Annotated in this window: 53 protein-coding genes, 2 tRNA genes and 1 pseudogene (1 of these 56 only partly in view); 9 read left to right on the top strand and 47 right to left on the bottom strand. The window is 43.3% G+C overall.

Features of this window, described 5'->3' with window-relative positions; all coding sequences use genetic code 11:
* Positions 1-221: 221 nt before the first annotated feature.
* From V4467_02765 to V4467_02735, 7 genes are all read right to left on the bottom strand, one after another.
* Positions 222-1,175, bottom strand: coding sequence for a phosphotransferase (locus tag V4467_02765; protein ID MES2087891.1), 954 nt, complete (start codon positions 1,173-1,175; stop codon positions 222-224).
* A gap of 90 nt (positions 1,176-1,265) precedes the next feature.
* Entirely contained in the window at positions 1,266-1,643 is a 378-nt protein-coding gene (locus V4467_02760) for a hypothetical protein (GenBank protein ID MES2087890.1), read from the bottom strand.
* Between the two features lie 565 nt (positions 1,644-2,208).
* Positions 2,209-2,829 carry an LAGLIDADG family homing endonuclease gene (locus V4467_02755; protein ID MES2087889.1) on the bottom strand — a complete coding sequence of 207 codons (621 nt, stop codon included), beginning with the start codon at positions 2,827-2,829 and terminating at the stop codon, positions 2,209-2,211.
* Between the two features lie 135 nt (positions 2,830-2,964).
* Entirely contained in the window at positions 2,965-3,432 is a 468-nt protein-coding gene (locus V4467_02750; protein ID MES2087888.1) for a hypothetical protein, read from the bottom strand.
* 89 nt (positions 3,433-3,521) lie between these two features.
* Positions 3,522-3,593: transfer RNA gene (locus V4467_02745), tRNA-Met, on the bottom strand.
* 273 nt (positions 3,594-3,866) lie between these two features.
* Positions 3,867-4,865 carry a tRNA-dihydrouridine synthase gene (locus V4467_02740; protein ID MES2087887.1) on the bottom strand — a complete coding sequence of 333 codons (999 nt, stop codon included), beginning with the start codon at positions 4,863-4,865 and terminating at the stop codon, positions 3,867-3,869.
* A gap of 19 nt (positions 4,866-4,884) precedes the next feature.
* Positions 4,885-5,151 carry a hypothetical protein gene (locus tag V4467_02735; protein ID MES2087886.1) on the bottom strand — a complete coding sequence of 89 codons (267 nt, stop codon included), beginning with the start codon at positions 5,149-5,151 and terminating at the stop codon, positions 4,885-4,887.
* A 205-nt stretch (positions 5,152-5,356) separates the two neighbouring features.
* Between V4467_02735 and V4467_02730 the strand changes: the two genes are divergently transcribed.
* Positions 5,357-5,908, top strand: coding sequence for a hypothetical protein (locus V4467_02730; protein MES2087885.1), 552 nt, complete (start codon positions 5,357-5,359; stop codon positions 5,906-5,908).
* A gap of 25 nt (positions 5,909-5,933) precedes the next feature.
* Here V4467_02730 and V4467_02725 read toward each other — a convergent pair whose 3' ends face one another.
* The 4 genes from V4467_02725 to V4467_02710 form a co-directional block, all read right to left on the bottom strand.
* Positions 5,934-8,459, bottom strand: coding sequence for an AAA family ATPase (locus V4467_02725; GenBank protein ID MES2087884.1), 2,526 nt, complete (start codon positions 8,457-8,459; stop codon positions 5,934-5,936).
* Positions 8,456-8,854 carry a hypothetical protein gene (locus V4467_02720; GenBank protein ID MES2087883.1) on the bottom strand — a complete coding sequence of 133 codons (399 nt, stop codon included), beginning with the start codon at positions 8,852-8,854 and terminating at the stop codon, positions 8,456-8,458. Before V4467_02720 ends, V4467_02725 begins: the two co-directional genes overlap by 4 nt.
* A gap of 75 nt (positions 8,855-8,929) precedes the next feature.
* Entirely contained in the window at positions 8,930-9,394 is a 465-nt protein-coding gene (locus tag V4467_02715; GenBank protein ID MES2087882.1) for a nucleoside-diphosphate kinase, read from the bottom strand.
* A gap of 104 nt (positions 9,395-9,498) precedes the next feature.
* Positions 9,499-10,002: an NUDIX hydrolase gene (locus tag V4467_02710; protein MES2087881.1), complete on the bottom strand. Its 504-nt coding sequence runs from the start codon at positions 10,000-10,002 to the stop codon at positions 9,499-9,501.
* Between the two features lie 98 nt (positions 10,003-10,100).
* Here V4467_02710 and thrS point away from each other — a divergent pair, with 98 nt between their 5' ends.
* Genes thrS through V4467_02695 form a run of 3 tightly spaced genes read left to right on the top strand, consistent with a single transcriptional unit; the run spans position 10,101 to position 13,089 of the window.
* Positions 10,101-11,855 carry a threonine--tRNA ligase gene (gene thrS, locus V4467_02705; GenBank protein MES2087880.1) on the top strand — a complete coding sequence of 585 codons (1,755 nt, stop codon included), beginning with the start codon at positions 10,101-10,103 and terminating at the stop codon, positions 11,853-11,855.
* A 6-nt stretch (positions 11,856-11,861) separates the two neighbouring features.
* A complete protein-coding gene (locus tag V4467_02700) occupies positions 11,862-12,806 on the top strand; it encodes a hypothetical protein (protein ID MES2087879.1) in 945 nt (314 codons plus the stop codon).
* A gap of 46 nt (positions 12,807-12,852) precedes the next feature.
* The gene (locus tag V4467_02695; GenBank protein ID MES2087878.1) at positions 12,853-13,089 is read left to right on the top strand and encodes a hypothetical protein; all 237 of its coding nucleotides are present in this window, start codon (positions 12,853-12,855) and stop codon (positions 13,087-13,089) included.
* A gap of 83 nt (positions 13,090-13,172) precedes the next feature.
* Here the strand turns inward: V4467_02695 and V4467_02690 are convergent, their stop codons facing one another.
* From V4467_02690 to V4467_02680, 3 genes are all read right to left on the bottom strand, one after another.
* Positions 13,173-13,661 (bottom strand): hypothetical protein, encoded by a 489-nt coding sequence (locus V4467_02690; GenBank protein MES2087877.1) that lies wholly within the window; start codon positions 13,659-13,661, stop codon positions 13,173-13,175.
* Between the two features lie 143 nt (positions 13,662-13,804).
* Entirely contained in the window at positions 13,805-16,237 is a 2,433-nt protein-coding gene (locus tag V4467_02685) for a hypothetical protein (protein ID MES2087876.1), read from the bottom strand.
* Positions 16,238-16,558: 321 nt separating this feature from the next.
* Positions 16,559-18,622: a DNA topoisomerase subunit B gene (locus V4467_02680; protein MES2087875.1), complete on the bottom strand. Its 2,064-nt coding sequence runs from the start codon at positions 18,620-18,622 to the stop codon at positions 16,559-16,561.
* Between the two features lie 185 nt (positions 18,623-18,807).
* Between V4467_02680 and V4467_02675 the strand changes: the two genes are divergently transcribed.
* Positions 18,808-19,851: a transglutaminase-like domain-containing protein gene (locus tag V4467_02675; GenBank protein MES2087874.1), complete on the top strand. Its 1,044-nt coding sequence runs from the start codon at positions 18,808-18,810 to the stop codon at positions 19,849-19,851.
* 140 nt (positions 19,852-19,991) lie between these two features.
* Here V4467_02675 and V4467_02670 read toward each other — a convergent pair.
* From V4467_02670 to pheS, 3 genes and pseudogenes are all read right to left on the bottom strand, one after another.
* Positions 19,992-20,273 (bottom strand): annotated as a pseudogene (locus tag V4467_02670) (GIY-YIG nuclease family protein).
* Positions 20,274-20,314: 41 nt separating this feature from the next.
* On the bottom strand, positions 20,315-22,189 hold the full coding sequence (locus V4467_02665; GenBank protein ID MES2087873.1) for a phenylalanine--tRNA ligase subunit beta: 1,875 nt from the start codon (positions 22,187-22,189) through the stop codon (positions 20,315-20,317).
* A gap of 47 nt (positions 22,190-22,236) precedes the next feature.
* On the bottom strand, positions 22,237-23,034 hold the full coding sequence (gene pheS, locus V4467_02660) for a phenylalanine--tRNA ligase subunit alpha (GenBank protein ID MES2087872.1): 798 nt from the start codon (positions 23,032-23,034) through the stop codon (positions 22,237-22,239).
* 244 nt (positions 23,035-23,278) lie between these two features.
* Between pheS and V4467_02655 the strand changes: the two genes are divergently transcribed.
* On the top strand, positions 23,279-24,520 hold the full coding sequence (locus V4467_02655; GenBank protein MES2087871.1) for a glycosyltransferase family 2 protein: 1,242 nt from the start codon (positions 23,279-23,281) through the stop codon (positions 24,518-24,520).
* Between the two features lie 67 nt (positions 24,521-24,587).
* Positions 24,588-25,232, top strand: coding sequence for a hypothetical protein (locus V4467_02650; protein ID MES2087870.1), 645 nt, complete (start codon positions 24,588-24,590; stop codon positions 25,230-25,232).
* Here the strand turns inward: V4467_02650 and V4467_02645 are convergent.
* From V4467_02645 to rpmE, 7 genes are all read right to left on the bottom strand, one after another.
* A complete protein-coding gene (locus V4467_02645; GenBank protein ID MES2087869.1) occupies positions 25,216-25,587 on the bottom strand; it encodes a hypothetical protein in 372 nt (123 codons plus the stop codon). The genes V4467_02650 and V4467_02645 overlap by 17 nt on opposite strands.
* A 47-nt stretch (positions 25,588-25,634) precedes the next feature.
* Positions 25,635-25,710 (bottom strand) — tRNA-Thr (locus tag V4467_02640).
* Positions 25,711-25,762: 52 nt separating this feature from the next.
* Positions 25,763-26,164, bottom strand: a complete 402-nt coding sequence (locus tag V4467_02635; protein ID MES2087868.1) for a hypothetical protein — start codon at positions 26,162-26,164, stop codon at positions 25,763-25,765.
* Between the two features lie 16 nt (positions 26,165-26,180).
* Positions 26,181-26,768 carry a translation elongation factor Ts gene (gene tsf / locus V4467_02630; GenBank protein ID MES2087867.1) on the bottom strand — a complete coding sequence of 196 codons (588 nt, stop codon included), beginning with the start codon at positions 26,766-26,768 and terminating at the stop codon, positions 26,181-26,183.
* 68 nt (positions 26,769-26,836) lie between these two features.
* Positions 26,837-27,568: a 30S ribosomal protein S2 gene (gene rpsB / locus V4467_02625; GenBank protein ID MES2087866.1), complete on the bottom strand. Its 732-nt coding sequence runs from the start codon at positions 27,566-27,568 to the stop codon at positions 26,837-26,839.
* Between the two features lie 127 nt (positions 27,569-27,695).
* Positions 27,696-28,655, bottom strand: coding sequence for a PCRF domain-containing protein (locus V4467_02620; protein MES2087865.1), 960 nt, complete (start codon positions 28,653-28,655; stop codon positions 27,696-27,698).
* Between the two features lie 109 nt (positions 28,656-28,764).
* Positions 28,765-28,995 carry a 50S ribosomal protein L31 gene (gene rpmE / locus V4467_02615; GenBank protein MES2087864.1) on the bottom strand — a complete coding sequence of 77 codons (231 nt, stop codon included), beginning with the start codon at positions 28,993-28,995 and terminating at the stop codon, positions 28,765-28,767.
* A 108-nt stretch (positions 28,996-29,103) separates the two neighbouring features.
* Here rpmE and V4467_02610 point away from each other — a divergent pair, with 108 nt between their 5' ends.
* Positions 29,104-29,388: a hypothetical protein gene (locus V4467_02610; GenBank protein MES2087863.1), complete on the top strand. Its 285-nt coding sequence runs from the start codon at positions 29,104-29,106 to the stop codon at positions 29,386-29,388.
* Between the two features lie 93 nt (positions 29,389-29,481).
* Here the strand turns inward: V4467_02610 and V4467_02605 are convergent, their stop codons facing one another.
* The 5 genes from V4467_02605 to gatC form a co-directional block, all read right to left on the bottom strand.
* Entirely contained in the window at positions 29,482-30,840 is a 1,359-nt protein-coding gene (locus V4467_02605) for a lytic murein transglycosylase (GenBank protein MES2087862.1), read from the bottom strand.
* A gap of 135 nt (positions 30,841-30,975) precedes the next feature.
* A complete protein-coding gene (locus V4467_02600) occupies positions 30,976-31,671 on the bottom strand; it encodes a 50S ribosomal protein L25 (protein ID MES2087861.1) in 696 nt (231 codons plus the stop codon).
* A gap of 174 nt (positions 31,672-31,845) precedes the next feature.
* Positions 31,846-32,475 carry a hypothetical protein gene (locus V4467_02595; protein ID MES2087860.1) on the bottom strand — a complete coding sequence of 210 codons (630 nt, stop codon included), beginning with the start codon at positions 32,473-32,475 and terminating at the stop codon, positions 31,846-31,848.
* 18 nt (positions 32,476-32,493) lie between these two features.
* Positions 32,494-33,921: an Asp-tRNA(Asn)/Glu-tRNA(Gln) amidotransferase subunit GatA gene (gene gatA, locus V4467_02590; protein ID MES2087859.1), complete on the bottom strand. Its 1,428-nt coding sequence runs from the start codon at positions 33,919-33,921 to the stop codon at positions 32,494-32,496.
* A gap of 132 nt (positions 33,922-34,053) precedes the next feature.
* Entirely contained in the window at positions 34,054-34,338 is a 285-nt protein-coding gene (gene gatC / locus V4467_02585; protein ID MES2087858.1) for an Asp-tRNA(Asn)/Glu-tRNA(Gln) amidotransferase subunit GatC, read from the bottom strand.
* Between the two features lie 76 nt (positions 34,339-34,414).
* On the opposite strand from gatC, the gene V4467_02580 reads away from it, so the two are divergent.
* Positions 34,415-35,092: a hypothetical protein gene (locus V4467_02580; protein MES2087857.1), complete on the top strand. Its 678-nt coding sequence runs from the start codon at positions 34,415-34,417 to the stop codon at positions 35,090-35,092.
* Between the two features lie 3 nt (positions 35,093-35,095).
* Here V4467_02580 and ligA read toward each other — a convergent pair whose 3' ends face one another.
* The 18 genes from ligA to V4467_02490 all read right to left on the bottom strand — a co-directional run.
* A complete protein-coding gene (ligA, locus tag V4467_02575; protein ID MES2087856.1) occupies positions 35,096-37,114 on the bottom strand; it encodes an NAD-dependent DNA ligase LigA in 2,019 nt (672 codons plus the stop codon).
* Between the two features lie 5 nt (positions 37,115-37,119).
* On the bottom strand, positions 37,120-37,650 hold the full coding sequence (locus V4467_02570) for a pilus assembly PilX N-terminal domain-containing protein (protein ID MES2087855.1): 531 nt from the start codon (positions 37,648-37,650) through the stop codon (positions 37,120-37,122).
* A 12-nt stretch (positions 37,651-37,662) separates the two neighbouring features.
* On the bottom strand, positions 37,663-38,265 hold the full coding sequence (locus V4467_02565; GenBank protein ID MES2087854.1) for a prepilin-type N-terminal cleavage/methylation domain-containing protein: 603 nt from the start codon (positions 38,263-38,265) through the stop codon (positions 37,663-37,665).
* A gap of 4 nt (positions 38,266-38,269) precedes the next feature.
* Entirely contained in the window at positions 38,270-38,848 is a 579-nt protein-coding gene (locus tag V4467_02560; GenBank protein MES2087853.1) for a type II secretion system protein, read from the bottom strand.
* Positions 38,849-38,853: 5 nt separating this feature from the next.
* Positions 38,854-39,537 (bottom strand): prepilin-type N-terminal cleavage/methylation domain-containing protein, encoded by a 684-nt coding sequence (locus V4467_02555; protein MES2087852.1) that lies wholly within the window; start codon positions 39,535-39,537, stop codon positions 38,854-38,856.
* Between the two features lie 10 nt (positions 39,538-39,547).
* Positions 39,548-40,411 carry a prepilin peptidase gene (locus tag V4467_02550; protein MES2087851.1) on the bottom strand — a complete coding sequence of 288 codons (864 nt, stop codon included), beginning with the start codon at positions 40,409-40,411 and terminating at the stop codon, positions 39,548-39,550.
* Between the two features lie 241 nt (positions 40,412-40,652).
* Positions 40,653-41,138 carry a prepilin-type N-terminal cleavage/methylation domain-containing protein gene (locus tag V4467_02545; GenBank protein ID MES2087850.1) on the bottom strand — a complete coding sequence of 162 codons (486 nt, stop codon included), beginning with the start codon at positions 41,136-41,138 and terminating at the stop codon, positions 40,653-40,655.
* 84 nt (positions 41,139-41,222) lie between these two features.
* Complete coding sequence (locus V4467_02540; protein ID MES2087849.1) at positions 41,223-41,591, bottom strand: type II secretion system protein; 369 nt, start codon at positions 41,589-41,591, stop codon at positions 41,223-41,225.
* A 307-nt stretch (positions 41,592-41,898) separates the two neighbouring features.
* Positions 41,899-42,264: a type II secretion system protein gene (locus V4467_02535; GenBank protein MES2087848.1), complete on the bottom strand. Its 366-nt coding sequence runs from the start codon at positions 42,262-42,264 to the stop codon at positions 41,899-41,901.
* A 202-nt stretch (positions 42,265-42,466) separates the two neighbouring features.
* On the bottom strand, positions 42,467-42,841 hold the full coding sequence (locus V4467_02530) for a four helix bundle protein (GenBank protein ID MES2087847.1): 375 nt from the start codon (positions 42,839-42,841) through the stop codon (positions 42,467-42,469).
* A 23-nt stretch (positions 42,842-42,864) separates the two neighbouring features.
* On the bottom strand, positions 42,865-44,070 hold the full coding sequence (locus tag V4467_02525) for a type II secretion system F family protein (GenBank protein MES2087846.1): 1,206 nt from the start codon (positions 44,068-44,070) through the stop codon (positions 42,865-42,867).
* A 152-nt stretch (positions 44,071-44,222) separates the two neighbouring features.
* Positions 44,223-45,290 (bottom strand): type IV pilus twitching motility protein PilT, encoded by a 1,068-nt coding sequence (locus V4467_02520; protein ID MES2087845.1) that lies wholly within the window; start codon positions 45,288-45,290, stop codon positions 44,223-44,225.
* A gap of 9 nt (positions 45,291-45,299) precedes the next feature.
* A complete protein-coding gene (locus tag V4467_02515; GenBank protein MES2087844.1) occupies positions 45,300-45,707 on the bottom strand; it encodes a response regulator in 408 nt (135 codons plus the stop codon).
* 169 nt (positions 45,708-45,876) lie between these two features.
* Entirely contained in the window at positions 45,877-47,583 is a 1,707-nt protein-coding gene (locus tag V4467_02510; GenBank protein MES2087843.1) for a GspE/PulE family protein, read from the bottom strand.
* Positions 47,584-47,613: 30 nt separating this feature from the next.
* Positions 47,614-48,024 carry a hypothetical protein gene (locus V4467_02505; GenBank protein MES2087842.1) on the bottom strand — a complete coding sequence of 137 codons (411 nt, stop codon included), beginning with the start codon at positions 48,022-48,024 and terminating at the stop codon, positions 47,614-47,616.
* Between the two features lie 4 nt (positions 48,025-48,028).
* Positions 48,029-48,706 (bottom strand): hypothetical protein, encoded by a 678-nt coding sequence (locus V4467_02500; protein MES2087841.1) that lies wholly within the window; start codon positions 48,704-48,706, stop codon positions 48,029-48,031.
* A 4-nt stretch (positions 48,707-48,710) separates the two neighbouring features.
* On the bottom strand, positions 48,711-49,346 hold the full coding sequence (locus tag V4467_02495) for a hypothetical protein (protein MES2087840.1): 636 nt from the start codon (positions 49,344-49,346) through the stop codon (positions 48,711-48,713).
* Between the two features lie 125 nt (positions 49,347-49,471).
* On the bottom strand, positions 49,472-55,735 hold the 3' portion of the coding sequence (locus V4467_02490) for an immunoglobulin-like domain-containing protein (protein MES2087839.1). Its footprint extends 2,520 nt past the window's final position; the window shows 6,264 of its 8,784 coding nt (coding positions 2,521-8,784); its start codon lies off the right edge, out of view — the gene reads right to left on this strand; its stop codon occupies positions 49,472-49,474.

The following is a 55,735-nucleotide window of genomic DNA, read 5'->3' as shown; positions in this document are numbered from 1 at the left end:
GGGATGTACGGGATCGACAACTTCAGCGCCGTCATCAACACCCCGCAGGCGGCGCGTAACAAATTATCTCAGGAACTGCAAAATATCTCAAAGAAAAAAGCCCCGGAGGGCTTTTTTGCTGGGCGGACTAGTGGACGACGTGAGAACTGAACTTATGAAAGTTAGCCCTAGTCCTTATGTACCGAATTTGAGTGTTTGGGTAGAGCAATAATTTACTTTGTTCAGCAAGTCTCAATTAAATACTTCTTTACCATTGCCATTTCCTTATCCCTACCAGTCTTATGCCAATATCGGAACTTCATATAAGCGCTTAGAATAATGGCCGCACGTAATGCTGATTTGTCATACGATACATTGTTTGAGAAATAGCCTTCTTTGAGATCTTCAACATGATCATAGTTGCCCTGCGCACTCAGTACTTGGAGGCTACAGCCGATGTCTATGATCCCATTGTTGAGCATTGGGTCTGGGTCAATTATTGTAATAGGGACAGATGCCATAATATCATCTGCACAAAAGTCCATATGGCAATAAGAACTCTTTGGATTACGCTCATCATAAGCGACAAGAGTGTCAATCACATTTGAGATCGGCCAAAGCTTCGTATCTAATAAACCCGCCTCTTCAACGTATTTGATTTTCTCTTGCACTTTTTCACTCGTAATCCAATCCTTAAATGTCGTGTATTCTGCCTTACCATCAACAACGCCGCCGTAACCTTCAGCGCTGGGCTTGTGCATATTACGAAGAATCTTTCCTAAGTCGACCCATATATCACTCTTGACTAGACCATTCTTTATTGCTTCGGAAAGCATAGGTGCGTCGACAAAGCTCATGAGTGTGTAGTGGTGGTCTCCTAGTTTTCCTTCCTTATACACGTGTGGCACCGTTACTCCAACCTCTTCCCATTTCTTTAGGAACAGAGCTTCTCCTTCGGCAGTAGGTTTCAAAGGAATTTTAAGAACATACTTATCTGCGCCTGCTTCAATAAATGCCACCAAGGCTGAGACACCTTGGTGGGAATATTCAACGGAGATATCCTTACCAACGAACATTTCATCGGAAGAGAGAAAAGATTCTAGAAGTGGAACAAGTGTTATGCGCCGATCATTGGATATTTTATCGATCTCATGCTCTGAAAGCCGTGGCTTATTTTTGTAATTTATCTGGGGCATCAGAAAATTATAACATATTAAGAAACCAGGTTAGAACTAAAAAGTCCTTACCACTAAAAGATATTATCTAGAAATCTTCCTATGCGCGGACTAGTGGAGGATATTAGAACTGGGCTGGTGCTTTCCTCTTAATTGATAATCAATATAACAATACAATTCCAAAATAATATATATTGCCGTAACTATTAAAAGATTTTTATAATCAAAAATATGAGTCAGGAAGATTAGAAAGAATCCTATAACTCCTGTAACAACATCCATAACTTTATTGCCTAAATGCTCAAATATACCTGCGTATAATTCATAAAGTTCCCATAGTACTGCAAGAACAAAGTAACTGATAAAAACAAACCACAGACTAAATCCCCATTCAAACATCCAACCAGAATAAACAATACCAGACAGAAAATGATTAACTGACCATAGGTCTATATACTTACCGTCATTTCTGACATCCCCAAGTTTCATATATTAATTATACCAAATCGATGCGCGGCTGATGAGGCTTTCCTTACAGGAACAGTACAGCGACCGTTACTTTTTCCAAATTGAATACGGTGGGTGCTGCCCGCGAATAATTTTCTGCCGTCGCAGAAAATTTTCTGGGCACCAGCGTGGGGCATTTTTTCTACTGAAAAAATATGCCTCCGCTGGTCAGCACCCATACGGAAGCAATACCAATTGCTTCCTCAGCCGCGCAAAATTAAAACGCCTTTCGGCGTTTAATTTTGCGCGGCTGATGGGTGCTGACCCCACGGCCTCTCCCGTGCACTTATCCTATATTTTCATAAAGGCGTGGACTATATCTTCACCGTGTTCCAAAAAAACGGAATTTAGATGCTCTGGTATCTAGTCTCTACGGCGCCCCTTCTCTTTACTTATTGGTTATGAAAGTAAAATTGTGGAAGGGTTCCCACGGTATTCGCTTGTTCACCATTTGGCAAATTTAGCCTTCACCGTTATCCCAGAGAGTTTCAATCTGCCGTTTCGACAGAAAGCTGCAATATCTACAGGGGAGTGCTCTACCGTTGAGCTACAGCCGCAAACTCTTAAACTTCTCAAAAACAGACTTCTTCCTCTGTAGAAAAAGCTTGTTTTCTAGAATACGACTATTATACATAAAATCGTATAATTTCAAAGAGTCGGAAACGCTGTAGGTTAATCGGTAATAATCACCCGCGCCCTTAGAAACTCTACCTTTGCTCATCTTTCCAAACTCTAATTTTTTACTGAGTCTTTGCAAAAAAATTTTTGAGCATGAAGTAAAAACCGTTTGAATAACCACATGTGTTTTTTTCCTCTCCCTGTTGGATACACCCATCCACACGTGACCATCACCGTCAAAATAGCCTCTGACAAAATCAGAAAAATGCTTACGAGGAACATTCGGCACAGCTAAACTTTTTGTTTTTCTCTCATTAAAACCCAAACTTCGCAAATCGTCGCACATTTCAATACTGCCAATTTGCAAACGATAACTGGTATATTTATCTTGATGTCTTTTACGAATACTAATTTTATGATCGGCTGCAATTTCTGTCTTAATCCTCTCGAGAAGTTTTTTGTCAACGATGTCTATGCACCAAAACTGACCACCGCGTCGATTGACGGTAATGTAACCGTCGGCGGCAAAAAATCCTGAAACGTAAGCCATTTGAGGGCTCCATTTTTTAAAGAAATTTTTATTAACTTTTTTATAAACAGGCACAGTTACTAGTATACGCTGTGACAGGACAATATACTAATCATTCAAAACAAAAAGAGCGGCCCGGGAGTCGGACCGCATCACTTACTGCAACTTCCAAAAAACGAAACCTCCGATGGTCACCCGCTCTTTACTAAACGCCGGGTTTTGCCACAAACAGCCGGGAAACACCACGGTAGTTTTTCCAAACTGGAACACTTTCCCAAAAAGATCGGCCTCTTCGAGATTCTGGCCGCGGATCTCTTGCTGATGGGCGTAGTATAGATTGTCCCATGCCGATTTCGGCGCTCGCTCGTACTCTGCGAGATCAACCTTCCTGCCAATAGGCGAGGTTTCCGCTTTAGGCGGTTTGACCATGCTGATCGACAGATTGGTTAAAGTCGACCCAATCTCACTTCCCTTCGCGACTACGGGCACAACTGATTTCCTGGCCACAAAACTTTCTGAACCCGCCGCCAAGATTGGCGAGCTCATAAATGTCGAGAGGTTCGTTTGACCAAACACCCGCGAGAACAAACAAACTGCAACCACGGCAACAGCCATGATTTTCATATCGTTTTTTCCTTCGTTTTTATTTTTACCGCTGACTACTTACTAATGCAATTGTAGCATAAAACCAACTTTCATCAGAACTGCGTTTGTGCCGAGGGTGGGAATCGGACCCACACCCTTTGCTTTATGAGTGCAATGCTCAACCATTGAGCTACCTCGGCAAATAAAATATATAAAAATGGCCTAATGGACTCTATAATACACAAAATTTCGCTAAAAACAAAAACTTTTTGGCAAAGAAAAACACCACAATAAAGTTGTGATGTCTTTCTTAACTTGTTGCGGGGTCCCGATTTGCACGGGAATCTCAAGGTTATGAGCCTTGCGAATTACTGTTACTCTACCCCGCTATTTGATTTGCCATCACCTTAAAGCAAGAACGACATTTTACAAGAAAAAGCAAAATAACACAAGTCACCGTAACAAACAACAACCTATAGACTTTTGAGATACTCCGTTACCACCCTCTCAACATCAGCCACATTTTCCGCCTCCATCAGTTTAATTCGTAACTCCTTTGATCCATCAAAACCCTGAACGTACGCTTTATAATGTTTTTTCATAATGGCGAAATTTTTAATACCATGAAAAAGTTCATCGAAAAGTTTGGTGTGTTCGAGCATTACTTGAAGACGTCCAGACACACTTTCCATTTGTGGCTGCCCTTCGGAAGCCTCAGGACGTTTCTTTTTTCTTAAGTCAGAAAAAAGAAACGGGTTGCCAAAAATTGCCCTCCCAAGCATCACCCCATCGCATCCAGTTTCGTGCACCTTGGCCCGAGCATCATCTAAATTTAAAACATCACCATTGCCAAAAATCAGCGTCTCACTTTTTAATTCGTTGCGAATTTCTACCGCCCGCTTCACATGCTCCCAACGCGCAGGCACAAGCGACATTTCTTTTCGAGTTCGCGCGTGAATCGTGACTACCGCCGGATGTTCTTCCAAAAGTTCTGGAAGCCAAGTTTCCAATTCATTTTTGTTATATCCAATGCGGGTTTTGACCGACACCGGTAATCCTCCCGCGCCCTCCTTGGCTGCACGAATTACAGCCCTAGCTTGGGCGGGATTTTTAATTAAAATTGCTCCCGCGCCGGATTTTTCAATCGAACGATCAGGACAGCCCATATTGATATCAAGCCCGTCGAAACCGAGCTCACGAACAAGCTTTGCCGCTTCAAACATTTTTTCCGGATTGCCAGAAAAAAGCTGGGCCACGATCGGACGTTCAGCTTCAGTGTACGCCAAATCAATCAAAAGTTTTTTTCTTCCATCGGGGTGACAAAGTCCATCGGCCGAAACAAACTCAGTCCAGGTAACGTCCGGCCGACCATATTTTGCTATTAAACGTCGAAAGGCCGCATCAGTCACATCCGCCATTGGCGCCAAGACCATAATAGGTTTCTTCAATTTTTCCCAAAATCCTTGATTCATAAACGACACTCTACCACACCTATTTGATATGCGGAAAAGGTCGTGTTACAGTGCCGAAAGTTTCAGATCCAAGATTATGCAAAGACAAAATGGAGGCCAGCGGCTCATCGCCAAAATCAGACTGCCAAACGGCGATGGAGACCTTCTTGTTTGGGGAAAACCACTCGAGACAAATACCCACGAGGTGCGGCAAATCCGGACAATTGCAGAGAGTACCTTTGCCCACTCGTGTGCACCAGGAAGGATACAGTTGGTAAATCGTTCCCCACTCGTCAGGGTTTTGCATTGCCAAACTTGCGGGCTAGTTGTTCAAATTGATTCTGCTGTGGTTACTCTGCGTGAACTGGCAAACAGCTTAAACCAACCGCTTCTCGAGCCGTAAATTCTCAAGGTTGTCCCGATGTCCATCGGGGCATTTTTTTGACAAATTATTTGACAAAAACCAAATTAAATAGTAGTGTGGAAAACAGAAGAAATTTGAATCGTAAAAAATGAACTCATATAACTTACTCTTGCTAGGAATTGCCGCGACTTCACTGTACATAGTTTTTGCTTCACGTCTCGAAGGCCGCCCCAATCGAATTATCCCCGTCGGCTTGGGAGTCTTAGCTCAACTATTTTTAGTACTTTTGTTGGGAGTACACGAAAAAAAAGAACACCTAGGGTTACCTGCACCCGAGACCGCTCTCGAGCAGAAAGGCTTTTACAAAGTGACTTTTGCCTTTCGCAACCGGGGATCAACCAGCTTCGACTATCTCGTCGGACTCCAACCCTTGGAACTCAATCCAGGAAGCAAAGAGTTCTCACCGAATGGCGAAAGCAAAATATACAACCTTTCGCGGTCGGTGCCGGCATCTATAGTGGGCCATGTCGTTGTGGCAAACAAGGATGACACTGGAGTTTCCTTGGTTGATCTCAGCGATCTCAATTCGCCGCAAACAACCAACGCTCCTGCAGTCGAACTACCGGCGACCGGAAAAGATTTAAGGACCCTTGAGGCTCGAAGGTTGGGCGGACCACCTCGTGCGACCTTGAATGAGTAACTCTTTCCTTGTGGGAAGAGTTTTTTTATACCAATTCCTCAGGTGTTAACTCAACTCTCGTTCCCGACTTCGCCGTTCCCGCAATCATTCTCTGCGCCACCGCCTGCTCCACTTTTTCTTGAATAGCGCGGTTCATCGGACGCGCACCGAATTGTGGATCAACTCCCGCCTTCATCACCGCCGCCAAAAGTACATCATTAATCACCAGTTCAATTCCCTTTTCCGCCAAACGCTTTTGTAATTTTTGCAACATAAAATTGGCAATTTTTTGTAAGTGCGCGGGAGAAAGTGGGTGGAACAGTACCACGCCATCAAATCGGTTCAGAAGTTCCGGCTTGAAAACTCCCTGACCGATAATCGCATTAATCACTTCATTTTTGTTGGCCGTCAAATCCTTCCCTTCTTGCATCAATTTCCAAATTAAATCGCTCCCCGCGTTTGAAGTGGCGACGATAATAAGATTTCTGGCATTCACTTTTTTGCCTGACATGTCTGAGAAAAATCCTTCGTCTAAAATCTGGAGAAAAAGATTGTGCACTTCACTGTTCGCTTTTTCAAATTCATCGAGAAGCAAAACTCCGTAGGATTGTTCGCGCAGTTTTGACGACAGCACTCCTGCCTTGCCACTTTCAGATGATCCAATAAGCCGCGTGATGGCGTCAGGCGAATGGAACTCGGACATATCGAATCGAATAATAGAATCTTCGTTGCCAAAAAAGACTGCGGCCAACGCTTTGGTAGTTTCAGTTTTTCCAACACCTGTCGGCCCTAAAAACAAGAATGAACCCATCGGACGTTCTGGATTTTCGATATCCGATCGAGCGCGACGCATTGAATCCGAAATAACTTTCACCGCCTCTTCCTGACCGACAACGCGTTTGTGCAAAATAGCCTCAAGATTTAACAGTGTGTCTTTTTCCTGCCCTGCGATAGCGCCAGTTTTGATGCCAGTTTTTGATTGAATCAAACTCAAAACATCGGCTCGCTCAACAAACTTTTTTCCTTTGGCTTCAACGGCTGGCACCAGTTCTGCCAAAAGGTGCAACGCCTTGTCGGAAAGTACACCTTCAGTAAAATATCGTTTCGCTCCGTCAGCCACAGCCTCCAAACTTTGGTATGTAAAATAAACATCACCCTTTCCCTCTTCCAAAATTGCTCGATCTTCCAAAACTTTCATCGTCGATGCCACATCTCGCTCCTGTACCAACACTTTTTCAAACCGGTGCAAAATTTTTCCCTGCTCTTCGAGCCCTTGGTGAAAAGCCCCAGTGTCTGAGATAGCAATCATCTGAAACTTTGGCAGGGCCAAGTACGGATCAAGAAGCGCTAGGACATCGGAACCTAAACTTTTTGCGCTCTCCACAAAATTGGGCAAATCGGAAACAACAAAAATCACGTGACCTGAATGAACCGATTCGTTTAAAATATGTAACAATTCAAATTCAAATTTTGCCTTGATCTTAACAAAAGCGATAAATGCGTTGGTGTCAAAAAGATATAGACGTTTATGTTCGAGCGCCGGCAAAACATTTCCTCGAGAAATTTTTGTGCCCAAGGCAAACACCACATCAAGCGCTCCCCCGCCTTCTTCCGCCACCAAAAGCACGTTGGACTCTCCGGTGCGCGCGAGTACCGCTTCCAGTTCCTCGAGTTCTTTCTCGTGACTTCGCACATCCTCCTCGCTAATTTCCCGTTCCGTAATATCATGCGCAAATTTTTCTAACGTGTAAGAACCGCCGTACGCCCAGTCTTTGCCAATACCAGGAATTTTCCCGAGTGAATCCTTGCCCCAAAATCTGTCTCGACTTCGGAAAAAAATTTCTGTCCGTTCCACCCAATGCGCCGCGCCGGAAAAATCTCTCGGTGAAATTTCCTGTAACGCAAGAGCTTTCATAAATTCTTGATCCATCGATGCAAGGGCTTCTGCAACATCAGCGAGACCCACCGGACCTTCTTCCGGCTTTTTACTAAACGAACAATGCAAAGGATCCGCCACTCCAACCCGGTGCGCAAAAAAATTGTTTAGAAAATCTCTGCCAACACCCGAACGAATTAAAGAAAGAAAACCTAAATCTGATCTGACAAAACCCATAGTCAAATCGCCACAAGAATAGGATTCATATAAAACTTTTGCCGCTTCGAACGTCATGGCTGGCGCCTCATCTGACAAATGACTCTCAGGCATTCTTGTTTTAAAACCTTTGAAATAATAGGAATAGTAAAACGCCCGAAAGGCTTGCGAAATTAGCCAAACAGATAGGAACATCATGAAAACTCCGTAAATTAAATCGGATCGATCAGTCACTTGATGAACCCAAAAAGAAACCTGTGCTGGAAAAACCAAAAAAGAATATTGCGAGGAAAAATGCTCAACAATCGAAATCAGAATACAAAAGGCCACTGGAATACAGAGCAAAATTAAAAATGTTTTCAAAATCCGGTCGATAGATTCTCTGGTCTGTCGACTCAAAAACGCATCGAATACAATCGCGGGATAAAAATTGTCTATTGATTTTTTAATGCCGTCTTGGTTCATAACGTAATTAATCATCCCAACAAACCCTGCAAAACTTTCCCCAAACCTCCAAAAAATAAGAAAAAGACAGCGACCGGGAAAATGAGCCACAAAATTAAAAATATGCCAGCGACAAAAACCGAGAGTAGGAGCGCAATGCAACCAGCGAAAATAGTGAGAGATCGAATAAGAAAACCAACCACTCTCATTATGGTATTGACGAGTAAGGCTCCGACAAAACTATCCTCCTGACCCTTGCCACCAGAAAGAGAGAGTCTGCGCCACGGAGAAAACAGCGTTCTCGATAATAGTTGTATGGAAAAATAATTACTGACAAACCAGAGATAGTTTGAAATCACTCGAAAGACATCCTGCCAGGATTTCGTATAGTGCCACAAAATATAAAACCAGAGAACTTGAACGAGCCTCATGTGAAGAATTATAACCCACATTGAGGTTTTTGTGGCGTGTATAAGAAAAATAAAAAACAGCCCGACTTGGACTGTTCAACTTACTGCTTGCAACTCATCGGGGAAAAAGAGCCCGAGATCTCGCTTAACTTCGTCTGGAGTTTTGGCGCGGTGGATGCCGTTAGCCCAATAAAAGTATTTACCACAACTAACCGGCTGGAGCTTTATCGCATCGGCAAAATAAAACCGAATACTCTTTGAGTTGCACTTGCTTGGCACAGTCGATTCGCCACACAAAAAGAACAACCGATCGATCGCGCCTTCACCTTCGACAATCCCCATCACCACCTCCTGACCGATAAGCTGTTGTTGGGTTTGTTCCCAAATTAACCGATGTTCCTCATCGAGGGTCAGTCGATGATAGAGTGTTCGTAAAACTTTTTCCGTAAGACGAAATCGGTCTCTCCGAACGATTCTCAACCCCGAAGCCTCAATCAACCCGAGAATCTGTTTGGAAAACCTCTCCGCCTCCGGTTTAATGAAAAACGTGCTTCGTTGCATTACCACAAAAAGCCTTTCTGCAATGTGTACTAAAGCGGATATTTACACATTATTTTAATTATGTCAAGAAAAAGCCCTCCAAATAAATTGAAGGGCCTGAAAAATTATTGAGTCACCAAAACACCCGTCGTAAAGAGTTTGTTGAAGCTAACGTATGCAAAGGTACGACAGATGACCGACCGGTGCGATGGAAACAGATTTTCCGGTAAATTTTGCACCGGCCACCACTGTGGTGATTGCTCCCCCGCTAGTGTCACCTCATTAACCGTCGGGAGTTCAAGAATTTCCACAAGGTAGACGTACCAGATGAAGGGTTCCCCACTTATCGGACTTTTCCGATGATCAGCTCGCACCTCTTTGACAATGCGAATTGTTCCCCCGACTTCCTCTCCCCACTCGCGCGCCATCGTGACAACTGGCTCCTCAGGGCAACAATTGTCCCCTTTGGTTTTGTCTTTGCAACATTTGCCGCCCGGCAATTGCCAGTGCCATGGCTCTTTGCTGTCACCTTCCCTAACACCTTGGCAAACGAGCATAACCTCAGCTCTGGCTACCGATGCTCCTGATCGTAACCGGAAAGCTATCCCAACACATGAATGTTTGGACATAAAATTTCAATCGAACGCTAAACTGCCGATAACACTTACACATTATTTTACTAATGTCAATAGGTGCGAGCTTTTTACAAAACTGTTATGATTGCTCGATGAATTCGCCAAAAGAAACAAATGAAAGTAGTTTGGAAAAATTAGCGCATGCGAGACACACTCTCGCCCATCTTTTGGGAGCGTCTGTACAGGAGTTGTGGCCAGATACAAAACTGACCATTGGACCAGCCATTGATAATGGTTTCTATTACGATTTTGAATTTAGCGCGCCTATATCGGATAAGGAACTGCAAAAAATCGAAAAGAAAATGCGGGAAACTTTGAAATCTTGGAAGGCTTTTTCTCACAAGGAAGTTTCAGAAAAAGAGGCCAGCGAGATCTACAAGGGAAACCCGTACAAACTCGAACTCATAAAAGAAATTGCTGCGAAAGGCGAGAAAATAACCCTCTATACTGTCGGAAAATTTACCGATCTCTGTCGTGGCGGCCACGCAGAAAACCCAGCCCAAGATATCGACAAAAGTTCTTTCAAACTTGAACGTGTCGCCGGAGCCTACTGGCGTGGTGATGAAAAAAATAAAATGCTTACCCGCATTTACGGCTTGGCTTTTAATACTGCCGCTGAACTTGAAGCCTACGAGAAACAAATCGAGGAAGCAAAAAAACGAGATCATAAAAAACTCGGAAAGGATCTTGGACTCTTTATGTTCCACGAAACTTCTCCTGGAATGCCTTATTGGTTACCGAATGGTTTGAAGTTGTACAATGAACTCGTGAATTTCTGGAGAACTGAACACGACAAACTTGGGTATCAGGAAATATCAAGCCCACTCGTCAACAAATCTGACCTTTGGAAAACTTCAGGACATTGGAATCACTACAAAGATGACATGTTTATCGCCGACATGGGCGAAAATGAAGTGTATGGCATCAAGCCAATGAACTGCCCGAACGCCATGATTGTTTTCCAATCTATGCAAGTAAGCTATAAGCAATTGCCACTTCGACTTTCTGATACAGACAGACTTCATCGCTATGAACGTTCCGGAACTTTAAACGGACTTTTACGAGTACGGTCGTTTCAACAAGACGATTCTCACAATTTTATTTCGGAAGACATGATCGCCGCGGAATACGAGCATATCTTTGAGGTCTGTAAAAATTTCTACGGAATTTTTAATCTTGAATACTCATTCCGTTTGGGAACTCGACCAAAAGAATTCATGGGAGAAGCGACAACTTGGGATAAAGCAGAAAAAGCTTTGCGAGAAATATTGGAAAAATCTAAAAAGGCATATATTGTGGCTGAAGGCGATGGTGCTTTTTACGGCCCAAAAATCGACATTCTTATGAAGGATTCTATCGGCCGAGAATGGCAAATGGGTACTATTCAACTTGATTTTCAACAACCATTGCGATTTGAACTTCACTATACCGACAAAGATGGATCAAGAAAAACACCTGTGGTAGTTCATCGAGTTATTTATGGTTCTCTTGAACGCTTCATCGGTATTTTGATTGAACACACAGCTGGCGCCTTCCCTCTCTGGCTTGCACCAACCCAAGTAAAAATTATTCCAATTGAGGAAAAACACAACGAAGCCGCCAAAAGCGCGGCCACCGCACTTTTGGCGGCTGGCCTTCGCGTTGACCTCGACAACTCTGATCAAGGTTTCGGTAAAAAAATCCGCGAAGCTAAATCGATGAAAATTCCCTACTTTATAATCATCGGTGACAAAGACATCGCCGCAGAAAAAGTCACCCTCGAAAGTCGCGACAAAGGAAACCTAGGCCAACTTGATGTTGCGGAAATTGTCACGAAACTCAAAGGTGAAGTAACAAAGAAACTGTAATTTTCTATGAGCGAAAGAACACCAGTGACAGAAACCACTCCGGCAAAAGCGGAAACCTCTGAAATGGATTGGAAAATTATTCGCCTGAAAGAAGTGTTAGGTAATGAAAGCGTCGAAACCACTTCTACTCCGGAAGAACTAACATCTGAGGAGGCGCTCATTTTCCGAGGGGCATACGAACGAATTATTTCTGATCCAAAAAGATTTCTTGATGGCGGCAACCATGCATTGGTTTTTGAAACAGAAGACGGCTCACCATATTGTATAAAATGTGTATGGGACCAATTACTAGTCAATCAAAAGAGCAAAAAATACGACCGGTTGCCTCCTCCAGCAAAAAAATTACGTGCAGTCGAAGAATATTTTGACGGTATTAAAGCGAAAAAAAGACAGTTCGTATCAAAGGGTTTTGCCTTTACACCACAGAATAGACCTGTGTACGAAGCTACAATTACTCACGCCGCTCACCTTATCGCTTCAAGAGCAGGACTAAAAGATTTTGTTCCCAATATCACCAGTGTGGTGCAAATGAAACACGAGGAAACTGGTGAAGAAGGAACACCGGACATGTACATGGTGACTGAAAAACTTTCACTACTTTTGATGGATAAAATAAAAGGTTCAAATCTCGAAAAAATTATCCTAAATGAACCGGATACGCTGCGAAGAATAGATGTGGGTGCAGCAGAAAAAACTTTGCGCAATGGGTTGGATATTTTACACAAAGAAGGAATCTATCACGGGGACTTGAGCCTGCGAAATATCATGTTTGATTACGAAACTTTATCACCTCACATTATAGATTTCGGAACTGGTACCTACAATGGAACCCCAGATGAGACGGCAAAAGCGACAGATTTAAAACAACTAGAGGATATAATCGATACCCTAAGAAAAGGTAATCAAGACCCCGCAAAAGCCCGAGTCGACTTACAGAAGAGGATCACGTAAGAAAGTTGACTAAATTTTATTATAATGCTATAAAATAACTCGAAATATGAAACTCAACTCAACTTTCGTCGATAGCGCTGACCAGGATTTCGTATCCCGGCACGTTGCCGAACTCGCGCAAGGCGAGCTTGAAATTTCTCCCAAGAGGTACGTGATCAACGCTAGTGCTTCGAGAGCCCACGACATTCTCGAGGGCATCAGCATCGGAAATGGCTACCTAGAGGGGCCGCTCGTTGTAGCCGGTACACGCTACTTAATTTTCACTCGTCAAAAGCAATCTTAGGATTGCTTTTTTTCTTTCCGTAAGGCTCAACCTTTCCGCCGAAGAAAAAACTCAGCCGCCAATCGGTTGAGTTTATCGCTATATTAAGCCTGAAGACAAGAACAAAGAGGTCGCACCGGCAAAACTTGCCGTGGTACTTGCGTACGCGCGCGTTGGCAGGCCAACAGAATTTCGTCGTGAAGCGGTAGCCCCTCTTCGCACCAGCCTCCCCACTTATCGAACGAATGAAGCAAGGTTTTCAGTGGATCGTGGGCTGGCACATTCCCACAACAGGTGTAGAAAAAAGTTCCAACGACTCCGCTCCGTGCGGCCTTAATGTTATGAGCCAGAAAGGCACACAACTTGATTGGATCAGGCTCTGCCCGAACCTGAATTCGCAAATCTTCTCGTACGCCGGGAAGCGCGAAAGAAATCGAGAGGAAGGGCTGAGTGAAATCAGCTGGTTCATCGACTGGATGCGCGTGAAGCACTTCCAGGTATGGTCCGAAAACCAAACTGTAGTTTGAAGCACTCGGGTGAGAACTGACCCTTTTCCAAGGGCCATCCGGATGGAAACCACAACGTCCGCTCATAGGTTTTGCTTTCTGTTTTCCAAATTTCAATAGAGACTCTCTGGTTCTTTATGGTATCACTAGCAAAAAATTGCGCAACAGCTGTTGCGCAATTTTTAAAACACAAACATTTCGCGTGTTCTAAATTATCCTATGCAACCATATTAGGTTAATCCGTACCTAAGTTCTCGAAGTTTCTCAATAGTATCTCTACTTATACCCTTGGCTCCTTGGACTTCTACAGTCGCTTGTGTGGTTTTTCGTCTCAACCGAATAAATTCATTAAAAATCTTTTGCTCTTCAGGAGATAGGGTTGCAGAGGAAGCTTCATTACTTATCCTTTGAAGCATATCGATAAATTCAGGAAGAGGCCTAGGATTAGAGTCGATCTCAAAACCGCCTCTTGGAATCAACTTATGAAGCTCGCTGAATGCTGTATAAACACTCTTCGTCTGAACATCAATTGCATTATATCTTTGCTCAGCCGCAGCAAAACGTTCAGCCTTAATTGGTTGATCAGCCTTTAAGCGTTTAAGCTCCACATCTAGCGGTTTCTCTCCGAACCACTTTCGAGGCCGTTCTTGTCTTTCATTTTCTAGAATTTTATTTTTAAGTAATTCTAATTCTTTTTGTGCTGTATTGTATTCTTGTGAAGCAGAATCATACTCAGTATGTGTGACCCGTGGATAGCCTTCACGGTCCAAACTAATCTGAAACTCTCCAGAAGTTTTATCTGGACCAAATTCACCAGACAAAAGACTTGTTCTGGCTTTTAAAACTAGTGGAGACAACTCTTGCGCAACCTCTTTTTGCACCCTTATTCTCTCCGCTTTCTGGCTAATATCTGCCGTTTCAGAATGCGCCCTTGAAAAAGCTTTTTCTTCCTCCTCCGCCCACTCCTTATCCACCAATCGATCCAAATATTCACCACGCTCCTTTCGAGCTTGATCAAAAGGTTTTTCAGCTTCTTGTATATTCTTCTTAATTTGATCTAAACTACGTCCAGCATTTACTGACGCCATAACCTGTTCACTTTCAATACGGACACTTTGGTAAGGGTTTAGCTTAGAAGCATCTCTAAACTTATCAGCAAGAACCATTGCATCACTTCCTGAACGACGTTCACTACCCGCAATACTTTCAGGCTGATTAGTTACAATGTTTGAAACTTCATTTAAAAATTGCTCATATATTACAAGACCTTTTTCAAAAGATTCAGTATCAAACATACTTGCGACAGGGTCCTTTGAATTGAAAGAATCTCCTCTTTTCTTCTGGAGAAATTCCAGCATCACGGCCGGGACACCTCTTCTAATAGTTTCATCACTGGTGCCACCGTCTCTAGTAGCTTCAAGCAAAAACTGGCATGAAAATTTTTCAAGATAATACAGCCAAGCTCGAGTAGGATCGCTTTTCAACATAGGCTGAAAGCCACGTCCATTACTGCTTTCATCGCCAAAATAATGTCTGATTAAACCAGCAACGTCTTTTTCCTTTGCTTTTAGAGCGGCGAGAACTTCTTGTCTTTTCCTTTCGAGAACATGCACTCTTCCAATAAATGGCTCTAGCTTTTGCTCTGAGCTTTCAATTTTTACTACGTCATTTTTGGCCTTAACCACCCCGACTGTGCCTTTTGCCTTTTCAACTTCTGTCGCCAGTCTTGCTTGCACTTGTTCTTTGAGGGTGCCTTTTATTACCTCAACACCGTATTTCTCTGCATCGGCAATATCGCTTTGATCAACAAAATTACGTGGCACACCCCTTTCTGCTCTAACGAAATAGTTCTTATCCTGAAAACGGTTTGCGTAAAATCTTTCAAACCTCTTTTTAAGTTCCGCTTGACCTTCTGGAGTTTTCAATTCAAGAGCACCAATCTCTTCTTGCATTACTTTAAGATGTGCTTTCAATTTTTTGACTGATTCTGGACGATTTTTCCCTGCAAATGAAAAATTTTCTCCACCTTCTACGATTTCTGGGATGGCCTCTTTAACCGCCTGTCGCGCTACTCGTGCTCCACCCACTCTTTTTTTCTTGGTTTCTGGAACATCAGCCTCTGTTGCTGGAGCAACTTCTTCTCCTAAATACTTATCAACCAGAGCACGCTTTTTTGGTTTTAGAGCTTCTTTGGAAGTGGTAACTTCAACCTCACCACGTTTTAAACCTACTACGTCAGGATCGTCTTGAAACTCTGGATGAGCAATAATTTGTTCTGCGGTAGTGAGACCTCTTGCTTGTAGAGCTTCGCGAAGCATTTGATCCTCTCGGGTTTCGCCCTCCCTTGGGGTGAGAACATCGAGCAAAGCAACAATTTTTCGTTCTGAGCTTTCCTTGCCTGCTTTCTTTTGAGCAACCTCTCTTCTGCCAGTTTTTAATGATGATCTATCGTGCGCTAATTCTGTATAGGACGCCTCGAGATCAGCCAAAGCTGCCTCCAATTTAGCTTTTTTATCAGTCAAAGCGGCAATTTCCATTCGAACACTTGCCGCTTCTTTTTCTTTTGCTTCGCGTACAAGTCTTTCTCTGATACTCGTTGCTTCCTGTTCTTGTGTAGCTAACTTTTCTGCCCCTGCAGCTAATAACTTTTCACGTAATCCCATAAATGATTAATAAATACTAATTTTTAAAATGCTTTTCTAGAAATTCCACAATAACTTAATGATACTCCTCCAAAAACTGAAGACAAGTAAGACTATGAACAGAAGTGCTGAGATTTCCCCCTACCCCCTTAAACTTTCTGAAGTTTAAGGGGGTATCTCAGCGAGGAATCATTTCCCAAGAACATTGCGGAAACGAGCCAGCTGGTCAGTCAACGACCCTGAGTGTAATCGCGAGGGGCTCTTGACTGTGGCGAGTTGAGCATAGGAAAAGCCGGCGCTGGCCGGCTTTATCCGTGTTCTTGGGAAATGATTCCGAGCGCCTTAAATATCGAGGTTCGCCAACTTCGCGTTTGACTGAATAAAGCTTTTGCGAGAAGGAACATCGGTTCCCATGAGCATATCAAATACTTTGTCCGCGTCCTGTGCGTCTTCAATTCGAACCTGTTTTAGAATTCGTTTTTCAGGATCCATGGTCGTCTCCCAAAGTTCTTCAGCATTCATTTCTCCGAGACCTTTGTAACGTTGAATTGAAACCTTGGCTGTTTTAGTTTTACCAACCTTCTCTTCCTCCTCGGATTCAGCTTCCTCTGTTTCTTCAGATCCACTTTCATCGAGCGGAATTTCTTCTTTGCCAAGAGCTTTGGTTTTTTCCTCTTCACTATAAAAATACAAAATTTCTTTTCCACGTTTTACTTTGTACAGTGGCGGCTGAGCAATATAAATAAATCCGCCTTCAATGAGTGGTTTGAAATGTCGGTAAAAGAGCGTCAGAATAAGTGTGCGAATGTGAGCCCCGTCGACGTCGGCATCAGTAGCGATAATAATTTTGTGATATCGCAATTTAGCCAAATCAAACGTATCTCCGATGGCTGTGCCGATCGCCACCACCAAATTTTTAATCTGCTCAGAGTCGAGCATCTTGTCGAGTCGCGCTCGTTCGATGTTTAAAATTTTTCCTCGGAGCGGCAAGATGGCTTGAGTTTTTCGATCTCGTCCTGTTTTTGCCGTACCTCCGGCCGAATCTCCCTCCACAATAAAAAGTTCTGATTCAGACGCATCCTTACTCTGACAATCAGCCAGTTTTCCAGGCAACGTCATGCCTTCCAGTGCACCCTTTCGCAATACTGAATCCTTTGCCGCCTTGGCAGCCTTTCGCGCCTTAAGCGCCAAAACTACTTTGTAAACAATGGCTTTGGCATCATCAGGATTTTCCTCAAGAAACGCGGTAAAGGCTTCGCCGAAAACGGTGGCGACTGCGCCCTGAGCTTCAACACTTCCAAGTTTTGATTTGGTCTGACCTTCAAATTGAATTTCGCGGAGCTTGACCGAAACCACGGCGGTCAATCCTTCGAGCACATCTTCGCCGGTAAAATTATCTTCGCTCTCTTTTACTAGACCACCCTTGCGAGCGTAACTATTGATAGTTCTGGTGAGCGCAGTTTTGAAACCGGTAATATGTGTACCTCCTTCGCCGGTGTAAATGTTGTTGGCGAAAGGTAAAATGCGGGCGGAAATATCGTCGACATATTGAAGCGCCACCTCGACAGACTCAATACCTTCTACTTTTTTCTCAACGTAAAAAATATTTTTGTGAACTGGTTTTAAAAACTGGTTAGAAAATTTTACCAAGGAAAGCAAACCTCCCTCGAAATAAAATGTTTGGGATGGGAAATCGAGTCCGAGTTCGCGGAGATAAAAAATGTCGGCAGTATCAATCGGCACTTTTGTTTCGCGGGCGTCGATGACGGAAATTCGCAACGCTTTCACGAGATAGGCTTGCTGGCGCATGTGTCCCAAAACGCGGTTGAAATCAAAGACTGTTCCTTCCTTGAAAATTTCTTTGTCAGGTTCAAAAGTAGTAATCGTGCCGTGAAGATCTGACTTACCAATTTTTTTAACGGCAGATTTTTTCTTACCTTGTTTGTATTCCTGAACAAAAACTCCACCGTCTCGATGCACTACCACTTCACAAAAAATCGAAAGGGCATTAACGACAGAGGCACCGACTCCGTGAAGTCCGCCCGAAACTTTGTAGCCTTCCCCACCGAATTTTCCTCCAGCGTGGAGTGTTGTCATGATCGTTTCAAGGGCAGAAACTTTTGATTGTTTGTGAATGTCCACAGGAATTCCTCGGCCATTGTCTACCACGCGCACGCGGTTCTCCGGTAACAGGGTGATTTCAATATCATTACAAAAACCTCCCATCGCTTCGTCGCGAGAGTTGTCGAAAATTTCAGTGATGAGGTGATGCAAACCGTCGGGACCAGTGGTTCCGATGTACATTCCCGGACGCTTACGGACAGGTTCCAAACCCTCCAAAACAGTGATGTCCTGAGCGCTATAATTGCCTTTCTTTTCTTCCTTTTCTTCCTTTTCTTTGGCCATTTTGATACAAAATTAAAAAAGCTTTGTGCTTTTAGGTAACACAAGTATAGCAAAAATGAGCTTGAAATAAAAGCTTTTTTGCACTTTGAAGGTGGATAAAACTCGAGACAAAAATTTGACAAATTAGCGTAAGTTGTGTTAAAAATAAATTAGTTTCGTAAACCGCAATCTCCGTTATTCTGAAAATGAAAACAAAGATCTTTGCTATTTTGTTGCTATTGGGTCTCGTTGGCTTCTTGGTTCACATGTCATCTCCAATCAAACCTCGGCGTTCCCTCGCTTTGGCGATGCTCGACTTTTTAGCGCAACCCAAGTTCTCCTCGGAAAACCTAATGGCTCAACTGACGGGCACGGAAGCCGAGTTGGAAATTTTGGACCTTGACAGTCGAATGCTGTACCTGTCATTTCCCAAGGCGAAACTCCTGAGCGACCTGCGAAAAGTTTGCAGTTTGCCCTTAGAGGACGTGGAGATGGGTGAAGAAAGGGGTGACCTCGCTCATTTGGGTAAATATCAGTACACACAAAAGGGTAGACGCCTTGTCTGTTTCCCGATGGAAAATTTCGTGATCAACTCCGAAGCAAAAATTGTCGTCCCTTACCCGTCCGTGAAGTTTGAAACAACTCCGCAGGAACTGGCGGACTTCATGGATAATAAATCGGTGATTGGCGGAAAATACTTTTTCTCTGAGTACGTAGACGGCAGAGGAATCGATCACGTCATTGCCAATTTCGGCTCGGTGGTCGGTAAAAAAGGAGAGCCGTCGCTCAGTCGCTTGGCGAAAAATCTGGTTAAGGGTGAAATCAAGCCTGAAAAAATCGCCCAGAAACTCCTCGACTTCGTCTCTACCGAAATCGAATACGATCCGGAAGAGATACAATGGGCAAACTCCAGACAGGTCATAAAAAAACCTGAGGAAACCTTGCTCACCAAAACAGGCACGTGTGGCGCGAAAGCAGTGCTCCTTGCTAGCCTGCTCGAGCAGTACGAAATTCCCTACTATCTGGGATACTACCCGTCGCATGTCACGGTTCTCGTTGCTGGAGATTTTGTTCCGAGTAACGAGCTTTCATTCCCGATCGGCGAGAAAGTGTACCACGTCGCCGAGTCAACGTCGGCGGGATTTCTAATCGGCAAAAGCCGGGTTGTAAATATCAATCTGGGCAAGAACAATCTTACCTATCTTACAAGGCCATGTGACGGCCAACTGCTAATACTTCCGAAAAAATAATCGGTCATTCAACCCCTTCTACACGATGGGGTTTTTATTTGTACGATATATCGTACAAATTTTTCTTTTATTTTTTATAATTACAAAATTGCCATTTCTAAACAACCCTCTGTCATCCTCGCGAATGCGGGGATCCAGACTCATAACATCCCCTGCAAATCTCTCCATTGCGGATTATCTTTTTCAATTAAATCCAATTTCCACTTGCGATTCCATTTTTTGAGTTGTTTCTCTCGTGCAATTGCTGCTTCAACATTCTCGGTATATTCATAGTAAACCAAAGTATGAACAGCATATTTTTGAGTAAATCCTTAAACTGCATTTGTTTTATGCTGATAAATTCTCTTTTGTAAATCTGAAGTAATTCCAATATACAAAGTGCCGTTCCGTTGACTAGCTAAAATGTAAACGTAATACATCATACCTGGGTCCCCGCATTCGCGAGGATGACATAGTGAAAAAATTATCTAATTTCCCAACCCTTAGCTTTTAATGTTTCGTACACTTTTTCCATAACTTTATTTATTTCTTCATCGGTCAACGTCCGCCCCATAGATTGAAACACTAAACGAAAGCCGTAGGAAACTTTTCCATCTTTCTCAAATCGGTCGAATAGTTTCGAGTGAACCACAAAATCTCCGGCGTCTCCTAAAATTAATTGGTGGATAGTTTCAGAATCTGTGCCGGCTGGAACAAAGAGCGCAATATCGCGAACAATAAAAGGATAGACAGAAAATGGCTTAAACATGGCGTCACAAAGAGGAAAAGTTAGGACGTCCGAACTTTTTGGCTGTGGCAGATCGCTCAGGGCTTTATCCAAATTAGTTTCAAAAATGCCGTCTTTGGTTTCCCCTTCTAGGTTGCATCCAAGTTTTTCTGAAAGAAGCGCGACGACAGCAGAAAGTTCAGAAGCGACTTTCTTTTTTGGTCCCGCAAATCCTACAGCAAGTGCGGCATGCTCGCCACCTCTTCCAAAAACTTTTCCTATTTCAAAAATTTTTATTTCTTCAGAACCAAAAAGTGAAGCGTTGCCGAAATTGAGTTTGAGCGCCATTGCAAAGTTGTTTCGTAAATTTGGCCGAGTGAATTTTTTATCTTCTGCCAGCGGTTTCTCAATCGCAATTTCCCCACTCGATGAAAATGATGACGTCATCACCTCCGAAAAACCAGCGTTCGCCAAAATCTCACGAATTTTCCATTCATAGTAAAACTGCTTTGGAATTTCTAGTTCCATTTTGAGGACAGGTGGAAGAGTGGCCGGAACTTTATCGTACCCGACAATTCTTCCCACCTCTTCTGCAATGTCCTCGGGAATCAAGAGGTCAGCGCGAAAGATTGGTGGCGTGAGTATTAACTCCTTCCCTCTTTTTTTAACTTCAATTTTTAGACATCTGAGAACATCGACAATTACCTCTTCTGGTAAATCCAACCCTAACCTATTTGAAATATACTCTGCTGTTATATCTATTCCAATGTTCTGCAGAACATTGGAATAGATATCGATTACTTCACCGGCCAAAATTTGTGAATCCATTTCAAACAAGAGCGCGCTAAAATCATTCATTCCTTTACTCGTCATATCCGCTGAAAATTTATTTTCGTATCGCTTTGATGCGTCAGTTCTAATGCCGAGCTTGTCCGAGGTTTTACGAATATATGACGCATTGAAACTGGCCGACTCGAGAATTAAATTTTTTGTGCTCGACGTAACCTCAGCTCTTTTCCCACCCTTAATTCCCGCGATCGCAAGTGGCGCTTCTTCATCTGCAATAATCAAAATAGTTTCATCCAAGTCGACCTCGCGATTATCAAGTGTAATTATTTTTTCCCCTGTTTTTGCTCTACGCACTACAATATCCCCCTTCACTTTATCCGCGTCAAACGCATGGAGCGGTTGACCTCGATCAAGCATCACAAAATTGGCACTATCAACAACTGGGTTGATCGAGCGCTGGCCAACACTCTGCAATCTCTCTTTCACCACCGGCAATTCTCTTTGGGTAACATTTTCAATTACTCGGGCCATATATCGCGCACACAAATCAGAGTCTTCCACGCGCACATTGAATGGTCGAGTTTTTCCTACTGGCGGTAAAATCTGTTCCTGTTTTTTCTTAGCCAAGCCGGTAATGGCTGCAACTTCGTATCCCATTCCGCGATGCGAAAGTGCATAACAAGCGCGGTCAGGTAAAACTTTTAAATCAAGAATTGTGTCACTGCCCTTTTTTTCAATTCCTTCCAACTCAAAAGAGGCGAACGTCAAAAGTTCCCCTAGCTTTTCCGGTTCAGGAAGTGTTTCGTCAAAATATGATTGTAGCCAGTTGTAGGATATAAGCATTATTTTTTCTTATTCTTAAATCTTTAATCCTAAATCTTAAATCTATTTTAGAACTGATTAACTAAGCGCAAATCTCCGGAATACAGTAATCGAATATCGGTGATGCCGTACTTCACCATCACCATTCGATCAATGCCTCCGCCGAAAGCAAACCCACTAAAGCCTTCCGGCACGCCTGCGGCCTTTAAAACGTTTGGATGCACGAGCCCTGCTCCCATCATTTCAAGCCATTTGCCCTTAAATTTCATATCAACTTCCACCGACGGCTCGGTGAACGCAAAAAAACTTGGACGAAATCGAATGACTACATCGTTGCCGAAAAACTTTTTAAAGAAAAACTCAAGAACACCTTTCAAGTGAGCCATAGAAACATTTTTATCAACATACAACCCCTCAACCTGAAAAAATTGCGCTTCGTGAGTAGCGTCCGTGGCTTCATTTCTAAAAACTTTTCCTGGCACGATAATTCGATATGGCGGCTGTATGCCAGCTTCGAGTTTTTTTTCCATATATCTTATTTGTACCGGACTTGTATGAGTACGCAGAAGTGCAGAACTGCGCGGAATGGACGCGGACTGATGCGGAAAATTTTCGTGGGTATTCTTCGGCGTTCGTTCTGCGTTGTTCTGCGTCTGTTCCGCATTCTTGAGCCAGAAGGTGTCCTGCATATCGCGTGCCGGATGATCTTTAGGAATATTAAGCGCGTCAAAATTGTGCCACTCATCCTCCATTTCAGGTCCCACCGCAACAGCAAAACCCAGTTCGGCAAAGATTGTTCGAATATCAAAAATCGCCCGTGAAATCGGGTGAATATGTCCTTGTGCAACCTGTTCCTTGTCCTGCATAGCAGTCATTATATAGTAAAGAAGAAAAAGGAGAAATACGCCCAAACATTAAGAATCCTTGAAAACTTCAAACACACTAATTCATTGCTATAGCAATGAATTAGTGTGTTGCTTTTGAGTCTAATTTTGAAACCACACAACCCAAGCGCAACCCATGCATAGCGTGTGCGAAAGCGCCCTACCTACCTTGAGTTAGAGCTTGCGATGCAGTAGACTAGGAAAACACAGGGGCCAAACCCTTACAATGAGTCAAATTTCTAACATCATTCTCTATATTTCTTTTTTCACGTCATTGTACTTTGAAGTTTTTTTGCTGATCAGCTTTTTGGAAAACCGCACTGAAAAAGGCGGTGAGAAAATCAAGTTATCGTCGATTCTTCCATCAGTTACTATCATTGTGCCTGCATTCAACGAAGAAAAAACCATCAGTAAAACAATCTACTCACTGTTAAAATTAGACTACCCGAAAGACAAATTGAAAATTATTGCAGTTAATGACGGTTCAACCGATGACACAGCCGGTGTATTGAAAACTTTCCGATGGAACAAACGGATCGAGGTCATCAATAAAAAAAATGGAGGGAAATATACCGCGCTTAATGCCGCCATCCGTAAAACGGAAACCGAGCTTGTCGGATGTCTCGACGCCGATTCATTTGTCCCACCAGATACGCTGACGAAAATTATTCCCCATTTTGAAAATCAAAAAATCATGGCAGTAACACCGGCCATTAAAATTTTCGAGCCTGACCGAATGATCCGCCATGTTCAAAGCAACGAATACAACCTGGGTATTTTTATGAAAAAATCTTTCAGCATGCTCGATGCAATCACCGTGACTCCCGGGCCCTTTTCTATTTTTCGAAAAACAGTTTTTGATAATCTTGGATTATTCCACGAAGCTCACAATACCGAAGACTTGGAGATTGCTATGCGCATGCAGAAAAATGGTTATCGTATCGGCAACGCGCACGACGCTGTCGTCTACACGGTTGGACCAGGGTCTTTCGCTAAACTCTACCGCCAACGAGTTCGCTGGGTGAGCGGTTTTCTTGCCAACTCAATCGATTATCGTTCGATGTTTTTCAATCCAAAACACAAACACTTGGGACTTTTTATGCTTCCGATGTCGGTCGTTGGTATCGTGCTTTTCATGGTCTCCGTTGGCATGGTATCAATAAATATCCTGAGAATGGTTGCTGATAAATATACAGAAATTAAAACCATTGGTTTTAATTGGGTCTGGAACGGCTTTCATTTTGATTGGTTTTTCATCAATACTGATTCAAAAATGTTTCTGGGGCTACTACTCTTCCTCTCAACCATCCTTCTCGTCACGCTCGGTAAACAAATCTCAGATACTAAAAACAACCATTTCTCTTTTCATACTTTATATTTTCCTTTGGTATACGGCATTTTTTCTATCGCATGGCTATCAAAAGCTATTTATCTCGTAGTTTTATCTAAAAATACAAGTTGGAGATAACAACACGAAACGTGTAAGCACGAAATCTCAAATCCGAAATTCGAAAAAAGCTAAAATTATAATCAATATGAAAAAATATTTATACGCATTCCTCATAACCGCTCTTATCTTTGTCACCGCTCTGTATATCGGCAATTTTTTCAGTGATAGAAAAATTCAGGAACTTAAGGACGCGGGAAACAAAATTTCTATCGACATCCTCTCCTCTGAAACCCAATTTGCTTTGCTTGGTGAAATTTCCTGCCCGGATATTAAAAATTCCACCCTTTCAAAAGAGATGGATGATCTTGGTGAAAAAATTAATTACAGTCAAGAAAAATTTGGCGTGGACAATAGCGAGGTGCTTGATCTTAAAAAATATTACTCGATACTGGAAATCAAAGATTATATCCTCACGAAAAAATTAAAAGATTGTGAAGAAAAACCTATTCCAATTTTATATTTTTATGAAAGTGATTGTCCCGACTGTGACAGAGAAGGCTACGTTCTTACCTATCTCAGAGAACACTACCCTGAGCTCCGCGTATATTCTTTTGATTACAACCTGGACGTTTCTGCTCTTAAGACTCTAGCCTCAGTCTACGGCATCGGCAAGAAACTGCCGGCGATCGTCATAAAAAATAAACCGTACACTGGGTTCCAAACTATTGAAGAGATTAAGAAACTTTTACCAGAACTTCGCGAGGCTAGTTCAACTACTCAAACCCTATAGAATTCTCTGAATCTCCAGAGGGCTTAACTTGGGTGGAATAGATGCCAATTACACCGAGCACCACAACCCAAATACAGAAAAAGATGCCGAGTGTATACATAAGCAAAGAAATAGCTTCTTGTTTTTTGCCATCGAGATACCACAAGATTGGCTGCCCAAAAACCAAAATACCCATAACGGCAGCTGAGAGAACAAAAAGCATCAGCATGCAAATGGGAATAAGAAGACTAAATGTTGGCTGGAAAAACTCCGGAACGTAAAACAAAAATAAAACCACTAACATCACATATGACGCCGCTATGCCCGCATGTATAAAAGCTTTCCTCCTAACTAAACTTATATTTTGAGTTTGCATACAAGTTAGAACTCAACAGATAGAAAAAAGTTACAGATTTAATTTAGTGGAGCCACCCGTCAGATTCGAACTGACGACATCCACTTTACAAAAGTGGCGCTCTACCAACTGAGCTAGGGTGGCATTCTTTCACGTTACAGACCACAGAACACGGACCACGAAACATTTTTCTCTCTTACATTTTATGATCTGTGTTCTGTGTTCCGTGATCTGTCTTACTCTCTCTCGATTCTGCCACATCTTTAAGAAAAAAGGAAACTACCCCTTTTTCATTGATCTGTCTCTTACTGTTTATAAACTGCTTGTGGTACTTCGCAATAAACAAACCCGTGACTCCGAAAAGATGGAAAACTCCCTGAATAAACTGGTGTAGCACTTTTCTGAACGGAAAATTTTCCAACTCCAACCAAAACCTTCTGAGCTTACTGCCAAATGCCGAAAATGTTGGATCAGCAAAAAGGCTTACGCGAGTCAAAACCCCCGGCTGGCCAGATTTTATTTCAAAAAACTTAACCAAAAAAAGAGACAGACCCCCGATCGTAGAAACAATTATCACACTGAGATCGAGAATATACATACATTTTAAGAGCTGGTTATTTTTCCAAAACCCCAAATCTAACGAATCGGCTCACTTCTATTTTTTCACCGAATTTTTGTATGGCTGATTGAATCAACCCTTGAACAGTCAAATCTGGATTTTTAATAAATGACTGATCAAGGAGTGTGGCTTCGCCAAAGTATGACTGAAGCTTACCTTCCATAATTTTTTCTTGCATAGCCGCAGGCTTTCCAACAATTTCTTTAGCAAAAACTTCTCGAGCCTTTGCTTTCGCCTCTTCAGTAATATCCTGAGGTTTGAGATAGGTAGGATTGCTGGCGGCAACATGCATCGCCAAATCATACGCCAAGGTTTTAAATTCCTGATTTTTGGCAACGAAATCGGTCTCACAGGAAAGTTCAACGATGGATCCTACAAGGCCATTACTGTGAACATATGAAGCGATAATCCCCGCTCCTAAGGTTCTATCTGATTTTTTGTTAGCAATATCTGCGCCTTTCTTCCTCAAAATCACAAGTGCCTTTTCCATGTCACCCTGAGCTTCTTCCAAAGCTTTCTTGCATTGCATCACTGAAATCCCAGTTGAGTCGCGAAGTTCTTTAATTTGTTCTGTTGTAATCATGGTGTTCATGGAACATGGAGCACACAACATGGAACATAGTGTCCCTGTCTTATGCTCCATGCTACGTGTTACGCGTTTTGTGCCTTCTTTAGCTTTTCATTTCTACCCTCCTTGTATGCCCACACGATCTGATCCACAAAAAAGGCCACACTAGCGATTGAAGCGTCGTTTCCTGGAATAGCATAATCAACAGTTTTAATATTGCAGTCCGAACCCATAAGAGCGATTACAGGAATACCAGCTTTTCTGGCTTCGGTCACTGCGATGTGTTCGTGTTTTGAGTCAATGACAAAAAGAGCTTTTGGCAATTCTTTCATTGGGACAAGACCTGAGAAAAATCGCTCGAGCTTCTCGATTTCGCGATCAATCAAAAGTCGTTCTTTTTTTGTATATTTGGAAAGTTCTCCTTTCTCGCGTTTAGCGGTCAAATCAAGAAGCTTCTCGACGCGGGATCGAATTTCTTTAAAGTTTGAGAGTGTACCTCCGAGCCAGCGGTCAACAACGTATGGCATGTCGAGTTCAGCTGCCGCTCGCTTGATAGCATCGCGGGCCTCACTTTTACCGCCGACGAGCAAAATCTGCTTGCCTTCGGTTGCGAGTGTTCTTACAAAATCTTTGGCCTTTTCAAGGAGTTCATTGGTCTTTTCCAAGTCGAAAATTTCAACATGATTCTTAACACCGAAAATAAATGGTGCCAAAGTTGGGTGTCGTCGAGAACGAGAAAAAGCGTAGTGGGCTCCGGCCTTAAACATTGAATCGATAGTTTCGGTGCTATGTGATTGGGTTTTTGACGTTGTCATGAGACATGAATATAGCAGATAATTATTCCTGATGCAAATCCCAATTTTGCCCACAGTATTCTGTGGTTGCAAAATCGAGGACTCCGAGTCCTACGAGGAGTGGGCACGCCTTATGGCGAATAATATTTTAATTTGAGTTTTTTTCTGCCTCTGCGGAAAGAGCTTCGATAATCGCACCAATATTTCCCTCGAAAATTCCGGCAATATTGTGCCATGATTCTTTAATTCGGTGATCGGTTACGCGATCCTGTAAAACGTTGTAGGTTCTGATTTTTTCGGAACGATCGCCGGTACCGATTTGATTTTTACGCACACCGGCGTATTTTTTGGCTTCCTCCTCCTCTTTCAGCGCCAAAATTTTGGCCGACAAAATCGCCAAAGCCTTTTCTCGGTTTTTCACCTGACTTCTTTCGGACGTTGAACGCACATCAAGTCCGGTAGGCTTGTGAATGAGGCGCACTGCTGTTTCCACCTTGTTAACATTTTGTCCGCCGGCTCCACCTGAACGCGAAAATTCCATTTCCAAATCAACCGGGTTGATCTCAAATGAAACTTTTTTACGAATTGGGAGAACCGCCACCGAAGCGGTTGAGGTATGCACGCGGCCAATTTTTTCCGTAGCTGGAACCCGCTGAATTCGATGAACTCCGGTTTCAAAACGTAATTTTTTATACACATCATCTCCAGAAATTTCAAATGTGGCTTCTTTGTAACCACCAAGAGAACTTTCCGATTGAGAAACCGTTTTCCAAGACCAACCAACGGTCTCGGCGTACTTTTTGTACATGATGGCAAGCTCTTCGGCAAAAAGTGCGGCTTCCTCCCCACCAGCCCCAGCTCGAACTTCAAGAATGGCTTCTCTTGGAAATTCCTCCTCGACCTCATCTTCAGCCAGATTTTTCTGCATTTGATCGGCCAGAATTTTTTGTTCAGCACGAATAGCCGAAAGTTCTTCTTCGGTCAATTCTTTTAACCCAGGGTCTTTTTCAGCCATTTTTAAAAGCTCTTGTTCTTCCTTAACGAGAGCTTCATACCGTTCTGCCAGATAGCTAGTCTTTTGATTTTTTTTATAGGGTTCTAAATCCATATACGAAAGTAAATTACGAAAATACGAAACTATACGAAAACCGTGATGGTACCAAAAAAGCTTTCGTATTTTTTCGTATTTTCGTACCCCTTTCGTATAGCCGGAGAAGCTACTTCGTCTTTTTGCTAACCTTTGTTGCAACTTTAGCGGCGCGAGATTTGAATCGTTCAACGCGACCGGCGGTATCGATAACCTTATCGTTTCCAGTATAAAAAGGGTGGCAAGCACTGCAGATTTCAACATCAATCTTCTCTTTAGTAGAGCCAATGTGAAAAACGTTACCGCAGGCGCAGGTAACAGTAGCTTTTGCAAAATATTGTGGGTGGGTGTCTTTTTTCATATAGATGTGAATTACGGATAGGAGCAGTCTAGCAGAAAGACTTAAAATTGACAAATGTAGGGAAAAGCTTAGTATCGGCTTTAGAAAAACCTTGGAAATAACAAAGAAATGACCACAAAAGCCATCGAGTTGACCGCCACCCGAATCCTCGGCAATTCACGAGCCGAGAGTAAGGAAAAACTAAAACAGGACATAAAATCCAACCCGAACGCAGTGAGGAATTGGGTAAGGGGAAACATCAGCTTTTGGGCTCTCAAAACCTCGCTGGAACATCCTGCTGAATCTGCCACCACACCTTCCCAAACTGGGTTGGATGTCGAAGTCTACTCACCGGACCTGGGCGAAGACAGTCGGCTTCTTATTGCAGAACTTGAACGACAACTTTCAGCATGAGAGCAACTGCGGCGCGCATAAGGGTTACGCTTATGCGCGCCGCTTTTTTCTTTTCCCATTCTTAAATCTTGAATCGTGAATCTTAAATCTATCCTAAAGATTCTGCAACGGATCAATCATATTCTCCTGAATATTTTGAGCGTGTCCCATGACGCTCGAAGCATAATTTTGCCCGGCAGTTTTTTTCCAATTACTTCCTGCATAATATTTTGCCGCAGCGGCAGATTCAGCTGAATAGCCCCCTGCTCCAGCACCCAGATCAGCCAAATACAAAGCTGAAGCAAAAAACGCATCGTGAGCTATCCACGGATTTGGAATTGCCACACCAGTCGCTGCAGCAATTCTTTTTTCGTATCCAACCCATGTCGAAGGAATAAATTGTGAAGGCCCCATAGCTCCGCCGTACCCTCCGCCCTGAGGACAAGATACTGGCTGAGAAGCAGGATCAAAACCAAGACGACTGGCCAAATTAATAAACGGCGCTAAGTCTCTGGTCGGCTTCATGATGCCTTTAAAAACTGTTCCTGTATTTTTACCGACGCCATCTCCAGTAACCAAATTGGTAACGAGGCACTGCCCAACGTTTTCACCAAGATTAGTTTCTTGAGTTAGAATGGCGAGCAAAAATGCTGGGCGCACGCCGGTTACTTTTTGAACTTCCAACGCATAGTTATAGGCTGTGCCGAAAGGAATCGAGGCACTATCACGAAGTGCAAACAACGCTGACCTAATTTTTGCCGCCGCTTTTTGCCGTTCAGATAAAATACTCTGGTAGGCTTTTTCTTGATTTTTGTTAACAGCCAACAGTTGTTTTTTTTGCTCTTCGTTTTTCTTCACCAATCTCTGCTCGGCTTCTGCCGCTTTACGCGCGTCAATTTCCGCCGCTTGTTTTTTACTCAAATCCTCTTTCTCCGCTTCTGTTTCAATACGAGTCTCACGCACAAGCGCGAGTGCAGAATTGAGTGATTCGGTAATAAAACCAGAAGCTTCCAAGTCCACAAAAAAATCGGAAAGCGGTTTGCCACTCAACACCAGCTCACCCACTGAATAGCTCTCGACCTCATTGGTTTTTCGGATAAGTTCTGCTAAAGCAGACTTCTGCCTTTCCATTTTTTGATCGAGTGTTTCAATGGTGGCAACTTTCGCGGTTATATCCTTCCCGAGTTGCTGAGCTATAATATTTTTCTTTTTAATGAGCGCGTTAGCCTCGGCAATTTTTGCATTTAATATAGAAATATCTCGGGAAATTGAGGCGGTTTCTTTTTGCTTGCCGGCCAAAATATTTGCCCAGTAGTCAATATCTTTTTGGGTTTTATCCAACTCTGCTTGAAGCGCGGCCTGGCGTTTGGCCACAGCGTCGTCAGTAGCAGTTTGGGCCCACGTAAAATGGCCGAGCATTAAAACGCTCACAAAAAGACTCAAAAAGATGATGATTTTTAAATTTTTAGCCATGAAAAACGCCAACCTCCTATCTAGGCATAGCTTAATTCTACTACAAAAGTTGAGATGAAGCTTGTATCGAAAAAAACCCATCCGATTCGCCGCGGCGAATCGGATGGGTTTTTTCTTAAGATTCTAAATGTAAAGTTACTTTTTATCAGCCTTTTTTTCAGGAGCTTTTTCTGGAGCGGCAGCGGCCTCTGCACCTTCTTCACCCTCCTTCACTTCTTTTCCTTTAGCTACCACTTCAATCTTCGAGAGATCGACTGGAGCAACCTCCACCACTTCTTCTTTTGGTTCGTAGACAGAAGCCACCACTTCTTCCGGTTTCTCAACGAGAACTACACCTTCTGGAAGAATGATATCTTTGGCCAATGCCTGACTTTCAAAATTAACAAGAGTGCTCACATCAACATGAAGCACTGATGGTAAATCTTTTGGAGACGCTTCAATTTCTATTTCACGAAGCACTTTCACCAAAACTCCACCGAGATCTTTGACTGCAGGAGCCACTCCGGTAAACTCAAGAGGAATTTTAATTTTAATTTTCTGACCCTTTTCGAATACGTAAAAATCAGCATGTCGTGGGCTGTCAGATAATGGATCGCGATCGACATCATAGATGAGAGAATCGAGTTCGCCTTCCTTGGTTTTCAAAGTCACAACAGTTGACTCTCCAGCTTTTTTAAAAACTTTCATAAATTCCACCAAAGAAACAGATACAGGAGTTGAGGCCTGCTTTTTTCCATAATAAACCGCTGGCATCTTGCCAGAACTGCGAAGATCAGCCAATTTTTCCTTTGGTTGTCGTGGAGAAACTTCTAATATAATCGGCGTTTTCATAAGGCCACAGTATACACTTCCCCATTAAAAAATCAACTTTTTTGGTCTCGTCCTTCGATACGAAATGCGGACTAACGAAAATACGAAACGATACGAAAATTTCAGTAACACCAGAATAGTTTTCGTATTATTTCGTATGTTCGTATATATAATTCGTATTTTCGTATTGAAATATTAGATATACTTAAATTCTTTGAACACCATCTCATACAATCCAACAACCCTTTTCGCCTCCCTATCCGTAATTTGGAAATTACTACCATCGTGCGCAATAGCATTTCGAACCCGGTGCGCCTCCCACGCCTGATCGATTGTGAGGAAATCACTTTTCTCTACCCCCTTCAACCTATCAGCCAAAGTATCTCCATGATATCCCATCTTGGTCAGCATTTCGTCGAGAATAATGTCGCACTCAAGAATGGCCAACCGCCAGTCGCTTGGATTGGTGGAATTGATATGGTGAGTAATTTTTTCCCAACGAGGATTTTCCTTATTTTCTGAACTATGGTCGTGATGCGCGGCGGCGCTTGGAGCGGCGTGAGCGTGTCCTCCTCCGTGAGCAGCTCCGTGTCCGTGACCGCTTCCGTGTTTAATTTCATTAAGCACCTCTCCCGTGCGAATGATGCAATAAATAATTCCGGTCAAAAAAAGCAGGGTCAACAAAATAGAAAATGGGCGAATAAAAATTAGAAATGAGTGGAACAGTGACAGCAACGTGCCACCATCGGCAAAATATTTTCCAGATAAAAGATTGTAGATTAGCTGATAGAGGCCGGTTAGTGAAAAATTTACTTCTGATGACATATATTTTTAAACTTAAAATTATTCTCCACAAAAATCACTGCAGATTGAAAAAAGTGAAGATTCCTCACCTGCTTTGGCCATGAACTGAAAGCCCAGCGGCAATTTTTTACCAGAAACTTCAACAAAACCCGACGGTACGGAAATAGCAGGGATACTGGCGATGTTGGCGCTCACGGTAAAAATATCCGCAAGATACATTGAGAGTGGGTCGCTCGATTTTTCACCGATTTTAAACGCATATGAGGGGGTGGTTGGCGTCACAACAAAATCAACTTCTTCAAAGGCTTTTTCAAAATCTCGAGTGATGACATCTCGCACCGCAATCGCCTTATTGTAGTACGCATCGTAGTATCCGGAAGAAAGCACGTAGGCGCCGAGCAAAATTCTGCGACGCACTTCGCGACCGAAGCCCTTACCTCTTGAAAGTTTGTAGTCCTCGAGTAAATTATTTCCGGGAATATACAAGCCGTATTTAATACCATCAAAACGCGAAAGATTGGTTGAAGCTTCAGCGGGCATCAACACATAATAGACCGCGAGTGAAGCAGCAATATTTGGCAGAACGATATCTGTAATGGTATGCCCAAGACTTTTTAATTTTTCAATTGAGACTTTGAAATTATCCGTCACACTTTGATCAATGCCCTCACTTTCGGTAAAGGCTCTCGGCACACCGATAACAAATTTCTTTCCAGCTTTTGAAATGTCTGGCAATTTTGGTAAATCCCATGAAGTGCTGTCTAGAGAATCTTTTCCCTTGATACAATCAAAAAGTATTTTTGCATCCTCAACATTTTTAGTAATTGGACCAATGACATCGAGTGACGAAGCCATAGCGATCAAACCACTTCTTGAAACTGATCCGTAGGTTGGCTTAAGTCCCACCAAACCGCAAAAAGCGGCTGGCTGGCGAATCGAACCGCCCGTGTCTGACCCTAAAGCCACGAGTGCCAAATTAGCGGCAACCACCGCTGCCGAGCCACCACTTGAACCTCCTGGCACGCGCGAAGTGTCGTGAGGATTTCGCGAGGTTCCATAAAAAGAAGTTTCCGTTGAACTACCCATGGCGGCATCATCCATATTGGTTCGTCCCAAAAATACCGCGCCGGCCGCTTTTAATTTGGTGATAACTGTCGCATCGTAACTTGCTACATAATTTTCCAAAATGCCTGAAGACGCGCTCGCATGTTTGCCCTGAATTAAAATATTATCTTTAAGCGCAATTGGAATTCCTGTCAAAGTAGTAGCGCTACCATCTTTAATTTTTTTATCCGCGGCCTCAGCCTGGGACAAAACATCGCCATAGACTTCGATGTAGGCGTTGAGCTCCTTATTTTTTAAAGTAATTTCTTCGAGGTAAGCGGTCGCTAATTCCACAGCAGTAAATTCTCCTTTCATCAAGGAGTTGTGAGCTTTGGTGATTGTAAGATTTTTTAAATCGATCATATGAAACAAATGTTAAGCACGAAATACGAATATCGAAATTCGAAACAATATCTAAGTTCTAATTTTTGAAATTTTAAACATTGAAATTTAAAGGTTTGTTTCGAATTTCGTGCTTAGTGCTTCGAATTTATCTCAAAGTATCTTCTTTACTTTGAGATAGTTACTTTCCCTTTTTGGTGCGGCGGAAATCAAAATTTCGGTATACATGCCACTCGCATACGGAGCAGTGTCATCGCGTAACACATTGTGAATGACGCCAGCTTTTTTTTCGCTCGACAAATCAGCGGAAACTTTCTGAATCTGATCTATGTACCCCAAAATAGATTCGAGGTCTTTCTGAAAAGCTTGTTTTTCCTCTTCTGACAACTGAAGCCGGCTCAACTCAGCCAATTTTTCAATTTCTTTAATGCTGATCATGGCTCAATGGTAACACAAAACCAAAAATTGGTTAATATAATTTCTTTACCTTATTTTCGTGATAGTATTATAAAGTATGTTGTCCCTAAATTTTGACACTCGAAATAACAACACGGTTTATATTGCCCAAAGAACAACAACTTTAAAAACAGTAGTATGTGCTGTTATCCTTACTTTTATTTCAATAGTTTGTTTAATATTATTTTGCCTTCTTGTTGTTCTGAGTGCTGCTTTTGGCGGATGGTTGGGCGGATTAATGAATGAAACTTTGCGGGGTATCCTAGCATTACTGTTTATTCTACCGGCCGTTTATTACGGGTTTATTGGTTCTGTTGTCGTCATCGCGTATGTTGGATTTTTGATCAGATCAAAAATTTTGAATACATACGGTTATTTTAGAAATGGTTATTTTTCTAAGGATAATAATCGTATTCTCGAGTGCTGTAAATTAGATGGTTCTCTTATCACGAGCATAGACTTAAATACATATTCAATCTTAGAGTCTAAAAAAGACGTTGGATCAGAAAATGTAGAACTATATCTTGTTGCCAACGATGGTAAAAAAATTAGTTTAGCGTCAATTTTTACACAAGATTTTAATAATTTTGATCCGTGGACTGGTGCACCAGGAGAAAGTGCCGCTAAATCCTATCCAACAGACGAAATGTTTGTATTATGGAATAATATTGAACTAAAAAAGGACGGCCGCGTAATCCCTCTGTCTGAATACCGGGTTCAACAAATGAGTTTTTAATAATTATTTTAACATTTTCAAAAACTGTTCCTCGCTCAAAACTGAAACACCGAGAGTTTGAGCTTTATCCAATTTCGAACCAGCGCTTTCCCCTGCGACCAAGAAACTGGTAGCTTTTGAGACCGAACTTGAAACCTCTCCTCCAAGCGCGCGGATTTTTTGCCCCGCTTCATCACGACTCATTGAGGCGAGTGTTCCAGTCAAGACAAAAGATTTTCCAGAAAGCGGCAATTTTGAAACGTCAGGCTTTACCACTTTTTCAATAACTACCTGGGACTCTAATCTACTGATTAGCGCGCGATTATTTTTTTCTTTAAACCAATCCACCAAAGACTGCGCGACAACTGGCCCAACACCATTGATGACTTCAAGCTCAGAAAATGTGGCTTTTGAAACTGCCTTTAGACTGAAAAAATGATTGGCTAAGTCATAGGCGGTTTCTTCACCAACCTGCGGAATCGAAAGTGACGCCAAAAATCTCGGCAGGGTCACCTTTCGTGAATGTTCTATTGTTTCAAGCAAATTATCGACTGATTTTTCAGCAAATCGCGGCAGCGCCAAAAGGTCAGTGCGCTTCAATTTAAAAATATCATCGAAGGTGGCGATTAAATTATTTTCTAAAAGCACGTCAATTATTTTAGGACCAAGCCCATCCATATTGAAACATTTTTTTGAAACGAAATGATAAAATTTTCGCTTAACCTGAGGGAAGGAGTTTTTATTAACACAGCGCCATGCAGATTCTCCTGGAATTCTTTCGATACTACCGTCTCCTCCACACGCCTCGACATGGGTCGGCCATTTGAAAGGTTTTTCTTTCCCAGTCCGTAAATCTGTAACTACGGAAACAATGTCGGGAATAACATCCCCGGCTTTTTGTAGAATTACTGTATCTCCGATTCTGACATCGAGTCGTTTGATTTCGTCTTCATTGTGAAGCGTGGCTCGCGAAACTAAGGAACCCGCCACCGTCGCAGGTTTTAAATGAGCTACCGGCGTCAAAACTCCCGTTCGCCCAACCTGCAGTACAATGTCTTCTACGATGGTTGTCACTTGCTCTGCAGCAAATTTAAAGGCAATTCCCCATCGCGGCGCTTTGCCGGTGTAGCCCAGTGCTTCCTGGTAGATCCGTTCATCAATTTTCACCACCACCCCATCAGCCAAATAATCCTCTTTGTTCATCTTTTTTTGCCATTCCATCCAGTAGGCCACCACTTCAGAGATATTTTTACAATGTTTGTAATATGGATTTACTTTAAAACCCAAGCGCTTCAATAATTCCAATTCTGCCGACTGACCGTCGGGTAATTTTTTCTCGTACTGTGCAACGTCATAAATAAATGTCTGTAATTTTCGAGACGCCGCCACAGCAGGATCGAGCTGGCGAATAGAACCAGCAGCCAAATTTCTTGGGTTGGCGAACGGCTCTTCGCCCGCAATTTTCCGCGCATCATTCAAAATTTTCAATTGGCTTTTGGCCATCCACACTTCACCTTCAACAATAATATCCACTGACTCGGTGAGTCGAAGTGGCACCGATTCAATAGTTTTAACATTTTCCGTAACGTCCTCACCGATAGTACCGTCTCCTCGCGTAGCTGCTCGGAAAAGTAGTCCTTTTTTATATTCAAGCACAATTTTTAAACCATCGATTTTATGTTCGCAGGTGTAGGTTGGAGAAATGTCCTTTTTGGTTTCCGTTTTTAAAAAACGCTTCACCCGCTCATCAAACAAAACCATCTCCTCAGGACTAAAAGCGTCGTTGTACGACCACTGCGGTACCGTGTGACGCACTTTGGTAAATTGCGGCAAGGGCTTCCCCGCCACTCTTTGCGAAGGAGAATCAGGAGTAATAAGTTCCGGATATTCTGTTTCAATTTGCACAAGTTCGTGCTTCAACGAGTCGAGCGCCGCTTCTGACATTTCGGGTTTATCAAGAACGTGATACGCGTAGCGTTCTTTTTCAATCGTCGCTCGAAGCTTTTCGAGTCTTTTCACAATGCCTTCTGGAATGCGAGCCATGGGGATTAGTAGGTTACTCTCAACCCGCGCTCTACTCGTGTCGGACTTAAAGTGTCGCAAGTATTATGCCCTCGAGCTTCCACCGTGGTGATGAGATCTTTCGTAACTGTCACATCGACACAGGGACCTGTATCAGAATCCGTGAGCCTAATATCCGATATGGTAAAAACGGGATTGGCATCTGGATCAATCATCACATCTCCTCCACCACAATTCATTACAGTAGCAGGATCATCGGGATTAAAATAATCATGTTTAGTGTCATAAAACAGTGCACACTCAATGCCAGCATCAGCGGCGTAAAAAGCCACTTGTGATTCCCGACCGAAAGAAGAAAAAAGAACCTGGCGCAAAGAAATATTCCAGATGGCGATACCGATTGAGAGAAAAACGCTTGAGGCGAGCACGGCGAACAAGAGGGCGAAACCCTTTTGGCATGGAGCATGAATCATGGAGCATGCAGCATGGGGAAAAGGCCGCGCGCAAAGCGCGCGGCTCTTTCCTTCTTTTTTTCTGTTCTGTGTTCTGTGCTCCATGTTCCGTGTTTTTTACGACGACTGATACCAATTAAAAATTCTAGCATTAATTACAAGGGTTTTTGTAATACTCCCAACCTGCCACGTCACAGTCGAAATAATATCAGCCGCGTCATTTGGCAAAAGGCTACCGACTGGTCGTATTTGAAGCTCCCTGCGAAAAAGACTGCTTGCTGTCTCGCCTCCTACCATTGCTCTGTATATTTTTAATGATGAATCAAAAACTAATTGACAGCCATCATTGTTGCTCAAGTGATCACAGGCGATGATGCGACTCGGTGGCTCGCGATTAGAAGGATCAATACCACAATAATTATTTCCTGTGCACTCATTGAGCCCATCGAGCCAGCCGGTTAAGGGGGTGACACTTAAACCATTACCATCTCTGATATTTCTAACATACTCAACCGCTTCTTGAGCTAAATAAAAAGCGGTAACTTGATCTCGAGCATAGATATCAGCGTTCAAACTCCGTTGCGCAAGAGAGAGTGGCGCAACCACGGCCACAGCGAGTATCGCGATCGCCACAATGGTTTCAATGATGGTAAAACCGGCATTACGCTTTTTGTAATGATGAAGGTTCCCAACTTTTTTTACTGGTTGCAACACTGTCATATAATTATATATCCAAAACTCTCTGCGAAACTAATGTTTGAATATCAAAACGAGAAACCGTTTTTTGCTTGGCCCCTGCGGCAATCGTGTTGTTGACTACTCCGCCAATCGTCACGGAAACAATCGGCTGTTCTTCACCGGTCCCGTCAGTTGCGCTAGTTCCCGCAATATAAAAACACAAACGATCTATAGTAATTTCTGGAGAGGTGATAGTGAAGGTATTACTGTTAAGGGTTTTTTTAATATCGTCACTCCCCTCAACCCAAGAATAACTTAGGTCATTACCTTTCTGGTCTTTAAGACTTATACCGGTATACCCATCCGTGCTTCCACCCGACGTTGATGAACAGTGATGGCCGCCAGCATAGTTATATTGTGTGCCAGTTCTAATATTTCTCGTCATACTTTCAAGCGCCAAACTCAGGTTATCGATTGCGGTTTTAGTTGATTGTGCTTTGTGATTAGCATCAACAAGACTCAATAATGTTGACGTAGTGGCAAGCATCACAAAACCAAAAAGCGCGATGGAAACCAAAATTTCTATGAGGGTAAAGCCTTTTGAATTTTTCAGCGAAAGTTTCATGTCAATTAATTAACTACCGACACTTGACCGCTCTTTAAAATATTAATAGTTCGTGTGAGACCCTGCGGTGAGGCGACCGTCACTTGAGCTGTGGAAAACGCACCGAGCATTTGAGCGCCCGCGTTATCCAACGGATGGATCATTGGATCGGGTTCAGGTCTTGTGAATAAAAGGTCAAGTCCAGAAATTTGATTGCCAGCCCCAGAGTCAGTACATTCGTTATCGGCACATAGTCGAGTAATCGCATTCCCTTTTTCTATTCTAAAAAAACTAAGACACTCCCCGCCTGCCATACAGGCACTGCCACTATCTGGCCCATCATATTTTCCATTCGCCGGGCTACTATCCACAAACAAAACATAATAATTAGGATCTTTAAAATGAATACCGTAACTTTTATCAAACTTCCCACCTGTCGTAGTTTTAACACTGATACCATACACCTGAGCTTCGCGAATACCGAGCGCGATATCATACGCGAGATTGGTAATCAAAATCTGACCACCAAATTTCTGCTGGCTTACCATCACAATGCTTGTCAAAAGCGTAAAAATGGCAATTGAGACCATAAGCTCAATCAGGGAAAAACCCTTTTTAGGCGAATTAGGAATCAGGAAGTAGGAATTATGGAAAAACCTGGGAAAGCACTTCCGCGACTTATCTTTTTGTTTTCTTAATTCATAATTCATAATTCTTAATTCATATAGAAAACATTGAACTCAATCCCAAAACATCAATTTTGAAAAAGGCCGCTATAAAGAATCCGAGGATGAGAAACGGCGCCAGAGGAACTTCGCTCTTAATTGTAAGATTTTTCAGGCTGAAACTCAAACCCAGAAATTGCCCGAAACTGGCTTTCATAAGTTTCCCGAGACCGAGAAGTAAGACAGAAACAAGAGCTCCTATCCAAAAACCGATAATCATTGCCGAGGCGCCAAGAGTGAAACCTAAAAACCAACCAACGCCGAGCATCAGTTTGGCATCGCCAAGCCCAATCCATCTGCCACGAGAAACTAACCACAGGAGAAATAGCGGCAAGGCTAACAGTGGTCCGGCTAAAAGATTGAGTAGTCCGGGAAACATAAACAACGCAGACACATCGTTCATTAAAAATAATTTGAGCAAGGCAAAAATCGCGAACAAAAAAACTAACAGGTCGGGAATAATTTGGTGACGGAAATCATATACGGCAATAACAATCAAGAGAGAGTAGATGATGAGAGAGATAGAGAATAGTAGATAGTCGGTAGTATGGTAGAGGCCGAGCAAGGAAACTTGAGGAGAAAATTGGCAGAAAGATATGGCAAAAATTAAACCAGCTAGAAATTCAACTAAGGGATACTGAAATGAAATTTTACTTTTGCAAAAACGACATGTGCCGCCTAAAAATAAAAAACTCCACAACGGCACGAGGTCGTACCACGCGATGTCTTTGCCACACGTAAAACAATGGGATCTCCCTCCGAGCGTCCCACCAGTGTTAAAGCGGAGAATGACAACATTTAAAAAACTTCCGACAATGGTGCCGAAAATAAAAAAGAGGAATGTTGTTAGAATTTCCATCCGGTAGTGAAAAATGGCGTCGTTTGCTGTGAAGCAACTTGTACCAAATTTAAATTAAATTAAGTTTTGTAAATTACAATCTAGCGTTACTTTAAAAACTTGTTGTAGCAAACAGCAACGCCATTTTCTACTACGGGACCCACTCCTCTATTATACTCCGTGAGTAACTTTTCCGCTAAACGAAAACGCCGGCTGGGCAAAGCCCAGCCGGCGTTTTCTCAACAAAATTGGCTATTTTAATTTATGGCGCAACATCGAAACATCTCTCCGCTCCAGAACCAGTCCCACAGTCAGTACTTACACCACTGAAATCCGCAGCTCCACTGCAAACACTTCCCGTAGGAGGGTCTGCATCAGTTAGTAATTCAGCACTAGTACTTTGTTCCAAAACCGCACCCAAATGATAGCTATTACAAGTACCTCCGATAGTAATCGGCCTATACACATAACTACCACCTTCGGGAGGAGTCGGAACTGGGGAAATGTAAGTTGGCGCCGCAGTCAAAACTGAAAGTGTTGCGGGGTAGCTACGATTGTTATCAAAATACAATTCCAACGCGAGTTGTAAGCTTTTGACATCGGCAATACGCTTCACATCTCGAGACCTTGCGCGAGCACCATTTAAATTCATCAATACCACGGAAGATAAGATACCCACAATAGCAATCACAACCAAAAGTTCGATGAGAGTAAATCCGTAGCTTTTGATTTTTGTCTGATCATTCATAAATAAATAGTTAAGAAAATATAAACAACCACCCTAGACAGATTCCTGCCTCTCACACAATAGTATTCTTTGATACTTAAAGAATTAACTGAAAGTACAACCACCCTGGGAGCATGCAGCAACATTAGCCGTAGAAACTGCCCCGTTGGTTGCCGTTATAGTCATAGTCCACACACCTGTTCCTGAAGAACCGCAATTCTGCACCATGGTTCCAAAAGCGGCAGCGGCACTGTAAGTTGATGGCGTTTTGAGATCAGCAACCACTACTGAAACCTCATTACATATACTATTTATTCCAGCCACCACACCACGAGCTTCTGCCTTAAATGCAGCATCTTTACTCCTTTGGCGAGCGCTATTAAGACTTACTAAAACAACACTAGACAGAATACCGATAATTGCGATAACCACGAGAAGCTCAATTAAAGTAAAACCTTTTTGGCGTAACTGCATAAAAAATAAATTAGTTCTTAATTGCTCTATTGTACACTAAAAGTGAAATCTACTTATCCACACATTCGACACGGAGCGGAAAGGGTCATTGGGTAACAATTTTAATTTAATGACTTGTTAACACCCCACATATGTAACATATCCTTGCGTCATAGTAGCTGAAGTACAAGCTCCGCCAATCCCCAGTGCAAAAGGCGTAAATGTTATATCAAAAAGGCCTCTCCCCATAGTAACATTTTTCGTTCGCTTTAAAAAAACAAAGCCCGGCAAAGGGCTTTGTTTTTTTAAACTAGCTTGAGAAAAAGATCTAACTGAATGTACAACCACTTTGTGAACATGCAGCAACATCAGCAGTAGAAACGGCGCCGTTGGTTGCAGTCACTGTCATAGTCCAAACTCCTGTTCCAGAAGATCCACAGCTCTGAACAATTGTTCCAAAAGCAGCAGCTGCCGAGTAAGTAGAAGGACTACCCAAATCACCGACAACAACGTTGGCCTGATCACAGATGCTTACAAGTCCTGGAACTATTCCAGTGGCCTCAGCTTTGAAGGCGGCATCCTTAGCTCTCTGGCGAGCACTGTTAAGGCTAACCAAAACAACAGAAGACAAGATACCGATAATTGCGATAACTACCAAAAGTTCGATAAGGGTAAAACCTTTTGAATTTTTCATTATGTTAAAAAATTTTAATAATTAATAATTTTTTTAAACCGCTCGACCGCCCTCTCCTTAATACATTCAGAGTGGCTGTTATTTACTATGGGTCTATTATACTCCTTTCGTTTCAAGTTTGAAAAGGGGTGTGGATAACGGGCTGAATCATGGAACATGGAGCACGTAGCATGCAACAAGGGGGGATAAAGAGGCCAGAAGACTAGATTTTGCGCAAAATTGACCATATCATTGCGCCTATTTCATCTCCTAGACTAATATATTTTTCATATTGTTCTTTAGAAATTAGATTTTCGTCATAAGAAAACTTAATCAGATATAAGGATTCTTTCAGGGAACCGTAGGAAATTTCAAGAAAATTTTTGTAGACCTTATCCCTCTGTCGCGCATACCCCTCAATGTAATTAAGCGGGACAGAAAGACTTGCTCGCCTTAGCTGAGAGGTTATGCCATACGCTTCCTCCTTTGGGAATTTTTTACTAAGTGCATACACCCCGTGGACATACTCATCAATTTTTAACTGGAGCTTCTGGTGGAATGTTTTCTCCGTATTTGACTCTTCTGTTCCATGCTCCATGTTACGTGTTACATGCTATGTGTTTATTGCGCCGCCGAGATGTTGTAAATCGGGATAAGGATGGCAGCAAAGAGGAATCCGACGCCCAATCCAAGACCTACCACCATGGCTGGCTCAATGAGACTAACAAGTGCATCGACTGCATTAGAAACTTCACGGGCATAAAAGCGAGATAAGGTTTTGAGAATTGATCCGAGCTCACCGGTTTCTTCTCCCACCTTCATCATCTGGATCATGATACCTGGAATTTCTGGGTGTCGTCCCATGGAATCTGAAATTGAGTTCCCCGCCTTGACCCCTTCAATCGTGTCACTCAAAATCGCCTTATATACTACGTTGTCGATAACAGAGGATGTAATTTCCAAGGTTTTAACAATTGGTATAGCAGACTGCAACAATGTGTTTAGGTTATCTGAAATACGAGCTAAATAAATTTTGCTATAGAGAGTGCCGAGGTATGGAACTTTTAATTTAAAAGTGTCAATGGCTAAAGCTCCAGTTTTTGTCTTCCCCCACCTCCAAATACCGACGCCTCCCCCAACTACAACAATTAAAAGAATAATACCGTAATGGACAAAAAGATTGCTGACAGCAATAACACCTTTCGTGTACACAGGTATTTCCTGTCCAGACTCAATTAAGGTGGCGCTTAAGTTTGGTATCACAAGAACGAGCATCAAGACCATCACGGAAATAAACACCACAACTACGAACGCCGGGTATATCAAGGCGCCACGAGCCTTGGAAAGAATTTCATACGAGCGTTCAAGATAGTCAGCAAGATATTCGAACGTTTGATCGAGCTTCCCCGCCTCTTCACCGGAACGAACCATGTTGACATAAAAATCAGAAAAAACATCTGGGTGTTTTGAAAGCGATTTAGAAATAGAATTGCCGCCTTGCAAGTCGTCGGCAATTTCTAAAAGCTTAGACTGAAGGGTTGGATTTTCAGCCTCAGCCGAAATCAACCGGAAAATTCTTAACGCAGAAACCTGGGCTTGAAAAAGCGTGGCAAGTTGCCTTGAGAGAAGCACAATATCTTTTGTCTTGATACGATTGAACCAGTTAATCTGCATGTTCAAACCAGTGCCGCCCGATGCAGGAGCAATCGAGGAAATAATAAATCCTCTATGCTGAAGAGAACTGATCGCTACATCAATTGAAATAGCATCAATTGAACCTTTGACTGTCTGGCTTTGATTGTCGAGTGCTTGGTAATTAAATAACATGATACGAAATTATTATACGAAAATACGAAACTATACGAAAACTGACGCATTTATTAAACGTGTGAGCAAAATTATAAACGAAAACCGTAATGGCACCGGAAAAGTTTTTGTATGATTTCGTATTTTCGTTTTCATTTCGTATTTTCGTATCGTTACATAAGGTGCTCCAACGACTTCGGATTTACTGAATACAACAAAGCGTTCTCACTGCTAATCTCCCCTGCCCGAACGAGATCTGCCAAGGTGCGATTCATATCGATCATGCCAAGCTGTAATCCCGTTTCAATAATTGTATCGATTTCGTGAGTACGTTTTTCGCGAATCAAGTTGGCCACGGCGTTGTTGTTAATCAAAAGTTCGTAGGCTGGAATTAAACCCCCAGAAATTCGAGGGATCAATCGCTGGGAAAATATTCCAGTCAAACTTCCTGCGAGTTGAATTCTAATTTGCTCTTGCTGGCCAGAAGGAAAAGAGTCAATAATACGGTCAATGGTTTGCGAAGCGTTATTGGTATGCAAGGTGGAAAGCACTAAGTGTCCGGTCTCAGCGGCGGTAACCGCGGTCGAAATAGTTTCCGGATCGCGCATTTCTCCAATCATCACCACATTTATATCTTCGCGAAACACACTACTGAGCGCCTTGGCAAAATCTTTGGTATCAATGCCCACCTCGCGCTGGTCAATGATCGACATTTTTTCTTCGTAGACATACTCTATCGGATCTTCGATAGTCATAATATGTTCTGCTCGAGTGGTATTGATGTACTCGATCATTGAAGCGAGAGTTGTCGTTTTTCCTTGGCCGATCGGGCCGACAACCAAGAAAAATCCCTGGTGCCTCTGGGCAAAGGTTTCCAAAATTGGTGGTAAAGAAAGGTCAGCGAAATTTTTGATATCCTTGGGAATTAATCGCAGAGCAATCGAAACTTTTTCTTGTTGGAAAAAACCGTTACCTCGAAACCTGACGCGATTTTTGTAGCTATAGGAAAAATCCACTTCATGCTCCCTCAAAAAACGTTCTCTCTTATCAGGAGTTAAAAGTATCTCAATAAGACTCATGGTGTCGGCCTCTGTCAGTTTCGGCTTTTTGACAAGTGGAATTAAAGAGCCGGCCACTCTAATAGTCGGTGGACGTCCTACAGAAATATGCAAATCAGACCCGCCTTCTTTAATGACGTACTCAATGAGCTCCTCCAATTCTTTGTTGTAATCAATTGACATTGGTTTACATTATTTTTTCACGCTCGCGCCCGGTGTTGCAATAATTCGTTCCACTTCGCTCACTACTTCCGATGGAATAGAGCTGGCCTTAACGATGTACCCAGCAACACCGAGACTTTTCGCTCGGTCGACATCTGTCTGTTGATTCTGATTACTCAAAATAATAACCGAAGCGTTCGGTAGCAATTTTTCCTTACGCAACGTCCCTAAAAGTTCTAGCCCATCCATGTCAGGCATTACCAAATCAAGCAATACAATATCAGGGTTGGAACCCTCTTTTATCTTACTGAGCGCACTACTACCGCTCTTCGCGGTATCAATTTCAAAACCCGACTTTTTAAATTTCATCGAGTACATATTCAAAAGAAACTCATCGTCGTCAATAATCAAAACTTTTTGTTTTTTATCCTCGGGCATGTTTATAAGTATATCAAATTTATAGTATAGACGAAAATGCTCCACCTGTCCTTCGATACGAAATGCGGACTAACGAAAATACGAAATTGTACGAAAACCGTAGTGACTGCAAAAAAGTTTTTGTATAAGTTCGTATATTCGTAACCTTTTTCGTATTTTCGTATTGAAATTACAACTTATTAACTTCTTCCATTGGAATTTCCTGCCGTAACGCCTTAATTAACGCGTCTTCTTTCAACGTAAACATCCCCTGCTTTCGCCCAACTTTAAATAATTCGGGTTCTGTCGGATTGTGTAAAATCACCTGTTCAAGCGCAGCGCTCATCTGCAATATTTCAAATACCGCCACTCTACCGCGCGTGCCTTTTGGACATTCGGGTGTTGGGCACAACTCAGAAACCGTAGTGCTCGTCGGTACCTCTTTCTTAAACTCAGCAGGTAAATCTTCAAATCCTTTATCCATCATCATTTTCAAACTGCCTGAAATGGGAACCTCTTTACCTGATCCCGGACAAATGAGACTGACCAATCGCTGAGCAATAGCGAGAATCAAGGTCGGCGCAATCAAGTACGGATCAACTCCCATGTCAATCAAACGTGGAATTACTCCAGCAGCATTGTTAGTGTGAATAGTGGAAAGCACCAAATGTCCCGTGAGCGCCGCTTGCACAGCGAGAAGTGCCGTTTCTTTATCGCGGATTTCTCCCACCATGATAATGTCGGGGTCCTGTCGCAAAATCGAACGCAACCCGTTGGCAAAGGTGTATCCGATTTCCGGACGCACTTGAGATTGGTTCATGCCAGCAATATTGTATTCAACTGGATCTTCGAGCGAAATCACATTTTTTTTCTCGCGATCCACCTCGTTTAGCATCGAGTAGAGCGTACTTGATTTACCAGAACCGGTCGGACCTGAAATCAAAATCATGCCGTACGGTTTGTTGATCGCATCTCGAAGCAATTTCAAATTTCTCGGGGAAAGACCCATTTTATCAATAGGGCTGACTCCCTTTTCAGCATCGAGAATTCGCATTACAATTTTTTCTCCATAATACGCAGGCAAAGAAGAAACACGAAAGTCGACTTTACGGCCTTCGATTTTTGCGGAAAAACGACCGTCTTGTGGTTTACGTTTTTCATCGAGACGCATGTTGGAAAGTATTTTGATACGGGCGATCACGGCCGAATAGACCTTGATCGGAAGCAAGAGGCTGGTATTTAAAACTCCATCCACTCGAAAGCGAACGCGCACCTTATCCCCTACATTTTCAATGTGAATATCCGACGCGTCGCCTTCGGTGGCGTAGTGCAAAATCGTAGCCACAATTTTAGTAACCGGCGCATCTTCAATAATACGAGTTTCACCGTCACCTTTGTCTTCACCGAGCTCCAAGGCGTCGTCGGTAGTCAGTTCTGTTTCGAGTTCAGAAAGCGCCTGCGTCACTTCACCGGATAATCCTTTATATGACTCAACCACTCGTTGAAAATCTTTCTGAGAAATAATAAAAAGCTTGAAAGGCAAATCAATTTTCGTAGAAATGAAATTCAGAGCGTCACGCGCTTCGATATTGTCAGGATCAACAATACCAACATCAAGCACGCCCTCTTTTAAACTAATCGGCACAAATTTATAGTAGGCCGCCGATTCTTCTGGAACGTATTTCAAAATATCGAAAGGTACGGTCACGCCATCAAGACTCATAAAAGGAATGCCGAGGTAATCTGCCTTACTTGCCAATATTTCAGCAGGAGATATACCGCGCTTTTCGAGCACTGAGTCAAGGTTGCCTCCAGCCCTATCAACTTCTTGTTTGATTTGCGGAATGTCCGAGGCAGCGATTAGTTTTTTTTCAACGAGTATGTCTAAAACGCTCATGTAAATTTATATTATTTTCCCCACGCGCTTCTACTGAGTGGGAGCATTCGCCGGCGCAACTTGTTGCGCCGCTCGCGCGCCAGCCACACTGGCATCGCTACTGAAATCAGAAAAAGGATTTTTCCGACCAAGGGTTTGACCTAACGGCTGTGGCTCGATTGGCTTACTCCAATCTTGCAAACTCGAAAACACGGGATTTTCGAAAATGGAAAAGTCCAAAGAGATGGTTTGAATTTCGGCAAGCAAATTAAGAAGTTCGCGCCCTACAATTTGATCGGAAGAACTTTCGGCAACCTCTGTGACCAACCCGCCAGTAGGACTCGTGGGAACATTCGGCGCTGTATCTCCCCCACCAGAAAAAAACAACCAGTATAAAATAACCAGAACGAGGAAAATCCCTCCGAACAGGAAAAGCTTTTTATGTTGTTGGTAGGTTTCCATCTAATTATTTTAGAAAATAAGTTCTTAAATTAATTGAATACTTATAAATTTCAGGACCGGAAGTTTGCACAACTTTAGAACCAGCTGGCGGCGCAGAAGTATCAGAATTTTCAAAAGCAATCGAAGTAATATCAACGATACGCAAACTTTTTTGAACATCCGACAAAAACAGTAAGAAATTTTCATACGGCCCCGACATGCTAAAACCTAATTTTACCGAATCATACAAACTACTATCTGGCCCTATTTGCTGAGGAGCATTGGCGGTGTTGGCATTAGGATTTTGCGCCGAGCCTGTGGCTCCTGCTGGATTATTTTTATCAACAATACTATTGGCAAAAAGTTTAATATCAGAAAGCGACATACCGTATCGTGAAGCGATGTTGTTCGTATCAATAATCAAGCGAACCGAATCAATGTGGTCTGGCAATAATTTAAAAATTTTTTCTCGGTTCTCAAGGGAGAGCGTGTTAAATTTGGTGAGCAAACCTTCCCTGACGGTTTCAATTTGTGCGGTTTTATTCAAAGCATCCACATAATCTTGTTCAACCGACTGCAACTCCTTAACGCTTTTTTCTGTCAGATCAGAACTGCCCGTCACCGCTGTATAGGCCGGATTAATGTAACCGAAAAATATTCCGATGGATGAAACTATTAAAATGATTGGAACAAGGATACTCATATAATTAATTGGCAACTTCAGCCGGTGGCGCCGCAGTAACCTCAGTTGGGGTCAACGCTGACAAATTACTTTTATAAGAAATAAAATTGGGATCAAGGGACGCGCTGAATTTAAAAGCGATATTACCCTTTTGATCTGGGTTCACATCAGAAAAAACGGGGTTTTTGATTCGCGGCTCCTTACCAAAAAGATCGGACTGAAGAGCTACCGCGTCAAAGTTTTTGGCCAAGCCCGTCATAGACAACGACACGTCCCCGAGATCATCGAGGCCGTAGGAAAATTTGCTGAACTTCACTGTGGCCAACGTGGTATCAGCTAAAAAATCAAAGATGGGAGATACCGCAGTATGCTTCGCCAAAATAGTGTTGGCAGAATCAATGCGTTTATTAAGACGATTTAATTCCTCGATAAAACCAGGCTGGAAAGAATTTTTAGCGTCCACAAATTGCTTGTTTTTGCTATTAATTCTTTCTATCAAAATTTTTTTGTAGGCAAATACTCCGCCCGCACTCGCGGCCGTTAGCAAAAAAATAACCACTGAAACTACCATCACGACACTGACTGACTCAGGTCTACCATTCCCCACTCTTTGAGGAACAGTTTTTTTGGGAATGAACGAAGTTTGAAATCTTGTTTCCATTTTTAATATAAATATAGAAGGGTGAAATTGTATCAAGAACCTATATCTCACTATTATAATACCAAACCCAAAAAACAACTATGCGCACTAGTCCCCAGATTTCGCGAAAATACTAATCCTCGAAATTATTCCGTCGGCGTGGTGGTTGCTACGGGATCAGTCGATGTTGCGGTGGGAGTTACAACAGGATTACTGACAACTACACTTCGCGTCGAAGTGGCAATGTTCATCGCGGCATCATGTGCCGTATAAATTACATAATACGTTCCCGCGGTTGTGGTATCAACAGTATTTTCAAAAAGGTCAGCTGTGATGTTTTGGGAAACGTTGTCAGTAACAGTTGCACCAAGGTCAATGTATGAGGAACCGAGAGAAATGGTGGCTGGATTGTCGCCGGTCAAGGTGATAACTGGTGGAGTAATGTCAGTAGAAGGAGTCGAGGAGGCCGCGCCCGCAGCGGGCGCGGCACTCTCACTTCCAGAACCACTTGAACCTGTTGAAGTAGCTCCCGAATTTTCAATCATTTTTTTGAATTGGTCGCGAGTCACACAAACGTCATCCACACAAAGTTTCTTCGTCGTAAATTCACTTGCAAACCCCGTGACTTTTTTTGCTAATTCTTGTACGGCTTCTACCAGCAGTGCCACCATGTTTCCGTAGGAGATTCCCATGGAGCCATCTACTCCTTCGACGACTTCAGGCAAAACGAGTTTAAGTTCTTGAGCAATGAATCCAATCTGAGGTTTTCCAGTGCCTTTCATGGTGTAGAAGCGAGGTTGGATGCTCATCAAGGTATCGAGGGTGTACTTGGTGTTTAAGTCGGCAATGTTTTCCTTGTATTTTCTATCGGATGCATTAGTCCAAGCTCCTGCGTCATTGAGGGTAGCGGTGTTGTAGACTCCGGCGGCGTCTCCCCCTCCGAAGGAGAGAACGCCTGTGGTGTCAGATATATATATAGAGCGGTAGTCGCCGTCGGTGCCTGCGATCCAGAGGCCGCCGGCTTCGGTGTTGGTGGGTTGAGTGAGAGACAATAGCGAGGAAGGAGAAGTTGTGCCGATTCCGACAGCACCACCGAGAGTTGCAAAGTATGCTGAACCACTTGAGGTGATGGCGGTAGTGGAAGCGAATGGGAAGACAGAAGCAAGAGAGGAGGTTGCAATGAAGTTGGGAGTGGTGAGACCTCTATAGAAAGTAACGCCGGTAGAAGTAGCGAAGTTGGCGATATCCAGGATTGAGAAGAAAGAGCCGGGAGTGCTGGTACCAATACCAATTCGGCCAGTAGAAGTAATTTTCATTCTTTCGGTTAGTGAAAAAGCAGTACCGCCTGTGCTAAAAGATAGATAAGGAGTAAAGCTACTTGTTGACGGCATTAGGGTTATTTGAGCTGTGGTTGCTCCTACACCGGTACTCTTACCATTGATTTCTAACGCGCCACCGCTATTGTGCCAAGCGGTTATGGTACTGCTACCAAAAGCTCCTCCTCCAGTCAGTTGCAAACCTCTCACTGCTGATGTAACACTCCCTGAGACGGTAGCACTATCGCCTGGTATCGCTCCAGAGTGTAGATACAGCGTACCGTCCACAATATTTTGTGAACCTTGCAGAGTCACTTTGAACGTAGAATTTGTTGTCGTAGTACCAATACCAATATTTCCAGTTGGATTCAGCAAGAAGTCTCCTGAATCGGTAGTCAAATTATTTGTTGTGTCGTTCCAGAATAGATGTCCTCCTCCGAAAACTCCCCCACTATTAAACTGCAATGCTCCGTCTGATCCCGCAGGAACCGATCCGCTTCCCCCACCTCCACAGACTCCACCAGTACCAGAAACCAAACCTTGTGCATTGATTTGCAAACATTGTGCTCCGCCGTTGGTAATGCCGGTGATAGAAAGATTTGGAGTGCTCACTTGTGTTGAGAAGAGACCGCTACCAGTGACCGCGAAGGTTGCGCCGGGAGTAGTGGTGCCGATGCCAAGATTGCCGCTCACTGAAGTGAGAGTTGAAGTTGCAGAACCAGTACCAAAATTAATTGTTCCTCCTTGTATTGCAAGACTCCCAGCAATATCAAGTTTTTGGGTAGGATTTGCAGTACCAATACCAATCTTCCCCGTCGACAAATTTGATCCTGCTCCTGTATTTCCCGTTCCGTAAATGATGTTTCCAATAGTAAGTTGACCACTGGCTGTTGCAGATGGGAAGGAAATATTACTTCCAATTAAAATGTTTTGTGAACCGGTAGTGAGATTGGCGATGGCTGTTGAAGAAGTGGCAGTACCAAGAATAATATTATCTTTACCTGTGGTTACTCCATATCCTGATTGGTAGCCGAGGAAGGTGTTGTAGTCCGAGTTGGTTCTTAGGTTGTAACCACTTTGGTATCCGACGTAGGTGCCACCTTGGTTGTTAAATTGTGATCCACCTCCAAGTCCAGAACCAGCAGCATACCCAACAGCAGTGCTACTGGTTGCTGAACCGTTGTACACCTGAGAATATGCACCAAGACTGGCGTTATTTGAACCTGTAAAATTTATAGCTAGAGAATACATACCGAAACCTGCGTTATATGAACCGCTGGTATTATTCAAAAGCGATCCCCAACCATTAGCGGTATTACTGACACCACTGGTATTAGATAGCATCGTTTGATATCCAACACCTGTATTGTAATAACCGGATGTTGAAACGTTAGCGACTGGGTTGGACGCACCTGCTTGATACCCCATGTAGAGGTTACCTGAGTTAAAGTGTGCTCCATTTGAATCACTCGCAAATATTCTCATGAGCTCTGTCCCCGCGGCATCTCGGATGAACATCGCGGTGTTTGTAGCCGTGTAGTTTCCCACTGATCCATTTGTGGTAATTGAAAAGGGATTGGTGTCATTTCCACGATTGTCGATGGTAAGTTTGGCAGAAGGAGTGGTTGTGCCAATTCCTACATTTCCAGAAAAGGTTGCGCCGGTAAAGGTACTCGTCGCTGTCGTCGATGTTGCCGTAAAGCTTCCTGCTAGCGCGTTGCCTCCAAGAGAAAGAATTGCGGTGTTGGTGTTCAAAGCATTCAGCGTATTGTCCCACGTCAAATTTCCTCCCGTGAAGACTCCGCCGGTATTGTACTGAATTGCCCCTGTACTTCCTCCCGGCACCGATCCACTTCCTCCACAAGCAGCTCCCGTCCCCGTCACTTGTCCCGTCGCATTAATCTGCAAACATTGTCCGGCTCCATTACTAATGTTGGAAATGGTTAGGAGTGAAGTTGAAGCAGTGCCGTTGACGGAAAGTGAACCAGCAAAGGTTGAAGTGGTGTTGGCATCTGTCGTTGTGATACCGGCAGCAGTTGAGGTGGCGGAGTTGATGACGCCGCTCACAAAGAGTGAGTTGACTCCGGTGACAGTGAGAGCGGTGGTGGAAGCGTAAGTAAAGACTGATGGAGCTGTCGTTGAAGTAGCAATGTAGTTATCAGCTACTACGGTTCCGGCAACTCCGAGTGCGGTGTAAGGAGTAGAAGTTCCAATGCCGAGTCGGTTGTTGGTGGCGTCCCAAATCATAGTAGCTGCTCCAGCAAAGAGACCGCCGTTGTTATATTGGAGTGCGCCAGTAGAGCCTAGTGGCACTGATCCTGAACCTCCACAAACTGCTCCGGTTCCTGAAACTGCTCCGGCGGAATTGATTTGGAGACATTGTCCAGAGCCGTTCGTGATTCCGGAGACGGTGAGGTTGGTGGTGCTGGTGAGACCGGCAACAGTAAGAAGTGAACCGGGGACAGCGGTACCGATTCCAACATTACCTCCGTTCGTCACGACAAAGTTAGTAGCAGTTGAAGAGCCGATGATGAAAGCGGCGGCAGAACCGATGGCGTTCGGATTAACAGAAAGTTGCGCAAACGGAGTAGTGGTGCCAATACCTACGAGTCCGGTGTTGGTGATGCGCATTTTTTCAGCAAGAGTTCCGGCGTTTCGGGTAAGGAAGGCCATGATACCAGAGTCGGCGGCGTTCGTATGTATGAGGTTTATTCCAGAGATTTGAGAGTTGGTGGTTTCTGCTCCAGTTGAAGTGATGTGTCTGAAAGCCAGTGTAGAGAAATTGTTTACCGTGGTGTTACTGTTGGTGATTGAAAGGGTTGGATCGGCGTGAGTGGTTAGAGTGGTTCCTGCAGCAGAAGCGTAGACTTCGATGAGACTTCCTGGAGTTGAAGTTCCAACTCCCAAAAGACCGGCGTTGGTCAAGCGCATTTTTTCTGCAAGGGTTCCCGCGTTTCTGGTCAGGAATGCCAGAGCTCCCGAGTCAGCTGCGTTGGTATGGACGAGGTTGACACCAGAAATTTGAGAGTTAGTGGTTTCTGCTCCGGTTGAGGTGATGTGACGGAAAGCAAGAGTTGAGAAGTTGTTTACTGTTGTGTTGGGGTTGGTGATGGAAAGAGTTGGTTCGGCAAAGGTAGCTAATGTTGTACCGGAGCTCGTTTTGTAGATTTCGATACTTGAAGTTGGAGTGGTGGTACCAATACCCAAAAGACCTGTGGTGGTGTTGTCGAAGGTCAGTGATGTTGATGCAGTGAAGACTCCTCCGGTGTTGAATTGAATTCCTCCCACTGGGCTTCCTGGGGATGAACCTGCTCCTCCACAGTCGCTACCTGTGCCGGTGAGGTTACCTGATGAATCAACATGGAGACATTGGGCGGAGCCATTGATATTAGCGAAAGTGACGGTTCCGGTTGTTGTGAGGTTGGCGACACCCGAAAGATTGCCGTTCATTGCGAGACTGGTGACCCCCGAAAGAGCGCCGTTGAAAAGTCCGCCACCGTTGACAGAAAGAACTTGGGAAGGAGAAGTAGTTCCAATACCGACAAGTCCCCCATTTGTGATGATGAAGTTGGTGGCAGTTGAGGAGCCGACGACAAACTGATTACTAGCCTGACCCCCTATTGGATTTACAGCAAAAGTTGCAAAAGGTGACGAAGTACCAATACCAAGTTTACCACTTGCAGTCATTACTGATGTCAGAGCTCCTGAGGTGTTGTATATATCTAAAATATTTCCTGTTTGTGAAGCAATTGGCCGAAGAGCGAGAGTTGTTGAAGCGGTTGCAGTAGAACCGATAGAGATTTTAGCGTAAGGAGAAGAAGTACCAAAACCAACGTTACCGGTGTTATCTATCACCATTCGAACAGCGACACCTTGGTGAGTAATAAGGAAGCGATCATTTGGAGCATCAAATGTTCCTCTGTTATCGATAGTCCATTGACTCGTATCTGTCGTCAATGATACCCCAGCAAGAAAAGATCCTGTCGCTTGAATTATTGCCCGTGTATGAGCATTATCTGCAAAAACATGTAGGAAATCAGATGGAGTTGTTGTCCCAATACCCACAAATCCACTCGAAGCCAAAACCAACTGCGAAGAATTAACCCCGATTGATCCAGCCATACCAATTGTTGCTTGCGGACTCGTTGTTCCGATCCCCAACTTCGTCGGATCCGAAAGAGAAAAAATATTATTTATGTTGTCCCAAATGAGCGGATTCGCCCCACCAAGTACTCCCCCATTGTTAAACTGCAACGCTCCAGAAACTCCTTGTGGCGTTGTTGATCCTGAACCCGAACCTCCGGCACAGGTTGTTCCAGTGCCTGAGACGACTCCGAGAGAATTGATTTGTAAACATTGTGCAGTGGATGCAATTCCTGAGATGGTCAGTGATTGGAGAGTGGCGAGACCGGAGACAGTGAGAGCGCTTGAGCTGGCAGTACCTGAAGCGGTTATGTTGGTGGCAGAAAGATTTCCTGAGGTGTAGGTGTCTCCGGAAATTGAAAGCGTGGCGGAAGGAGACGTGGTGCCAATACCAACTCCTCCGGCAAAGGTGGAAGTGGCGGTTGTTGAAGTTGCCGTAAAAATATTAGCCACCACACCTGACGCTCCAGCTATAGAAAGTGCTGCGTAGGGAGTGCTTGTGCCAATGCCTACATTACCAGTGAAAGAATTGAGAGAGAATGTGCCAGCTGTTGTTGAGAGAATGTTGTTGGTGTTGTCCCAAGAAAGATTACCTCCTCCGAACACTCCGGCGTTATTGAATTGTAGTGCTCCACTACTTCCTGCGGGAACTGAGCCGGCACCTCCACAAACTGCTCCGGTTCCTGAGACAACTCCGAGTGAATTGATTTGGAGACATTGACCAGTAGCGGTTGTGATACCGGAGATAGTGAGGAGAGAGGTGGAAGCGGTGCCGTTGACGGAGAAGAGGGCGCCGGGGTTGGTGGTGTTGATGCCGACGTTACCGGTTGCGGCGAGGTAGAGTTGAGAAGCGTTGACTCCGATTGAACCTTGGATACCGAGGTTGGCTTGGGGAGAGGTGGTGCCGATGCCCACTCCTCCGGCGAAGGTGGAAGTGGCGGTTGAGGTGGC

Source organism: Patescibacteria group bacterium (genome assembly GCA_040390045.1).
Lineage (GTDB): Bacteria > Patescibacteriota > Minisyncoccia > Phycocordibacterales > SIBU01 > SIBU01.
Note: the sequence above shows the minus strand (reverse complement) of the source record. Positions and strands in the feature narration are given on the sequence as shown.

Coding starts and splice junctions, on each gene's coding strand:
- V4467_02765 (MES2087891.1), bottom strand. CDS start 1,175: ATGCCCCAGATAAATTACAAAAATAAGCCACGGCTTTCAGAGCATGAG.
- V4467_02760 (MES2087890.1), bottom strand. CDS start 1,643: ATGAAACTTGGGGATGTCAGAAATGACGGTAAGTATATAGACCTATGG.
- V4467_02755 (MES2087889.1), bottom strand. CDS start 2,829: ATGGCTTACGTTTCAGGATTTTTTGCCGCCGACGGTTACATTACCGTC.
- V4467_02750 (MES2087888.1), bottom strand. CDS start 3,432: ATGAAAATCATGGCTGTTGCCGTGGTTGCAGTTTGTTTGTTCTCGCGG.
- V4467_02740 (MES2087887.1), bottom strand. CDS start 4,865: ATGAATCAAGGATTTTGGGAAAAATTGAAGAAACCTATTATGGTCTTG.
- V4467_02735 (MES2087886.1), bottom strand. CDS start 5,151: ATGCAAAACCCTGACGAGTGGGGAACGATTTACCAACTGTATCCTTCC.
- V4467_02730 (MES2087885.1), top strand. CDS start 5,357: ATGAACTCATATAACTTACTCTTGCTAGGAATTGCCGCGACTTCACTG.
- V4467_02725 (MES2087884.1), bottom strand. CDS start 8,459: ATGATTAATTACGTTATGAACCAAGACGGCATTAAAAAATCAATAGAC.
- V4467_02720 (MES2087883.1), bottom strand. CDS start 8,854: ATGAGGCTCGTTCAAGTTCTCTGGTTTTATATTTTGTGGCACTATACG.
- V4467_02715 (MES2087882.1), bottom strand. CDS start 9,394: ATGCAACGAAGCACGTTTTTCATTAAACCGGAGGCGGAGAGGTTTTCC.
- V4467_02710 (MES2087881.1), bottom strand. CDS start 10,002: ATGTCCAAACATTCATGTGTTGGGATAGCTTTCCGGTTACGATCAGGA.
- thrS (MES2087880.1), top strand. CDS start 10,101: ATGAATTCGCCAAAAGAAACAAATGAAAGTAGTTTGGAAAAATTAGCG.
- V4467_02700 (MES2087879.1), top strand. CDS start 11,862: ATGAGCGAAAGAACACCAGTGACAGAAACCACTCCGGCAAAAGCGGAA.
- V4467_02695 (MES2087878.1), top strand. CDS start 12,853: ATGAAACTCAACTCAACTTTCGTCGATAGCGCTGACCAGGATTTCGTA.
- V4467_02690 (MES2087877.1), bottom strand. CDS start 13,661: ATGAGCGGACGTTGTGGTTTCCATCCGGATGGCCCTTGGAAAAGGGTC.
- V4467_02685 (MES2087876.1), bottom strand. CDS start 16,237: ATGGGATTACGTGAAAAGTTATTAGCTGCAGGGGCAGAAAAGTTAGCT.
- V4467_02680 (MES2087875.1), bottom strand. CDS start 18,622: ATGGCCAAAGAAAAGGAAGAAAAGGAAGAAAAGAAAGGCAATTATAGC.
- V4467_02675 (MES2087874.1), top strand. CDS start 18,808: ATGAAAACAAAGATCTTTGCTATTTTGTTGCTATTGGGTCTCGTTGGC.
- V4467_02665 (MES2087873.1), bottom strand. CDS start 22,189: ATGCTTATATCCTACAACTGGCTACAATCATATTTTGACGAAACACTT.
- pheS (MES2087872.1), bottom strand. CDS start 23,034: ATGCAGGACAAGGAACAGGTTGCACAAGGACATATTCACCCGATTTCA.
- V4467_02655 (MES2087871.1), top strand. CDS start 23,279: ATGAGTCAAATTTCTAACATCATTCTCTATATTTCTTTTTTCACGTCA.
- V4467_02650 (MES2087870.1), top strand. CDS start 24,588: ATGAAAAAATATTTATACGCATTCCTCATAACCGCTCTTATCTTTGTC.
- V4467_02645 (MES2087869.1), bottom strand. CDS start 25,587: ATGCAAACTCAAAATATAAGTTTAGTTAGGAGGAAAGCTTTTATACAT.
- V4467_02635 (MES2087868.1), bottom strand. CDS start 26,164: ATGTATATTCTCGATCTCAGTGTGATAATTGTTTCTACGATCGGGGGT.
- tsf (MES2087867.1), bottom strand. CDS start 26,768: ATGATTACAACAGAACAAATTAAAGAACTTCGCGACTCAACTGGGATT.
- rpsB (MES2087866.1), bottom strand. CDS start 27,568: ATGACAACGTCAAAAACCCAATCACATAGCACCGAAACTATCGATTCA.
- V4467_02620 (MES2087865.1), bottom strand. CDS start 28,655: ATGGATTTAGAACCCTATAAAAAAAATCAAAAGACTAGCTATCTGGCA.
- rpmE (MES2087864.1), bottom strand. CDS start 28,995: ATGAAAAAAGACACCCACCCACAATATTTTGCAAAAGCTACTGTTACC.
- V4467_02610 (MES2087863.1), top strand. CDS start 29,104: ATGACCACAAAAGCCATCGAGTTGACCGCCACCCGAATCCTCGGCAAT.
- V4467_02605 (MES2087862.1), bottom strand. CDS start 30,840: ATGGCTAAAAATTTAAAAATCATCATCTTTTTGAGTCTTTTTGTGAGC.
- V4467_02600 (MES2087861.1), bottom strand. CDS start 31,671: ATGAAAACGCCGATTATATTAGAAGTTTCTCCACGACAACCAAAGGAA.
- V4467_02595 (MES2087860.1), bottom strand. CDS start 32,475: ATGTCATCAGAAGTAAATTTTTCACTAACCGGCCTCTATCAGCTAATC.
- gatA (MES2087859.1), bottom strand. CDS start 33,921: ATGATCGATTTAAAAAATCTTACAATCACCAAAGCTCACAACTCCTTG.
- gatC (MES2087858.1), bottom strand. CDS start 34,338: ATGATCAGCATTAAAGAAATTGAAAAATTGGCTGAGTTGAGCCGGCTT.
- V4467_02580 (MES2087857.1), top strand. CDS start 34,415: ATGTTGTCCCTAAATTTTGACACTCGAAATAACAACACGGTTTATATT.
- ligA (MES2087856.1), bottom strand. CDS start 37,114: ATGGCTCGCATTCCAGAAGGCATTGTGAAAAGACTCGAAAAGCTTCGA.
- V4467_02570 (MES2087855.1), bottom strand. CDS start 37,650: ATGGAGCACAGAACACAGAACAGAAAAAAAGAAGGAAAGAGCCGCGCG.
- V4467_02565 (MES2087854.1), bottom strand. CDS start 38,265: ATGACAGTGTTGCAACCAGTAAAAAAAGTTGGGAACCTTCATCATTAC.
- V4467_02560 (MES2087853.1), bottom strand. CDS start 38,848: ATGAAACTTTCGCTGAAAAATTCAAAAGGCTTTACCCTCATAGAAATT.
- V4467_02555 (MES2087852.1), bottom strand. CDS start 39,537: ATGAATTATGAATTAAGAAAACAAAAAGATAAGTCGCGGAAGTGCTTT.
- V4467_02550 (MES2087851.1), bottom strand. CDS start 40,411: ATGGAAATTCTAACAACATTCCTCTTTTTTATTTTCGGCACCATTGTC.
- V4467_02545 (MES2087850.1), bottom strand. CDS start 41,138: ATGAATGATCAGACAAAAATCAAAAGCTACGGATTTACTCTCATCGAA.
- V4467_02540 (MES2087849.1), bottom strand. CDS start 41,591: ATGCAGTTACGCCAAAAAGGTTTTACTTTAATTGAGCTTCTCGTGGTT.
- V4467_02535 (MES2087848.1), bottom strand. CDS start 42,264: ATGAAAAATTCAAAAGGTTTTACCCTTATCGAACTTTTGGTAGTTATC.
- V4467_02530 (MES2087847.1), bottom strand. CDS start 42,841: ATGGAGCATGGAACAGAAGAGTCAAATACGGAGAAAACATTCCACCAG.
- V4467_02525 (MES2087846.1), bottom strand. CDS start 44,070: ATGTTATTTAATTACCAAGCACTCGACAATCAAAGCCAGACAGTCAAA.
- V4467_02520 (MES2087845.1), bottom strand. CDS start 45,290: ATGTCAATTGATTACAACAAAGAATTGGAGGAGCTCATTGAGTACGTC.
- V4467_02515 (MES2087844.1), bottom strand. CDS start 45,707: ATGCCCGAGGATAAAAAACAAAAAGTTTTGATTATTGACGACGATGAG.
- V4467_02510 (MES2087843.1), bottom strand. CDS start 47,583: ATGAGCGTTTTAGACATACTCGTTGAAAAAAAACTAATCGCTGCCTCG.
- V4467_02505 (MES2087842.1), bottom strand. CDS start 48,024: ATGGAAACCTACCAACAACATAAAAAGCTTTTCCTGTTCGGAGGGATT.
- V4467_02500 (MES2087841.1), bottom strand. CDS start 48,706: ATGAGTATCCTTGTTCCAATCATTTTAATAGTTTCATCCATCGGAATA.
- V4467_02495 (MES2087840.1), bottom strand. CDS start 49,346: ATGGAAACAAGATTTCAAACTTCGTTCATTCCCAAAAAAACTGTTCCT.